The following is a 57,671-nucleotide window of genomic DNA, read 5'->3' on the forward strand; positions in this document are numbered from 1 at the left end:
AACCCCGGCTCCCCGCTCTATCTGCTTTATCGCGCTGTCGTAATCTTCCGCGGCAAAATAGATGTTCGCCAGGTACTCGTAGAAAACGCGGGGAACAAACGCGAAGAGAGAAAAAGCTCTTTCGGCCGTAACGCGCGCTTCGTTGATGTCGCCGGAAAAAGCCAGGCCCTCCGCAACGGACATCAGGTTGGCCGGATCAGCCGAGCTCAGACGGCCGGCATTCTGGAATGCTCTTCGCGCCTCGTCAGGCATATTGGACAGAATAAGTGCCCAACCATAAACGCGCTGATTAACCGCCTGCCAGGGATCGAGCCTGATCGATTTTTCGGCAAGGTTCAGAAGATTGTTTTCTTCACCGGAAAACGTCTTGTCCATGAGCGGGAAATGCAATTCCTGCTTCATGATGATTGACGCCTTGCCAGCATACGTCATCGAGAACGAACGATTTGTGCGCTCCAGATCATCCAACAACCGCATCGCTTTTTCGTCGGATTGCGGCGTGAAATCCCACAGCAGGGCTTCCGCCTGACACCAACGGGCGAAAACGGATGTTTTCGCGGGGTTTCTTAGTCTGCTGGTCGCGTGGTTATGGATGCGGCTCACAATCTGGCTCGCAGCCGGCACCAGACCGTCCCAGTATTGCAGGTCAATTATCTCGTTAAAGACAATCTGACCGTTGCCCCTGTCCTCGAATTGGACAACCACTTTGCCCGATCGCTCATCATGCCGAAACCTGAGCAGATAACAGCCAAGTTCGTGACCTTCCATCAAGGTTGGACGTGGCACGTTTTCTTCGCCGAAATACTCAGATTCAAACAGCTCGAACGACCGAAACGAAGAAAGGCCGGAAACGATTTCCTCTCGCAGATGGATCGCGTCGTTCAGCCCTTTTTTCAACAAGGAAGACGAGACAATGGAAATTTCTGGCAAGGGAACGAAGTCATCGTAATTTGGCAGGAACCCTCGGTTTCCGCCGCTGTTGCCATCACTTCTACCAACCGGCACCGGAGAAGCATCGACCTCCGATGCGATCAGCAGCTTCCGAGTCTCCTCATCGGGCTCAGCATCCAGATGGAGCCGCATTTCCCTTTCGCAGGATCTGAGCTGCTGTTCGGCGCGCTCGGGCTGGCCCAGATTCATGTAGAGACGAATAAGAACGCGATGGGCCGCTTCAAACGCGGGATCGAGTTTCAGGACAAAACGCGCCCCGGCCTCTGCCTGCACACCCCCGTCTTCCGTGGATATCCGGTTCAGATGCTTGAAGGCGGCGCTGATGAGTTCTGAGCGCACCCGTTCACGCTCGACCGTCAGCCACTCGGAAAATTCAGAATCGATATCGTCGTAGCCGGTCAGGAACTCGCCGCGCCACAGTTCCCCCGCCTTGCGGAAATCAGCTGCCTGCCCACGTTCCAGAAGCATATTCATGGCCATGAGATCAGACGCAAACGCCGATGGGTCGAGTTGAATGTGACCTGGCGCTGAGCGCACTACATCGATGCCGGCCGTTTCCTCGGCGCTTTTCAACTGGCGCAATGCCTGACGCAAGGATTGCATTGCCTTGTGGCGGTCTGTCCCGCTCCAAAGCAAATCCGCCAGTGCTTCCCGGGGCGACGCCATGCCGCTCATGCGGCTCAGATAGCCCATGATCGCCAGAGCCTTGCGGGTTTTGACCGCCACAGGTTCCTGGTCGCTATCAAGGAGCAAAGGCCGCCCAAGGCATGCAAAGCAGGACGCGATTGCCATCAATTCCCCGTAATTGAAATGCACGCTTCAGCTGTCGCCTTCGCGCAACCGCGAATATCACGCAACCTGAAACACAACAGCACCTTATCACGCTCATTTCACGCTGCAACAGCATGCTTTAATCGGATGGTCACAGCAGCGACGCTGCAATCGGCAAATCAAATACTGGTGGGTAGTAAAATGTCTAAGACCGTTAGCAAATCGGACCGCACTGAACTCGAGCAGGAGCCTGCAATCGAGGCGATCAAGCGCATGATCCGCTACACGAAAAAAGAATCGGACAAGGACGGCCGTACGTTCTGTTCCTATTTCCTGGATATGGCTCTTCAGTCCCTGGAAGATGGTTCCGAGGATGTGGACATGATCCTCAAAACAAAAATCACGCCGCTCATGGTTGGCCAGAAGGTGGAATCGGGAAAGTCCGAGACGCTCTGACCTTCAGGCGAATCGCGGTCTAGAAACACCGCCGTGCTCCTATATTGCAGGGGCCGGCGGTTTTTGTTTTTTGCAGGCTTTTTCCAAGTACCCGACTTGAACGTCCAGTTTAGGACATCTGCACGGCAGGAAGCCTTTCCACGCAAGGTAGAGGCATCGAAGATCAGTTTTTTTCAAAAAAATCAAGGAGATGGCGACTCCGGCAGGATTCGAACCTGCGACCATTCGCTTAGAAGGCGAGTGCTCTATCCAGCTGAGCTACGGAGCCAATTTCTCAGGAACGCAAGCTGTTCCCAGATGAGACTATCAGGCAGTATCTCTGAGGCCTGCCAGACGTTCATGCAAATTTGGATCGAGACCAAACGTCCGGAGGCAACCCGATCCGGCGATCGCCTCCACTGCCCTAATGCGTCAAAAACCCGGCTCGTGTCGATTCGAAATCTGCGCTTTCAACAGACAATCCGAACTCTTACCGAACAGGTCAGAAGAGCCGAACGTTCTTGTTCAGTGGGTCCAGGGCGCAGACCGGTTGAATTTGAAATTGTCCGCATAGGCAGACCCGCGCACTTTGCGTTCCTGGGCTTTCTCAACCCTGTGCGGAATGCCATGGCGCTTCGCATATGCGACAGCTTCTTCTGAAGTCTCGAAATAGAGCCGGATTTGCTGCTTCATGTCGGAAGACGACGTGTAGCCCATCAAAGGTTCGACGGACTTGGCGACCTCCGGCTCGTAATCCAGCACCCATCTCTGGGTTTTCGCCTTGCCTGACTGCATGGCGGTTTTCGCCGGACGGTAGATACGCGCAACCATGTGACAGTGCCCTCAAGTCTGAATATGTGAGATGCAATTCTTTACAGCAGCTTTTTCCCGCCTTTGCCGCCGGTGTCAACACCGATATTGGCCACATCCCGCAATCTTCGGTTCATCGACGACTCATTTAACAGCACAAGTATGTATTAACGGTGTTGGTGGAGAGGCGATTTATGACATTCACGTAACATGACACGGAGGCGCAACTCATGCTATTAACTACCCTAACGTGAACTTGTCTGGAAGACGCCGATTTTCGGAACGCAGTGCAGGTTCAAAAAGTACAGAATCGCAGGGCCGGACAGCCTGAAAGGGCCGATCCAAAGATCAAAACGATAAGGCTTTGACATGCATTACGAATTTCTGAAAAGACTGGAAGGCTATGTTCCGGAACATGTTCGGCCGGTTACCAGAGCACCGGAAAAAATTGCACCGGTCGAACTAAAAGCGGCGATTGACGACGCCAATCTCACTGAAATGTGGGACATGATCCTGACACTGGACTATTCGGTATCCGACCCCACCGATCTGTCACCGGAAAGACGCGACGAATTTCTGAATGTCATGTCGCTGTTGTTGAAAGCCTTCGACCGGTAGAAATGCTTATTGGCAAACGGCGAAAGATTTGCGGTGTCGCTGGTCGATTTTTGCCGGATGGAACAATTCAAAACATGAGAGAGGACCGTGCTAACACGCCCTGATACTCATTTTTCGGAACTCGGCACACAGGCCATTGAAAAAGGGCTTGCCGACCCGGCTGTGTCTGCGTTCTACGACAGCATCATGTCGACCGATGCGGTTCAGATCCAGCAATGCCTGAAACCGTTCCTGCCTCATTTGAGCCTTTGCTCGGACAAGATGCCCGGCAACGCTCCCCCTCCGATCTTCTATGTCGGCAAGGAAAGTGGGCAGCGACACCTGTTCGGCGAAGACTGGGCAAGCCCGGCGACACCCGCCTGCGGTCTGCGCACACCTGATCCGGACCTTGAGAAGGCTTCGGCGGAAGGTTATCGCAAGGCTTTGGAAGGCACGCCTTATTACGGCTACGCCCACACGAAAATTCAGGTCAATGGCGAACTCTATGAAGTTGCGTTCGAGCGGTTGATCGTCGCCGTGCGACCTTCGTTGCAATCCGATCTTCGCTTCTGCGCCTACCTGGGCGTCATTCAGGATCTTCAGCGGACGTCCTGAGGATAAGTTTTACAAGGCCGTGTAGATCGCCTCTGGTGGCATAGACCAGCCAGTCGTCCGGCCTGATATGTCCAGGCGCAATCTCCCAATGCGTTCCGCGTGGCACGAACCTGCGGTAACCGACCCGGATGCCGAAGCCTTTTTCTGCGCTTTTTGCGGCCATCAGGCCATAGAGATAGTCCGGCGACCACTTCAATAGTGAGAGCAGAAACCCCAACTGGGTCAAAGGCTCGGCAAGGCCCTGCCCCCGGATGTCCCGTCTCAGCCAGAGATTGCCGTGATAAACGATACGCCCGCGCATGAAATAGGCGTCATGCGCGTGCTCTGCCCCGAAGCGAACCTGAGGGTTTGGATCGACAAACATCCTGCGTTGCTGCTGATGCCAGTGCTCGGCAAGGCTCCTGTCTTTCAGGTCTTCCACCTTTGCAGCTTGCACAGACACGACGTTACCATGGCTGTTGACGGCCCCTACCCAGAACGCGGTCGTCCCGTGCAGGTCGAAAAACCGCGGTGAAAAATCTTCCATCAGGTATTTGTCTTCGGTGCTCCGGACGGTCTTTTCGAAAAGCGCAAAATCCGCGCTTTCCTTCAGAGAAAGCCCGGCCTTTTCAATTCTGGACTGCAGTACGGCTATCGCCGCCGATACATCCAGCGTCGCCTGGTCGTCAGGATCCGGTATCATCAGCCCCATCCGGCGCGGCCTGCATGCCGTCGCAAGCGGCGTCACTCCCACAGGCATTGGAAACGCCCGTCTGACCAGTCTGTTATGCGGCGATAAGTTGCACAAGACGCCTGCGTAGCTTGGCCTTAGTTATCCCGGCCTTTAGGCACGGAACCACAGCAAGCGCATGGATTTGCATTGCAAAGTCCCAGGTCACGCGCACCGCATCACATCGATTTTCAGGAGAATGAATGGTCGGGGCAGCAAGATTCGAACTTGCGACCCTCTGGTCCCAAACCAGATGCGCTACCAGGCTGCGCTATACCCCGATCAGTTGATGCGCTCGGATGTATAGGCCACAGACTCCATCGTCAAGCTAGAACAAACCAAGAATATCCGAGTTTGTGGGCAAAACCTGACAAACATGTCCCGTACTTTGTTCTCAGTTTGCACACAAAAGCAAAACGGCACGCCCGATGACCGCGAACGAGCCTCGTAAACGCGACGGCCAAGGCATCGTGCCGTCACGGTCTTTGAAATTGCAAACTGAACTTCAGTATATTTGCTTGATCAACCAGATTACTGGCGGCATTCTCCCGAATGAAAAGTATCCAATCAATTGATTCAAATACCAAAACGGTTACATCAGCTCAATTACAATTTTTGATATAGATTTCAGGAAAAGAACTAGATGATCACCAAAGATGACTTCACAAAGGCACTAAAAGACTTCGGTGGATCCGAGTCCCAGAAAATACTTCAGGATCCGCAAGCATACCAAGCTACCTTTGACCTGCTGATCACCGTCGCAGAAGATTCGTCAATCTTCCAAAAAAAGCTGTCGATAGCGAATACAGCAGCGGGTGTAGCCAATATGGCCGTTGGACACTCCTCTGCCAACCGTCGGACAAAGAATGCTGTTCGCGCGGGATCTTTTGCTTTGAGCCAATTCCAGCAGACAGCGAATCTAGCAAGTGTCACCAGGTTATCGCCAGGAGCCGCGATGGTTGCTGTCAGTGCCACAGTCGTCAACAAGACAGGTATTATCGTGTCCTTTGCAGGCGGAGACAAAAAGAAGGCTCAGTGCATCGGTGCGGTGATGGAGCTTTCTGCTTCCGCGGTAATCACCGCCGTGTCTGCACCAACGGGTGTCCTGCTGGTCCTGTCGGTCGCCAGTCTGGCCGCCTCATCGGTCAACGCATATAATTCATGTTTTTAGAATTTTGGAGCAGGCTGGAATAGGTACAGCTCGGGTTCATTCCAGCCCCATGGACGGGCTGCTGACCTTGTCTCCGGCCGAGATATCGAGTTTTTCCGCCAGACCGGCGTTTATTTCGAACACGTACTTCGCCGGACCAAGCGAGGGAATGACGTCTTCGGAAAAAGGCGTGGTGTTGTCGGCGATGCTGACGATGGAACCCTTCGCGTCGATGAAAATGATGTCGAGCGGAAGGGGTGTGTTTTTCATCCAGAAGTAACGGTCGCCCTTCCCTTCGAAGAGGAACAGCATGCCGCGTTCCGCCGGCATCTCTTTGCGGAACATCAATCCCATCGACCGTTGCCGGTCCGTCGCCGCAACCTCCGCCTTGAACTGGTGTTCCTTGTCTCCAGACCTAATGACGAGTTCTTCCACCGGCAGGTTCAGCTGCGGGTCCTGCGCCAGCGCCTGCCCTGGTGAACCCGCGAGCGAAATCCAGAGTGTTGCGGCAAAAAGCGAGAGGCACAGAAAGAAAGGACGCATTCTGAAAACTTCCTGAAAGACCCGGCAGAACCGGTTTGGGAAACTGGCAGTCAAAGGCAAGACTGGAATATCACTTCCCGTTTGCCAAAGAAGATTGCCTGAAGGTCGGCAAACAAAAAGGCCGGAACATGTCCGGCCGAGTCAATGTGCAGAATGACGGAAAGCGGGGTCAGTGAGAGGCAGGTATGTGGGTGCCTGTCCCGACCGGCCGGATTTCAGCGGCCATGCGGCCTTTCGGGCCTTCGCCGAAGCGCACCAGCACATCCTGGCCGGGACGCAATTCAGTGATGCCGAAGCGTCGCAGCGTCTCCATGTGAATGAAGATGTCTTCTGAACCTTCACCCTGGGTCAGAAACCCGAAGCCCTTGACGCGGTTGAACCATTTCACGGTCGCTTTTTCGAAACCGCTTTCGGGAACAACCTGAACATGGGTGCGCGACGGTGGCAGCTGTGACGGGTGGGTCGCCGTGCTTTCGTCCATCGACAGGATGCGGAAGGCCTGAAGACCGCGCGGCCGGTCGAGTACTTCGCAAACAACCCGCGCGCCTTCGTAAGCAGTCTGGTACCCGTCTCGCCTGAGGCAGGTGACGTGCAAAAGGATATCACCGTCGCCGTCGTCCGGGACGATGAAGCCATATCCTTTCCCGACGTCGAACCACTTAATTGTTCCGGCAATCTCGAGAACATCAACGGCGACTTCGTCCGTCAATGTTTCGAGTGCGCGGGGCTCCCGTGCGGTTTTAACCCCCATAGCCTTTTGTCCCGTCTCTGGTCCGCATCATTAAGCTGAAGGCAAAATTCGACTCACCAGCCAGCTGATTCCTAACAAAAGGATAACATTGTGCTTTCTGGCGAGAAGGGAAATTGTCGGACTAACCACAGACCATTTACGGAAATCAGGCCGGTTATTCGCCAAATCTCGCAAATGTTTGAGCTAAAGGTGTTCGAATGACTATTGACGCGTAAGAATCGAGCGGCGTTTCCTGGCCGTTTAGAATCACCAGTTCAGCACCGCCACGAACGGCGATGGCCGGCAGTTGTGCGGCTGGATGCACGACAAGTGACGAGCCCAACACCAGAAACAGATCGCAAGCAGCAGCAGCCTCCGCTGCCCGCTCCAGTTCCATTTCCGGCATCTGCTGCCCGAAACTTATGACCGCCGCCTTCAACAGTCCGTTGCAATCTGAACATCTCGGACTTTGCCCAGCGTCAACAATCGGCTTTTGAGCTTCCAGTTCAGCCCGCGCCCCGCAGGAAAGACAGGTTGCGAATGTGGAATTGCCATGGATCTCGACAAGCTTGTCATCGGGAAACCCTGCTCGCTGGTGCAGGCCATCGACATTTTGTGTGATGAGGCAATGAAGCTTGCCGGCCTGCGCCAGGCTCGTCATGGCCTGGTGTGCTGCATTCGGCTCCGCTCTTGCGAAATAGTCCATCATTTCGAACCGGCGGTCCCAGTCTTCCAGGCGGCTATCCTCATCGGCGACAAAGTCCTGGTATTGAACAGGCTGACGTTTGGACCATATCCCGCCAGGTGAACGGAAATCCGGAATTCCGGAGTCCGTCGATATCCCCGCCCCGGTCAGGGCAACGATCTGCCGGTAGGAACCTTCCTTGAACTGTGCCACAAAGCGCTGAGCTTCGGGCAAGGTATCAATGCACTTCATCGGCCGGTCCGGTGCCCGTTTGGAAAATCCCTCGATTGAGGAAAAGGATAGGACATGCGTTATTTGCACACGATGGTCCGCGTGACCAACATTGAAGACTCACTTGATTTTTATTGCAACAAGATGGGCATGACGGAAGTCCGTCGCTACGAAAACGAAAAAGGCCGGTTCACCCTGATCTTCCTCGCCGGATCCGACGATGTCGAAGCCGGCAAGGCAAACGCTGCGCCACTTCTCGAGCTGACCTACAACTGGGATCCGGAAACCTACACCGGCGGCCGCAACTTCGGTCATCTCGCCTATGAGGTCGATAACATCTACGAGTTCTGCGAGAACCTGCAGAACAAGGGTGTCACCATCAATCGTCCTCCACGTGACGGCCGCATGGCCTTCGTCCGTTCGCCGGACAACATCTCCTTCGAGCTGCTTCAAAAGGGTGAAGCGCTTGAAATCAAAGAACCCTGGGCCTCCATGCCCAATACCGGCGAATGGTAAAACCTGACAGTTTTCAACAGGTGCAGGCCCGGGATTCCGGGCTTGCAAAAAATTGTCGCAAAGGCTCTTGCGGGCTGCTCCAATCCCGCCTATAAGCCTCCCCACGACGCAGCCGCGTCGACCGCGCGCCCATCGTCTAGCGGTCTAGGACGCCGCCCTTTCACGGCGGAAACACGGGTTCGAGTCCCGTTGGGCGTGCCAACTTCTTCCCTTCCGGTTCAGAAGCAGGCACCTGACATTGGCGTAAGCTACTGGTCAAAGTGCACCTGGCGATACGTAACTGCCTTTTATATCCAGGGCAGGTTCATCCTTGCGGAACAACGTCCGCCCCGGAAATTCCTTCTTGTAGAATGCTTCGATATCTGCGGCTGCAGGGCCGGCATATTCTATCCGTCCACTCGGGAAGAATATGTCCAGGTCGTCATCCTTGTGCTCCGTCGCATAGGTTTCCTGCGATCCGTGCAAGACCATGGCAATGCCGAGCCGGTTGTTGACGAAATGCTGCACGTCAAAAAACTTTGGCGAGCGCGTGTGCTTCTGACCCAGGCGATCCTCTCTGACGCGGATCATCTGGTCAGGAGCGTCCATATCGACAATGCCGTAAAGATCGAAGTCTCCGTGCACACACTTGGCCGCGGTGATAAGCGAACTGGACGAGAACTTCACACAGCCGAAATAGGGGTCTTCTGGATTGCGTTCGACGAAATAAACGCCTCCACGCGGAATGTAGGTCAGTTTCCGTTGCTGTTCGAAGGTTGCCATTTCCGGTCGCAACTGTTTTTGAAATTCCCTCCATTCCTCGATCACCTTTGCCATCTTGCTCGCTTTGAAGGCCTTTTCGCCAACGATTTTTGGATCGACTACCAGGCCCGCAAAGCTCTTGCGCTGCGCGTCCGGACACTTGCTTCCGACGGGCTTAACATCGAAATCCGCAGTCTTTGCCTTGCAATCCAGACGCTTGGGCGTGGCGTAGGGTTCGCCAACGTGCTCAAGGGATGCTGTGTTTGTCCTTCGTACCAGAATCGCAACGTTGTAGAGCCGGGCTGCGGACTGAAATACGCCGACATGCTTGGCTCTCATATGTTTGAGAATATCTGCTCTTCCGGCCATAATGTGTTCTCCGCTGAGTGCAGGCTTCAACCGGGCCTGCGAAAACGCGCATTTGCAATGAAACCAGATTACCAGACAGTCTCCCAAACTCGGTGATTCAAGTCACAAAGCGTTTTTTCAGGTCGAAAAACCCGGTCCGTTTTCAAGTTGTGGCCGGCAAAAAAACCGCTACCACCTTCCCTAACGTCCTTTCGCGTTAACGTAACTCAAAAAATGGCAGCAACTGTCTGTTGAAAAGTGGTTTTTAGAAAAAGGATTGGCTATAGTCTGCAACTGATTTTAGTGGGGTCATCAACGGACCGTTGCGGTCCGGATTCAGTTGGTTGCAGGGACAGCTTCTTCTATTTGACGTTCCTGTGACGCGTATTACAGAAACATAGTGCCATCCGGGGTACCTGTTCCTCTCAAGAGGACAAAGACCTCGTGTAAAGATCGGTTCAACCGACAGGCAACCATGATCTACGAGAGGACAGGATATGTTCAAACGAATGATCGCCGTGCTGGCAATAATTCTCGCAGGGACGGCTCCGGCACTGGCTAAGCGCGTTGCCCTCGTACTCGGCAACGGCGCTTACGAGCACACAGTACAACTTCCTAATCCGGCGAATGACGCCGAGCAGATGGCCGCCAAACTCAAGGCCCTCGGCTTCGAAGTCGTCGCCGGCCAGGACCAGACTTATGGTGAAATGCGCAGATCCGTCATGGATTTTGCGAAAAAGGCATATGGCGCGGATATCGCCATTCTCTTCTACGCCGGCCACGGCCTTCAGGTCGCCGGTCAGAATCACCTGGTCCCTATCGACGCCACGATCGAGGATGAAACCTCGCTCGACTTCGAAACCATTACCGTTGATTTCATCATGCGCCAGATGTCCAAGGACGTGAAGGTACAGATGGTGTTCCTGGATGCCTGCCGCGACAATCCGCTGGCCCGCACCCTCGCACGCCGCATGGGACCGAGCCGCTCCGGCAGCATTGGTGCAGGTCTTGCTGAAATCAAGATTCAGGAAACCGGCGGCGAAGGCTCCGTGATCGCATTCGCGACCAGCCCGGGAGATGTTGCCCTGGACGGCGACGGTGCGAACTCGCCCTTCACCTCTGCGTTGATCAGACATATCGACACGCCGAACGCTTCCATCCAGACCGTCATGACTCGCGTTACCGGAGAAGTCTATGAAGAGACGGAAAAGAAGCAGCGCCCGTGGGTGAATGCATCTCTGATCGGCGAAGTGTTCCTGAACAAGCAGGCCGCACCGGCCGCGACGACCACTGTTGCCTCCCTTGGCGACACCGCGACGTCCGCTCCGCAGCAGCCGGTTGTCAACAATGCAGCAACGACCTCCCCCAGCCAGTCGGCAATTGCATGGGAACGTGAGAAGCTCATCTGGGAAACTGCCAAGTCCAGCAACACCGTTGCTGACTACAAGGCTTACCTGGATGCCTACCCTTCAGGCCTCTTCGCGGACTTTGCGCGCAATTCCATCAAGCGGCTCGAAGCCGGCAGCCAGGTTGCTTCGGTCAATCCGACCGTCGTCCCGGGTGCAGCAACGGCTCCTGCCGCCAGCACCACGGGCGTTGTGGCGACCCTGCCGGACCCGCAAAAGGCCGTTCCGGGTAATGAGGCAACCGAAGCTTCACTCGGCTGGAACCGTACTGCCCGCCGCGAAGTTCAGACCCGTCTGAACCTGGCTGGTCAGGATGTCGGCCGTCCGGATGGTGCCTTCGGTCCGAAGACCCGCGCCGGTGTGAGCGCATGGCAGGCTGCCAACGGCATCGTCGCCACGGGTTACTTCACCGCCGCCCAATACGCCTTGCTGACTGCACAGACGGCGACGCAGTATTCGGTCTACCAGGCTGAAGTGAACCGCAAGCAGCAGGCTGCCGCGAGCGCCTCTCGCAGTGCGACGTCCACGCGCCGCACCAACAACACCACCACTCGCCGTGCGAACAACAACAACAACAACGGTGGTAACTTCAACCCGGCTGGAGCCGCTTTCATCGGTGGCGTTGTGGGTGGCATCATCGGCGGTGCAATCGGTCGCTGATCAACCGACTTGTAATCACATGTCAAACCAGAACGGCCCGGTCTTGAAAACCGGGCCGTTTTTGTAGCCACAGATGAGGTTTTGCGCACGAACGGTTCGTTTGCATTCCAGGAACGCCTTGTGTTCCTGTCAATCGAGATGCAGCCGAACGCTTGTCAGCTTTGAGGTTCGGGCTTCGTCCAGAATCCGCACGACCTGCTGAAAATCGGTTCCCTTGTCAGGCAAAAGAACAGCATCCCTGGCACCAGCTTCTGCCAACCGGTTCAGTTCCTGTGCCAACCCTGCAAGTGGCAGTTCATTTCCATTAACAGTCACGGCGGACAGATCTTCACCGGGAACAGACTTCACGACGATCAGGACTGCGGGAACGCTGACGTTCGATTGTGCCTCTGCCCCCCCTGCCGGCGCACCACCACCAAGCGCAACTTCCAGCGGCCGCCAGACACCAAATGTGGAAGACAAAAGAAAGAACATGATCAGAATGAAGATCACATCGATCAGAGGTGTCAGCGGAATGCGCTTTCGCCTTGCAAGCGGTGTTTCGATGGAGATCATGGCTCAGGCCATCCCGGGTCTTCAGGTCATTCCGAAAATCGAGTTTCGCCGAAATAGGACTTCAGCTCAATCGACTTTCCTAAATTGACCGCGGGTTCGCAATTCCTTAGCGTATTTAGCAGGTTGGCAAACTGGAAACACGACCATGAAAACGGACCGCGACAGCGGCAAGGTTAGGCAAAGACGCCGGATCGAGTTACGCGGGATCGCGTTATTCGGGGCGGTGGCGCTGTCTGGAATTTTGTCGACCTCTGCTGCTCACGCGGGCCTGCGTGTTTGCAACGGGTCCGTTGATCTCGTGAACGTCGCGATTGGCTATGAAACGGACGAAGGCATGCGGACTGAAGGCTGGTGGACAATCACTGCCAACGCCTGCAGCCAGGTGCTGCAGGAACCTCTCGAGAAAGCACGCTACTATTTGCACGTGGCAGACGGTTTTGGCGAAAGCCGTCTTGGAGGCGATATCACGCTTTGTATTCGCGAGGAAAAATTCGTTCTTTTCGATGGCGATCAGTGCTGGCAACGCGGGCTGATCGAAGCAGATTTCTTTCAGGTCGAAACCGAGGGAAAACAGGATTGGACGGTCCTACTGTCTTACGATTAGGAACGGCAAAGACCGGCATTCACAATCCTTTCCAACATTCATTGACGCATTAACCGGGGGAACAAGATGCGGATATTGGTTCAAAGAGTTTTTATAGCGATTGCAGTTGCCATTTTGGCGGCACCCGCACAGGCACAGCAAGTGACGGGTAAAATCAGCCTCGAACTCAACCAGTTGCAACCGACAGCGGACGGCGGCTGCCGCCTTTCGATCATCGCGACCAATGGCCTTGAACGCCCCATGGACAAGCTCGGCCTGGAAATGGTTGCCTTCAACAAGGACGGCCTGGTGGATCAGTTTCTGCGTCTTCAGTTCTCCCGCATATCCGCCGGCAAAACCAAGATCCTGCAATTCGACCTTGCCGGGAAGGCATGCGACAGCCTTTCGCGGCTTCACATCAACGACGTCATGAATTGTGTGCCTTCCAGTATTACCGATGTCTATTGCCCGGATCTGCTGGACCTGAGCAATCGTACACCCATCGAATTCGGCGATTGACCCTACCCTTGAACGTCTGATGGAGCGTCTTTCGCATGGTCGAGACATCTTCCTCCCTTCTGGAGCTTGGCGGGCCGGTCGTGCTCATCCTGCTCGCAATTTCCGTTGCAGCGCTTGCAGTCATCCTCGCCAAGACCGTTCAATTCTCCACGGCCCGTGTTGGCCGTCACGGACTTGTTCGTCAGGCTGTTACGCAATGGCGAAGTGGTGAACGCACCAAAGCCGCGCAAAACCTTTTGAAGGACAGGTCCTTATCGGGTGCACTGGTGCGCAGCGCCATGGACGCCATCCAGATGCTGGATCAGCAGCCCCTGTCCTCTCAGGTGCGCGACATCAGGGAAGAAAGACTACGTGAGGAAATTTCTGCCAGGGCTGCCGACCGTCTCTTCGGCCTCGCCAGTTGGCTGAAGGCGCTTGATCTGGTGACGCAGATTTCGCCCTTGCTCGGCCTGTTCGGCACGGTTCTCGGGATGATCGAAACGTTCCAGACCCTTCAGGAATCGGGTGCGTCCGCCAATCCTGCCACGCTTGCCGGTGGCATCTGGGTAGCGCTCCTGACAACTGCCTGCGGCCTTGCCGTTGCAATGCCGGTATCCATTGCCGTCACCTGGTTCGAAACGAGGCTGGAAAAGGAACGGGCCGCGCTGGAAGTTCTCCTCACCGGCGTCTTCACTGCCGGTGCTTCATCATCGCAACCCTCAGCGTGACACCTTGAACGCCGTCAGCGAATAGACCCCAGGCTCTGCCAGTATCTCGGCCACCCGTTCGGAAGGAAGCCGTCCGAATCGAGAAGGCTGCCGCTCTGAAGGGCGGTTCCAGATTGCGAGCACGAGCGCTGTCTCGTCACTCTTGTCGCTGGCAATCATCGTCACCGGTACCTTGAAGCGCCAGCCGCCTGCCGTCTGACTGTTCGATGCAGGCAGAAGAAACTCCCGGCCGTCATGGATCTGCCCGGCATCATCGATCAGGTACAGTTCAGGTGGCCCCTTGCCGCTGAGATCCAGTCCCGACTGTTCCGCGCTTGCAATCCGCTCGATCGGCAAGTCACGCTGAATCACACCGGATACAGGAGTTCCGCTGCGCACGATCGTCCGGTCCAATTCGACCAGACCGGCAGCTTCAATGCCTTCAGAAACGCCAAGGGCATCCAGCAAGGCGCATTGCCTGCGCGTCACCAGTCGGACTTCGATCTTTGCCTCGAAACCCTGATCCGCCTTGAAGCGCTGATCGAAGATAGCGAAAGGCGCTATGCCTGCGCCAAAGGCCGTAACTTCCGCGGTATCCGCACCAGCTGCAAGAACAGACATATGTGTGCATTCACCGAACTTGTAACTGGCAACATAGTCCGACACCTTTGCCAGTGGATCTATGGAAGCGACCGCGACGGGCGGCACGTTTTCTGTCAACTCCCCTTGAGGCTGCGTTGCGGGGACCGTTGAAGAGACCGAGGCATTGGGCGCTAGCTCGGGCGTTTCCGTTTCCGTGGGCTGCAGGGCAGCAACCTGTTGTTCCGCTGGCAATACCGCATCCACCTCCGCAGTAACCACCGGATCGACAGTTACGCTGGTATCGGGTGCAACAATGCCCGGGCTTTCAACGGAAGGCTGCGTTTGTGGAACAAAGACCTCAGACACGATTTCGTTGCCAGTGGGTTCGGCAGGTGTCTGATCGACTGCGAGCGGAGCCAGAACAGGACTTTCCTGCACAGCCGAAACGATCGTCTGCGTCTCACCTGCGGCGGCAACCTCACCGATATCCGTTGCAACCGCTACCGAAGGCACCACTTCCACCGTGACAGGGACTTCGGCACCGGAAAGAGTGACTTCAGATCCGGCAACAACGCTTGGCGCGACGGGCGTCACAGCGACAACCGCATCCGGTACAGGCGTGGCTGCGACAACGGTGGAGGCAGTTTGCGGAACAACAGAAGGCTGAGTCGCCTGAAGCTGCTCCGGTGGCATTGCGGTGACCGGGCTTGTTTCGACAGGGCTGACTTCTTGCGCTTCAATGATAGGCGTGTCGTCCGAAAGCGATTGATCCAGAACGGTTACCGGCACGGCTTCAACCAGTGTATTGACTGGGCTTTCGGTGACCACCGGCTCAGACAATACCGGCTCCAGGATCTCCGCAGTCTCGGAATTGACAACCGTTTCCACTGGCACAGAAGTCTCGACGGGCAAGGGAGTGTCCGGTTCGAGCGGTTGTGTGATTTCAGTTTCGACACTTGCCAGATCTTCAAATGGCAGACCACCACTTTCCAGGATCACTTCGGTCTCGACCAGTGGCAAGGGAGCTTCTTCCGTCCAAGGCAACGCTGGCAGGCCGTAGATCAGCGCGGAAACATGCAAGGCAACCGAAACGCCCAGAACAGCCGGCCAGACGTACCCCGGGATATCCCATTGCCGGTCCTGGTTATAGGCGACAACGGTCAAGGTGCACCTGCCTCAACAGTCATCAGTGTCAGGCGTTTCACACCGCCAGCTTTCAATCTGTCGGCAAGCGCAGAAACGGCCTCCATTCTGGTTCGCTTGTCGACCTGAACCACCATGTGGGGCCTGTCGGATTGCCGAGCTTCAAGAAATGGACCCAGGTCGTCGTAAGCCAGAACTTCACCGTCGAACCAGACAGTCCCTGCCCTGTCCAGCACAAGACTGCCTTCCAGTTTGCCGCTGCCATCGTTCTGTTGCGTTTCCGCCCAGTCGAACCCTTCAGGCAAGGGTGGCCGCAGCGTTCCGGATACCAGTAGAAACAGCAGCAGCAGGAACACCACGTTGATCAATGCAAGGGAGCTGTCCGCACGCCGGTGCGGTTTCAGCTCCTGCAAATGGATCGGTTTGGTGTAGCGTTTCATGGTTGGCCAGAATATCCGCTGCGCCAGGTCTCTTCCCGGTCAGGGCACCACTTTGACCGTGGTTGCCGTTGCCCGCAAGACCGGACCATCCTGCATCAGCTTTTCGAAATAGTCTTCCGGATCGTTTTCGCGGCGCTCAGAAAGCGTCTTGGTTATATCAGGGCCCACCATGGCAATGATCAGGCCGGTTTCTTCAGTAGACGTTTTCAAGGTCAGCGGCACAACGAAACCGGCACCCCGGTCGTCCGTCTGCAGATATGGGGACAGATTGACCGTCTCCCCCTTGCTGTTGACGAATATAAGCCCGAGCCCACCCGTTGATGGTTCATAACCGGAAATGCGGCCAGCCATGTTGCTACCGTTCGGCACGACCGTCCGCTGCATGTCGAGACGCAATTCGGTCTTGGCGTTTCCCTGTGGTGTTCCTCTCAGAAAAGCTATCGCCGGACATTGCGCATCGCTCACAAGGTTGACCTGGATCTTCGCTTCAAACCCCTGAGACTGGGTGAAGTCGCTGTCGAAACTGATGAATGGCGGCGTCCTGGAAGCAAATCCCTCAATCTCTGCGGAACGGCTCGCGATCTCTATCGGCTGCAAGTACATGCAATCGCCCGCCTGGTAACTGCTCACGAAGTTCCGGATCCGGTCTTCGGGGGTCACGTTTTCAGGCGTCTCTTGCGGATCGGTTGCCACCGGTGGCCGGGTAACGGTTTCGGTCGGTTCCGGTTTCGTGTCGACGGTCTCCTCTGGAGGCGTGGTCGGAATTGTCGGAACGGTGTTGTCCGGCGTCGTCGGCGCCTGCGTTTCCGGCGTTTGTGTTGAAGGCGACTGAAGTGCAGTTGTTTGCGTTTCAGTTGGCTGCTGGGACACTGGTTGCTGCGTTGCCGGTTGCTGGGTCGTTGGCGTCTGCGTTTGTTGTGTCACATTCGTCTGCTGCGACGGTGCGTCCGGCGCATTCGGTCGTGGCGGTGCCACAAGCACAGGTTTCTGGTCCTGCTCGGGCACGGATTGACCGACCAGGAAATAGACACCCCCGGCACCGACACCGGCGAAACCGAGCAGCGACAAGGCGACCAGAATGCGCTTGCCCCAGTTTGCCTGAGGCGGCGGTTGATCCAGTGCGGATTGTTCCGGCGGTGGCGCAGAAGATGGCCGAATGATCGTGCGGTCCTGGTCCTGCCGCCCCATCGGAGCACCTAGCGTCCAGTCCGCAATTTCCTTCATACTGGCCGGACGGTTTGCCGGGTCGGGCTGTAACATGGCCTCCAGCAACGGACGGAAACGATTGTCGATACCTTCCAAGGGAGGCGTCTGCCGTCGTTTGTCGACGATCTGCACCTGCGTGCCGCCCATGTCGATCTGTTTGCCGGTCAGGGCTTCCGCAATGACCAGGCCAAGCGAATAGATGTCGCTGCGCGCAGTCACCTTGGCATCGAAAATGCCGACCTGTTCTGGCGAAACATAATTGACCTTGCCTGCAAAGCCGTCACCGATAATGGTCGGCCCGCCCGTGTTTGCCCGCGAAATACCGAAATCGATGATTTTGGCCTGCGCGACATCGCCGTTCTGGAGAATGACGTTGTCCGGCGAAAGATCCCGGTGGATCACTTCCCGGTCGTGGACCGCCTGCAGGGCTTCAGCCAGACGCTTGATCAACCGTGCCACCGCCTCCGGCTCAAGCGGACCGGATTCAAGGCGCGTGCTCAATGACGGGCCACTGACGAACTCCATCGCCAGGTAATAAATCCCAAGCGTAGGCTCCTTCGCGAACACGTAGTACTGGGTCAGTGCGTCGTGTTTGAGTTTGCGAAGGATCTTTGCTTCCCGCTTGAACAGATCCAGGATCATCGGGTCGCGCGAGAAGGTCGCGAGAAGGACCTTGACGGCAACCGGATCCCCGCTTTCCACGTCCCTTGCCTTGTAAACCGTCCCGATACCGCCATCGGCAATATGTTCTTCAATCTCATAGAGATTGTTGAGCCGGGTTCCGGCTGGTAGCAGGTGGGCACCAACGTTCATCAGTTGCGAACTCCTTCGCGCGCAGACATTGCATCGATATCGACAATCACGACAGTCACGTTATCCGAGCCGCCCTCTTCGAGCGCTCCATTGATAAGACATTGTGCCGTCGGCTTCGGCGCGCCGTTCATCAGGAAAGTACCAATCACACTATCGTCCAGATGTCCGGTCAAGCCATCCGAACACAGAAGAAACCGATCGCCCTGACGCAGATTTCCGGAAACCAGTTCAAGTTCAAGCTCGATCCCGGATCCGATCGCCCTGGTGATAACATGCCTGCGGGCGAACGTCCTTGCTTCTTCAGGCGTCAGCACGTTCTGGTCCACCAGTTCCTGCGCCTCGGTATGATCTGTCGTCAATTGTTCAAGACGGCCATTGCGCAGACGGTAGACGCGGCTGTCGCCTGCCCAAAGGCACGCAAAGTTCGATCCGGAAATCAGAAGCGCGGCGATCGTCGTGCCCATGGCGGCACCGTTCGCCTTGGCTGCGGCCTGTTCGATCCGGTCCTTTGCGGTAATCAACCTGCTTTCGAACTGCTCCAGAAGGTCTTCCGCGCTGCGCGGTTGAGCGATACTGGCAAGGGCCTCACGCACGAGACTGGACGCCATCGCACCGTCATGCATGCCTCCCGCTCCGTCCATCACTGCGAAAACGCCCTTGCCCTCGTCAACGTAGAACGTGTCCTCATTGTGCTGCCGAACCCGGCCAACATGGGTCAGTCCAATCGCAAAGCCACGCATAGAGGCTTCCATTTGTTCGATCATGTTCGATGATCCTCCGGATGAAATCGCCCATGACTATTCCCTGCCACGTCCTGTCGAGCTTCCGTATCGGCGTAGGATTCCGGGAGAAGCAGCCATCGAAAGGCGCTTGCGTCCGGCAGGCCTGCACACGAAAACTCAAAACCCACTTCTCCTGCACGGCACCAGAATTCGGATGACAGAACATCCGTTCCTGGCATCGTCGGTAATTCGGCATCCCTGCCCGTCTTGCCGCTTGCCTCCACCGCAAGTGGCGTTTCCAGACCTGCAACAGCCTTTTGGAAGTCTTCCAGGCTGGCATCTTCCTGCAAGGTGTCGCGCAAGATTATCTCGGCACGGTCGTACCAGGTCTCTTCCGGCCGACCATTCTGCGTTTCCAGTCGGATGTCGCAGACAAGTGTCAATGGAAAGGTCCGGCCGACCTTGTCGACATTTGGCATGAAAGCACCGGCGACGGCCTGAACAGGTTCGTCGCCCTCTGAAGTGTGCAATAGCCAGAATCGCCACACCGGCATTGTCATGAAGGCTTCCTCCCACCCCGCGCCCAGATCCAGACGGGATTGAGCCAGTCCGGTCATCAGGAAGGCCTCCCAGCTTTTCAGAAAGCCGGCAGGGCATTGCCCGATGACAAAATCCGCTCGTGCCGGCAGTTTGCCGAAATAACCGGTTCCCATTCTAGAAGCTCGTAGGGCAACTGAAATCGCCGACTGCAGACAGGAAGAACGGGTTCGGATTCGTTCTAAGCGTCACCGTGAAGGCAACCTGTCTGCCGCCAAGCGTTTCGCGCACGACGAACTTGTTCTGACCGGAACTGACCCTGTTATCGCGAACGAAGCGATAGAAGGCCCAATCTCCATGGATTTCACGACGAGATCTGTAGCCAGGCACTTCCGGCTGAATCACCAGTACAACGCGCGGGGTAGCCGTGTTGCTGGGCCAATCAAAATTGGCCGGCAACGGTTCGATTTCTGCGTTGAAGCCGGGACCACGCGTCACCAGTACGAGATTGCCGTTCACTTCCAGGCTGGCCGCGTCAGCCTGCTGAGACAGGGCACGCGGAACCACCTGAAGTCCGACGGACGGAAACGCGTTTCCTGTCGGGAAGAAGGCCTGCTTAATCAGGTCTGCACGTTCGAACTGCCGAAGCGTTGCGTTCGACAGACGGTCCGCCTGAGACACTTCAGGCTTCCAGTTCCAGGGGCGCGTCGAGGTATCGACAAGCGGCTTCAGGTTTTCATCGAAAAACCGCTGCATGATTCCCGTCGGTGCGAACAGTTTGGCAAATTCCGTCATCGGCACTTCGGAGCGACCGTTTTCAAACGGGTAGTTCCGGGCGACGATCCTGCGGCATTCACCAACAACCTGGGTGCTCAGCTTTTCATTCAGCTGAGTGATCGAGGTTTCCTTGAACTCCTCGTCAAATTCCTTCGCAGCCTGGATAATCAGTTTATCGAAAGGCGGCGGGAAACGCGTCGCGTTGCTTCTCAGCAGAGACGCCTGAATTTGCACGTTGGAATTTGCCGTTTCGCTCTGCAGCGGGTTGTTGGCCACGATCAGAAGATTGTCGAGTATGTTCTTGAAGTTCAGCAGCAAGGCATCGATCTTGCGACTGTTCTCGCCTTCCACAAGTACATGGTAAGGACGGAAGTGATCTTCGATCGCCTTGCCCGGAATAATGGTTGGACCTCCGCCACCAGCGGCAGTTCCAAGCGCATTCGACAAACCTCCCGGCGCGATTGCCTGAAGTCCGGCTTCAAGGCCGATACGTTTCAATCCACCGGACGAATCCAGCACGTAGCGCTGGAAGATCTTCTGTGCAGCGTCAGTGCCGGCATCTTGCGCATTGCCGCCTGTCAGGTTTCCGGCAAGGCCTTCACTCGACAGATCCTGGGTGAGCAGGGTTTCGCGCCGAATGCTCTCAAGAAGCTGCACGACGGGTGATGTTGGTGCAGAGACGGCCTGAAGCGTCGTGTAAAGCGGCTTGTCGTTGCGCATCGACTTGAATTTCAAGTTGCCGAGCGCCTCTTCCCAGGCCTCGATGAAATCCTTGGTGTAAAGCGCCAGGATCTCGCCGGGAAGTGACTGATATTGATCGGAAAAGGCATCGGCTTCGCCGACATCCCCAAACACCCACTTGTCCCGTTCCAGTTCTTCACGAATGCCGGCAAGGTTCGGCAGAACGGAAAGGTGGAAGCCCGGATAGGTGAAGAACTTGTCGACCGCGACCGTGTCCAACGTGTCGCCATTCTCCGTTTCGAAAACGGTCTCCATGTCGGAGCCGCCACGTTGTTCTGCAATCCAGTCTTCGCTGGCAAGACCCTTGGCACGAGACTTGAGAAGTGCATACCCACGCTCAGCGAGGCTGACACGTCCGAGCTCTCGCTGGACCTCGGCAACCAGAATGCCGTCCAGCTGATCGGTCAGGACGTTGCCACCGAAATCGAGATCGAGCATCGCGGCAACGTGGTTGTTGAGCTCGTTGCGCAAGATCTCGCCCTGAGGTCCGGGGAAGCTTTGCAGGAAGTCGGCACGGAACGAATTCTTGATCTGCTCCTTGTCGATCTCTGGCGCATCCCCCGCCACCATGCGGTACAGCTTTGCCAGATTGTAGAGCGTATCGACGTCCTGTCCGCCCGGACCGGTGCGATTGTCGAGCACCTCGGTCATCTGCTCTTCGATCCTCAAGAGCAAACGCGGCCGCAACAACCTTTCAAGACCACTTCTGTAGGACGTCACGCCAGCTGCTTCCAGACGGTCGCGCTGGCTGAGGCCGAACTGTTCCATGACAGGTGTTGGCGTATCGCGGCTGTCGTAACCAGCCGGCAAGCCCCGCAACATCGACAGGATGTAGGCGGTATCCGCCAGATTGTCGTCACGTACAACCCGCTCCGCCAGAACGGTTTCGCCGTTTACGCGCACCGTGTCCACAGCCTTGGCGGTTTCGTCAATCAAGGCCTTGTTGTTGAGATAACTGATCCCCCACAAGCTGCCGAGGCCCAGGGTCACGAGAGCAATGGCTGCGTAAGCCGCAATGCGGGTTGCGGTCGCAACTCTGACGGCCTGCCGGTTATGGGTTACCCAGCCGGCTTCTCCGATAATCACCTTGGAAAGAAGATCACGCAGGAAGTAGCTCTTGCCCTGACCGGATAGAGCGGCCGCCTGATAGGCTGTCCCGAAGGCCTGGCTCATTGAGCCGATGACCCTGTCGATTGCCGTGCCTTTTTGGGTGCCGGAGGTAAAATAGAAACCGCGAAGAACAGCATTCGGATAATACCGGCTCGGTTCGAAAATCGCATTGAGGAAACCGGTCAGACGGTCCTTCAGAGCAGCGACCTGTGTCGGGAAGCCATAGAGCATCAGCCGGGCGCGCGGATCCGGTTCTTCCTGAAGACGGTCCGCCATTTCCTCGTTGAGACGCTCCACCAGAAGATCAAACTCGGCGGGCGCTTCCGACACCATGTTCTTGGTTTTTTCGCGGGTCTGGAAGGTCGCACCCCAGACCAGGTTGCGACGGGTTTCGGGATAGGAGCCGAAAAACTCCATGAAGCCCGCAACCGTATCGGCCTTGGTGAAGATCACATAGACCGGGAAATCGATTTTCAAGGTCTTGTAAAGTTCGATCAAACGCGTGCGGATCGCATCGGAATGCTGTTTCAACTCATCGTCAGACAGCGTCATCAGGTCTTCAAGACTGATCGACACCATGACGCCGTTGATCGGCTGACGCGGACGGGCCTTGCGCAGAATATTGAGGAACCCGTGCCAGGCTTCGCGGTCATGCTCTTCGTCGGAATCCTGTGTGGTGTAACGCCCTGCCGTATCGATCAGCACAGCCGTTTCAGCAAACCACCAGTCGCAATACCGGGTTCCGCCGAGGCCCTCCAGCTTCTGGGCCTCTCCCTTTGCGCGCGAACCGGCAAACTTCAAACCGGAGTGCATCAAAGCCGTGGTCTTGCCGGCGCCCGGAGGGCCGATCATCAGGTACCAGGGCAAGTCGTAAAGATAGGTGCGCGCGTTTCCGCTGGACGTCTTGAGCGTCTTCAGAGCGTCCTTCATGCGCTCCGACATGATCTGCAAGTCGGCATCACTTGCCTTGGGTTGCAGGATCTCACTCTCGAGTTCCCGGTTGGCCTTGACGCGCTTGTAGATCCGGTAGCCGGTCCAGCCGCCAACGGTCAGAAGGACAAGCGCAACCAGCGACAACCTTACCCAGAGAGGTTCGAAGGGCCTCACACCGGCGATCGACAGGAACGGCCCGCCAAACCAGATCAGACCGATCAGGGCGAGTATGCCGATGACGATTGCCGTTATTCCGAGCCAGAATTTCATAGATACAGCCTTGTTCTGCGGTTGCCCCGGATATCAGTTGTTTATCACCAGCCCTTTGGCCGGTGGTTTCAGGAAGACTTCCACACGTCTGTTGAGCGCCTTGCCTTCCCTGCTTGTATTGGGAGCGATCGGCTCGTCGGCGCCACGTCCTTCCACCTGCACCCGCCCTGGTGTCTGGAGGACTGATTCCATGACAGCGGCAACTGCCTTTGCCCTTTCAACGGACAGGTGCCAGTTGGTCGGGAACCGCGGATTATTGCGGATCGGGTCGCTGTCCGTATGGCCGACGACCAGAATTTCACCTTCCACCTGGTCGAGGGTCTGGCTGACCTGCTCGACAAGAAGCTGGAATTCAGGGCGCAGCGTGGCAGCTGCGACGTCGAACTGCGCGCGCATGCGCAACATGATTGCCGGTCCCGCCTGCGAAATTTCCAGGCCATCGATACCTGCCAGCTGTGCGGAGACAGTATCGATCGCCGCATCTTCCGGTGGTGGTGGCGCGGGTGGCGGTTTGGGTTGGTAGCCTTCGCGCGCCAGTTCAATCGGGCCCGACGGGTAGAGCGCACTTGCGCGTCCAGCGACGACTTCGCTTCCGCTCGACAGAAGAAGCATCAAGGTGACGTAGCCCCCAAGAAGCAATGCGCCTGCAACGGCCGCGACCGACCAGATCGGTACCGAGAACCCTGCCCGCTTTTGCAGAAGTTCCAGGCCACGCCAATGGGGAGAGAGATCGTCTCCGGGCCGCGGGCGAACACGACGCAGAATTTCATGCAGGTCGCGTCGTTCGCGTTCCAGGCCCTGCTGGCCACCCTGGATCGCACGGTACTTGCCGTAAAAGCCGAGTGACAGACAGGAATGCATGACCTCCAGAACACCGTAGTTACGACCGGGATCCTGCTTTGCCTTCTCCAGTAGCTGATAGAACTCGACACCGCCGGTTGCCTGACCGAAGAACTGGGTCAGCATGGAGTATTGCGTCCATTGATGACGTCCGGCAGACGGCAAGTTCTGGACGATATCGTCTGATGTCGCACAGAGCGCATAGGCGGCGGAACGGATCTGGTCGTCCGTGATTCCGGCGCTCCGCAATTCTTTCTCGAACGTCTTGATGGCGCTGTAGACATCGCGCATCAACTGGTCGAACTGGGCGTCCGTCATTGTCAGGTGAAGCCGGCCCAGAAGCAGAAGCAACGGGGCAGCCGCACGGGAAATCGGATTTCGATTGGCAACGCGGATCTGGTTGATGTCCGGCATATGCGCCAGTTTACCGGCACCTTGTGCAGGTGCGGCCGCCGGCTGTGGCGCAGCGCCTTGCGGTGCCTGGTAACCGCCTGGCGGGGTTCTGAGATCCGGCGCCTGCTGTTGGCCATACTCATACCCGGCTGGCGTTGGAGCGTAAGGATCACGCCCTCCGCCGCCTCCCCCGCTTTGCCACGGATCAGAGCCACCGGAAGGCGGATTGTGTGGCGGTGGCGGAGCTGCCTGTCCAGGAGGCGCCTGACCGGGAACCTGTTGTGGCGACGGCGCAGGTTGCTGAGGCGGCTGCCCGGGCTGTCCTGGCTGGCCTTCGCTCCATCGCCCGCCCGGATTGGGCATTACAATTGTCTTTCCCTTGCGTTTGGAAACGCCAAAGGGATCGTCATTGTCCGACATCAGCGGCCCTCCCGGACGGCATAGAACTCAAGCTGCAGATCCGGCCAGTTGCCGGAGAATTGCAGCCCGATCGCCGAGTCCTGGCTAAATTCGCGCCAAAGCGGGGTCGTCTTGTCCAGCCGGAAGTAGACACGGTCCGTGAGAGCCCGGATCTGTGCCGGAGGTACCGGCATGTGGATCAACGGAATACCCGGCAGGTTGGAGTAGACGATCTGGCGCATCTGGCCGAAGGGGCCAACCTTGAAGAGCCTTGGAAACTCGTTCTGAATTTCCGTCAAAGGCCTGCGGGCAGCCACTTCGATGACAAAGCCCGCCTGCGAGAACAGGTTGCGATCGACAATGGTCGACTTGAACGCATTCGGCGCCAGCTGTTCCAGAGGCAAGCGGATTGCACGCCGGTCGTAGCCGGCCGACAGGAACGCCTGTATGTCGGCCAGGACAGGCTTGAAGATATCATGCAGCTTGTCGTGGTCATAAACGGGATAATTGCGCGCTCGGCGCTCTTCCGTTGCAAACGTTGCAAGCTCCCCCGCCAGCTGCAGGAACAGTATGTACAGCCGCTCCGGATGCACATAAGCCGATTTGCGCAGGTGCATCAGCAAAGGATAAGTGCGGTTGAGCAGCTGCAACGTCAGATAATCGAAATTCTGCAATCCGCCCCCGGCGGACGTATCGGCGGCGTAACGCGCCAGTTCGCTCAGTTTGCGCTCCACCCAGCCAATGACGGAGTCAATCCAGCCGGTGATGACCGGATGCACATGACAGGCAAGTACCGGTGGCGCAAAGGAACCATCGGTTATGACAATGCGATCCTTGATTTCCGTGATACGGGCGACCGGCAGGCAGACCTGACCGGGATGGGGTGTCGAGCGAATCGAATACTGCAGGCGCGGATGCGCAACATCGATCTCCTCCTCCTGGCGGATGGTGGAGGTGGAATCGATGATCGTCTCCCTGCCCTGAATATATCTCGTAGCGGCATCGTCGCGGCCATTGGCGACTTCCACTGCATTGACGGTCGTCTCGGGAATTCCCAGCCAGACGATTTGTCCTGCCGCGTCCTCCGGAACGTCGATTGCAGGCGGCGGTGTGCCGTCTGCCGGGAAGTTGAACACCGTTCCGTCGGAGAATATGCCTCGGCCATAGCGAAGCGCGAACCGGCATTGCTGTCCTACGTCCTGATCTATTTCCAGCTCGGAAAAGCCCCAGGGATAGGGAGAGGCAAAACGGACCCGTTCGTCCAGCATATGCTCCGCGTACCGGTCGCTCTGCTGGAGATGATGAGGCCGCAGAAACAAGCCTTCGGTCCATGCAACCTTGCTATACCACGACATAAAGGTACTGCTCCCTTAACACTTTCGCGCCTTCGCGCTCTTAAAACTGGCAAAGGTCTTAATTCATCAGTCCGGAGCTCTGCTCCGGATCGTCACTGCTCAATTCTTCATAACCTTCGGTAAAGTATTGCGTGAAAAGCCCGACCACGCCATCGTCGTACGAACCGGACAAGGAACTCCAGCGTTCCTGAATCCGCTCCCATAGCTTGGCCTTCTGGTTACCGAATGTACTCTTGGCGACCTGGCCTTCTGATTCGATCGCCTTGGGGGAAAGCTTTTCTTCAAATCTTCCTGCAGCCTTCTGCATGGCTGCATAGGTCCAGACATGATGTTTCTGGATGTCCTTGAAAGCAGCCTGCATGGCCTTTGAAATCGGCAAATACCCGTTTTCTTCCGCTCCTGGGGCCAGCATCGTCTGCAATGCCATTTGCGGTGTCGGCGAAAACTTCAAGGCATTGTTCCCGCTACGCATGATCAGCGTGCGGTTGGCGTTCCGGGTCATGGCTTTCACCTGACTGCGTGCCTGCAAAAGACCCATCAAGTCGCCGGTGATTCCTTGCAATATGGCCCCGACTTCCCTGGCAAATTCTTCCGGATCGCGGCCGGCTAGCGTTGCAGCCGGAATACCGGCTCCTTCGGCGAAGGCCTTGATGAAATCAACATTGGCCGCCGGATTATTTGCCGGCTCAATATCGACCTTTGCAACCGCCGCTGTGTCTGCCTTCGCTGGTTCTTGCGGGGCAACAACAGGCATGGCCGCAGGTGCAGCTTGCTCCACTGGAGCCGGTTGTTCAGGCTGTGGTTCCTGGACCGTTGCCGGCTGTGTTTCCTCTGCCTCTGGCGCGCTCCAGACAGGCGCTTCGGGAAACGGCGACGCTGTGGGCTCTCCAGCAGGTGGCGGAGCAGATTCGGTCGCCGGTTGCTGGGTTGGTGCCTCTGGTTGAAGATCCGGCATCTGGAAAAGCGGCTCAGCACTTTCCTGCGCCGGGTTTTCAGACAGCGCCGGAAACGGAGATTGAGCTACAGGTTCCGGAAATCCAAAAAGCGGCTCTGCGGGTGCGGCTCCGGCAGATTGAAGATGCGGTTGCTGGGCAAGATGATCCAGCGGGTCCGCCTGGGCCGGTCGAGGCGCTTCCCGTTCGCCGATGTGCGCATTCGGATCGTACAGCGAAGGATCCGCCGTACCCCAGCCGTGTCCTTGCTGGCTCCAGACATCATCTGCCGGCGTGCCTATGCCTGGATTGGAGGAAGGCGGAGCGTGTCGCCCTTCCATGCCCGCTCCCGGTGTAGCCCAGGGCCCACCCTGATTTTCCATTGGGTAGTGACCAGGAGCCGCGCCCGCCGGTCCTGGTCCCGTAGGCCAGGAGGAGCCACCACCGGACATAGACGAGGTTTGAGGTGCGTCCCAAGGCTGTGGAGCAGCGGGAGCGACTGGTGCTGCGGACATGGCCGGCTGCCCGGATCCGGCTTCCAGCGATACGACAATGATGTAATCGCCAATCATCAGCCGATCACCGGAGCGCAGCACATGTGCCTTGTCCATGCGGGTCTGGCTGCCATTAAGGAAAGTGCCGTTTGTCGAATAGTCGTAAAGAACGAAATTCCCGCTTTCAAAGCGCACTTCGCAATGTTTGCCGGAAATCACCCGCTGGGGATCGGGCAGACTCCAGTCCAGATGTTCGTGCCGACCAATGTCGAAGCCTCGGTCGGCACAGCTGTAGGACAGCTGACCGCCGGTCTCCAACCGGTCAACATTTTCAATCTGGAGCGTTATGCGCATTCCCACATTTCCTCTTTGCGCTTAGGAAAAGGCTGACGAAGAACCGCCGACAGTCACCGCGGGCATCATCCCACCTCCGGCGAAGGACAGCCCGGCAGACAGGCAAGATTTCAGAGCCTCATCCCGTTTGGCAGGCTCAAGTGTTCCAAGCGCAATCAACACAGCTGTATTCACGGCCTTGGCCGTCAGGTCGTCAGGCATGTCCACCCGGTGCTCGGGGCTGGGCGAAAGGGATCCGCCAGACCAGCCTGCAGCAAGACCGATCCAGACGGACGCGCTGTCCTTCTTGGCGGCCTCAGCCGCAGCGTGAACCGCAACACGGGCATCTTCATCCCCCTCGCGGACCCAGGTCTCGCTGAGTTTAAGAACCTGCCGGTCATCCTCGTTCTTGGCCTGATCCAGACCGGCAACGCAATTCATGCCCCACCAGACCGATTCCCGTTTCGGCAGGATATGAGCGAAATAGGCAATCGCCGACAGCGGTGCCTCGCTTTTCTGCAATTCCAGAGCATAGGCGTCCGGAGCGATATCCGTGGCCGGTTCGCTTACCGTTTCCGACAACTCCGGAAAAGTCTCAAATACCTGTCTAGCCTTTGTAAAGCGGATACGTGATCCCATCTGCTCTACTCCGTTTTTTCTCTTGGCCGCATTCGTTCAAGAACCGCAGCATCAATTGATCAGTACAAGGCCGCCCTTGAGTTTCAGCAACGCACTGCCTGTCACGTTGGTCATTGTACCCTTGGCGTTGAGCATGCCCGAAGCCACGATATCGATTTTCACCGACTCGATCTTGATCGAGGCAGGCGTCATGGTGATTTTGCTGGCGCCGCAGATAAACTCGATCTTCGTTCCGGCGGTTACCTTCCAGTTCATGCCGATATCTTCGGTCGTGTTTCGGCCAACCGATTCCGTTCGGTCAACGTCTATCTGGGTCTCGCGGCAGTTTTTGACATGCAGCATTTCGTTATTCTCGACAACGGTCTCCATGTCCTTTTGGGCATGAACCCCAACAAGCTCATTCCCTTTGGTGTCATCGAGCACGAACTCGTTGTAACCGCCGCCGCCTACCGTTGAATCCGACTTGATGCCGGCTTTGTTTTTCTCGCCTGGCAGAGAATAAGGCGGCATGTTTTCCGCATTGTAGACTGTGCCGACGATGATCGGTTGATCCGGATCGCCTTCCAGGAACTGAACAATCACTTCCTGGCCGACACGCGGGATATAGATGCCGCCCCAGTTCTTGCCTGACCACACTTGCGCCACACGAACCCGCCGAGACGCAGTCTTGTCGCGGTCCCAGTGAAAGGCGACCAGGATCTGACCGTATTCGTCCACATCGATTTCGCCTTGCCCCACGACTTTTGCCGTTTGCGGGCCTGGTATTCGCGGTTTGCGGGTGATGGCCGGTGTGCGGTACGTTATACTGGCAGGCAGAACGTCATATGTCCCGGTATAGGCTTCTCCCTGGGCCCCACCACCACCGGATCGATATGCCTCGGTGATGATCCGATGGCTTGCACGCACGATCAGGTGCTCCGCGTTCTGCGGACTGTGTGGATGTTTGACTAACGCGAACAGCCCTCCTGCAAAGAACCGCGGCACTTCGCCGGCTGCTTCAATTCGCTTGTCCGCAGCCTGTTCGGCTTCCATACGAATCTTGCTGAAAGTGCTGCCCTTGTCTTTTTCGGTGTACCTTCCCGGATAGTCATAATTTTCCAGAGACCCGGCCCGATATTGAGTACCTGCATCACGCTCTGCTTCCAGCAGCGCACTCGGTTTCTCGAAATCATAATCATTGACAGCAAACTTGCCGGTCCGAAACTTGCGCGTCGGAATCCAATGGTAAAGATGCTCCGTATTCCTTTGACTGTCGCCGCCAAGAGCAATGTAGGGAATGGAGCTGTCACCCACGATCGGGCTGTAGGACGATTTGGCGTCCGCCAGAATCATGACGTGCTTGCCGTCCTTGTGCTCGAAGAAATAGGAAATTCCGAATTCTTCCATCAACCGGCAGCAGAAATCGTAATCCGATTCCCTGTACTGGACGCAGTAATGAATCGGATCATAGGCCTCAGTCAGCTTATCCTGGAAATCGGCGAAGTCATGCTCCCCCAGAACTTGCTTAATGATGTCAGGCGCGGACATGTCCTTGAAAATTCGACAATTTGAATTCTTGGTGAGCAGCCAGAACCACGGGCGTAGCGTCAATTTGTAGATGTAATAGGAATCGCGATAGCCCATCCATTTCGCATCGGTCAGAAGACCGTCGAAATGCCGCGTATCACCATTGTTGGTGACAACCTTCACCGTCATGGAAGTCGCTATGGCCTGGTCGAAATTCAGATCCTCTTTCTGACTCAGAACCTCAAGCCTGATCTCAAAATCTTCGCTGAGCCCCTCGTCGCACTCGATGGTGACAACGGAAAGCTCATCCTTGCCAAAGACCGATGTCAGCTCGGCCATTCGGTTAGCTTGTTTAAGTTGTCCTTCTGCCACGAAAGATCTCCTCGGAAATAACGCGGTTTTCTGCAAAAAGGCAGCCTGGCAGCTACCACGTTTCAGACACTAAGGCGTTTCCGGCAAAAATAGTGTGCTCAAGAACACACTTGATGCAAATACTTTGAACTTCAAACTCTTTTGTGAAGGAGGAGGCACTTGCCCCTTCCCCAAGTGCGGCTAAAAAACACCGCCTGCTGCTTTTAAATACCAACCCTGCTCACCGACGTCACCCCAACAGCTCTCCTCTTGCTTATTGCCGATAAAACGACATACTGACATCAAATCGCACTTTAGTGACTTTCGCCACACTATTATTCTTATCCATATGGCACGATCCATTTCGAAGCCCAAAGCGACATCGCTTTTGAACACTCCACAAGGGAGGATTGAAATCGTGACCCCTACTGTATTTTCGCTCGACCGGAACAATGCCGCTCGGACCGGCCTTCGCCGCGCTCTCCTGGCTGCTTCCGTTTCTCTTGCCATTGCCTTGCCGGCACTTGGAACCGCTCCGGCTTTTGCCCAGGACGCCACTTATTCGGCCGATGAAGTCAGCAAGCACTTCAAGCAACTGAAAACGCGTTCACTGAAGCCGGCTGGCGGAACGCGAGCCCTTTGTATCGGTACTCGCGACGAATGTAATCCGAACGCCAAACCGGAAGAAGGCGGCCAGGTCGCAGTCTCCCAGGACGGCGCAAAGACCGAAGGTGGTGAAACGGAACAGACCCTTGTGGTCGATCCGGAAACCAACGCCATCGACGCTGCCTTCAACCTGCTGGTTTCGTTCGAATATGCCTCGGCCAAGCTCAGCACGTCCGCACAGGCCAACCTTCGTGAGTTTGCCAAGGGCATCAATGATCCCGACCTGGCCAAAGCCACATTCGTGATCGAAGGCCATACCGACGGAATTGGCTCGACCAACTACAACCAGCGTCTTTCCGAAGACCGTGCGCAGGCGGTTACGCAGTATCTGGTCAACCTCGGCGTCAGCCGGGACCGGCTGAAAACTGTTGCCTACGGCGAATCCCGGCCGAAGGTTGCGGATGTCAACGATCCGGCAAACCGCCGCGTTGAAAGCAAGCTGGTACTCGAGCAGTAATAATTCACACATCAGACATGCCGGACCGGAGCTTTTCCCGGTCCGGGTCTCCTGAACAATAACCGGGACCGATCTCGGACATACCACCGGAATGCATACCGGGCTGGGGAGCACGAATGAATTTCGATCCGGAAACCTACGGCACTGAAGTAGCGCCGGGTGCTGGCTGCGGGCCGGACCTCTACGATACCGAACCCGCCTTTGCCGCACTTCTGGATTCGTGTGAGGAATTGCTGCCGGAACGGTTCAGCGAATTCGACCGATCCGAGATCGACTTTACCGACCTCTTCAAGCAGATGGACGGCTTCCTGAAGCAGTCCAGAGACTTGAGACTGCTTGTCATTCTCGCGCAGTTCGGTCTGCTGAGCGGTCAAGTCCATACGTTTGCGAACTCGATTCGCATCATTCGCAAACTGTTGGAGAACCATTGGGACGACGTCCATCCAAGCGATGCCGACTTCGGCCACATGGAACGAATCGGAGCGCTCGAATCCCTCAACAACAGGCCCACGGTCGTTCTTCCGCTGGAAGCAGCGCCCCTGCTCAAAACCAGACGGACAGGGCCCATCAGCTATCGCGCCATCCAGATTGCGGCCGGCGATGCCACGGCACGTCCGGATGAGCATACAATCTCACTTGGTGCGATTGAGGCTGCACTGACATCGGGCGAACTCGAGCAGGACGCTATCGACGAGATCCTCAAGGACCTTGGAGACCTGCCGGACGAACTCCAGACAATTGCCGAGCTGTGCACCGAAAAGCTCAAGGAGAGCGGCGCGAAAGCAGCTCCTCCCAATTATGAGGCCTTGTCCACTCTCCTGAAGGAGATGAATGCCGAACTGAACAAGCGGCTCGGACGCCTCTCCCCTGAAGAGACGGAGGTCTCTTCGTCTGAAGATACTGCAGCAGAGGCAGCAGCAGCTGACACATCGCAGGCGTCTCAATCAGAAATCAAGAATGCCGCCCAGGCAAAACTGATTCTGGACGCTGTCGAAGACTATTTCGCCAGCCGGGAACCGTCGCATCCGGCGCTGTTTCTGGTGCGCGAGGCTCGCGGCCTCGTCGGCAAGTCCTACCTGGATGCCTTGAAAATACTGATGCCGCGCAGGTTCGACGACGTAGCGCTGATTCTGGGTGCGAGCGGGTTACAGCTTTCCAACGACCGACTGATCGACCTGAACGACGGTGGTGACCGGGAACTGGGCGAAATTGATGATTTCGCAGTGATGGTGATCGAAAGCCGAAGTGACGCCATGAAGGGTATTGCGGCGGTCAAGGGTTACTATTCTTCCAATGAACCCACCAGCCCGATCCCCCTTTTGCTGGACGAGGCGCAGAATATGAGTTCCGGTTCATTCACCGGTCTTCTCAACCTCTTCCTGAGGCCGGAGGAGGACTGATTCAACTGCCATTACAACCCCTATGTTACCTAGGGTTTTCAGCTTCTTACTTGACACCAATGGCCAACGGGTCCTCAATATTTCGAGAAAAAAATAAACCATCGATCATGTGACCGTGATCACTTCCCGTTCCCCAGAAACGCAGTACATAGATATCAACGAAACGCAGCGCCGACCTAAGTACAGCAATTAGCAAACAAGAGTTACGCGCTAGTATTTGACTAAAATTGACCTTTTTTCTTCTGGGTCATGAAAATGAAAGGCAAGTACAATGGCATCGAACAGCGGGCAAGGCTTTATCAAGCGCAACAGACCTCCGCGGGTCCACATTTTCTATGAAGATCCGTTTGACGCGGAACAGAAGGTGGAACTGCCATTCGTCATGGGCATCATGGCCGATCTTTCCGGCGACAACCCTGGCGTGGAAAAAGCCGATATCGATGACCGCAAGTTCCTCGACATCGACATGGACAACTTTTCCAAACGCATGGAAGCAATTGAACCTGGCACCTCCTTCACCGTGAAGGACAAGCTGTCCGGCGAAGAAAACTCCAAAATGAGCGTCCAGCTGCGTTTCAAGAGCATGGACGACTTCACCCCGGGACGCGTTGCCGAACAGGTTCCGGCACTCAAGAAGCTGCTCGATGCACGCCGCAGCCTGGCTGCATTGCGCACCATGATGGACGGACGTGTCCAGGCGATCTCCCAGCTCGAGGAGCTGACCCGGGACCCGGCCCTGATGCAGGCACTTGCTCAGAAAATCGAAGCCGACAAGGCATCGTCCGCCGACAAGCAGGCAGACGGCGACGGCACGGAGGAGGCATAAATGAGCAGCACCGATACCAGCGCCCAGGCAAGTGGCGCAGCAGCCGGCGAAGTTGCGGTTGAGAAGAGCCCCGAGGAGTTCGCCTCGATCCTGAAACAGAATTTCCGGATCAAGAACGAAAACGATACGGCCAATCAGCTGGTTGACAACGCCATGTCGACCTTCCTCGCCGAAGCCCTGTCCGATCAGGCGCTTATCAAGGAAGACGTCTACGACACGATCGATGAGATGATCGCGAAGCTGGACGAAAAACTGACGGCTCAGGTGAACGAGATCATTCACGCCGAGGAGTTCCAGACACTTGAGAGTGCCTGGCGCGGGATCGATTACCTCGTGCACCAGTCTGAAACCGACGCTTCGCTCAAGCTTCAGTTCCTGAACATCTCCAAGAAAGAACTTGCAGGCGTGTTCAAGAGCTACCGTGGTGCCAAGTGGGATCAGAGCCCGCTGTTCAAACAGATCTATGAAGCCGAATTCGGCCAACTGGGTGGTCAGCCCTACGGCTGTCTCGTGGGTGACTATGAGTTCTCCTACGACCCGCAGGACATCACCGTGCTGCGCGGCATGGCAAAGATCGCTTCGGCAGCCCATGCACCGTTCCTGGCAGCGGCCAATCCGCAACTGATGCAGATGGACAGCTGGACGGAACTGCCGGCCAAGCGTGATCTGTCCAAGATCTTCGATACGGAGATCCATGCCCAGTGGCGGACGCTGCGGGAATCCGAGGACTCCCGTTACCTTGGTCTGACAATGCCCCGCGTGCTGGCTCGCCAGCCCTACGGTGCGAAGTCCGACCCGGTGGAAGAATTCGCCTTCGAAGAAGAGTTCGGCGAAGACAGCCACGAGAATTACGCCTGGATGAGCTCGGCTTATGCCATGGCAACCAACGTCAACCGTGCCTACAAGGAATTCGGTTGGACTGTGCGCATCCGCGGCGTCGAAAGCGGTGGTCTGGTGGAAAACCTGCCGACCCACGTCTTTGAAACCGACGATGGCGGTGTGGACCAGAAGTGCCCTGCGGAAATCGCGATTTCCGACCGGCGCGAACACGAGATCTCCCGTCTGGGCCTGATCCCGCTGATCCACCGCAAGAATACGGACCAGGCAGCCTTCCTTGGAGCTCAGTCCGTCTTCAAACCGCGCCAGTTCTCCGGACCGGACGGCAAGGATGCAACGGCATCGGACAACCTGTCTGCCCGCCTGCCCTACATGTTCGCGACCACTCGTTTCGCCCACTACCTGAAAGTGATGGTGCGCAACAAGATCGGTTCGACCAAGGAATCGGCGCAGCTGCAGCGTTGGCTGAATGACTGGATCATGGACTACGTCGATGGTGATCCGGACAACTCGACCGAGGAAACCAAGGCGCGCAAGCCGCTGCGGGAAGCCAAGGTCACTATCGTGCCCGACGAGGAAAACCCCGGATATTACCGGGCCCAGTTCTTCCTTCGTCCGCACTATCAGCTGGAAGGCATGGACATCGGCATGAGCCTGGCGTCCCGCATTCCGCAAGACGGTAATTGATTTCACAAATTGCCGGCGGGGCGGCAGCCCGCCCCCCGGCATGCATCCCACGGGATGCAGCCCGGTTTTCCCGGGCGGAGGTACAAACAAGGTGCGCAAGCGCCTAGGGGTTTGGACCGCGAGGTCCGAGGTAGTTGTCAGGAATAGCAGAGTTTGAGCCAGGAACATTTACCTGGCCCTCAACAACCAAGAGGATCTATTAAAATGGCCGTCGATTTTTATCTGGAACTTGAAGGTATCAAAGGCGAAGCACAGGACAAGACCCATAAGGACAAGATTGACGTCCTTTCCTGGTCCTGGGGCGCTTCCCAGTCCGGCACCACCCACATGGGTTCGGGCTCCGGCTCCGGCAAGGCACACTTCCAGGATCTGAGCATCACCAAGTTCGTCGACAAATCCACCCCTGTGCTTCTGCAGCACGTGTCGACTGGCAAGCATATCACCAAAGGCACTCTCTTTGTTCGCAAGGCTGCCGGTGATAACCCGCTGGAATACATCAAGCTCGAAATGAAGGACATTATCGTGACCAACGTTTCGACCGGCGGCAGTGGCTCCGACGATCGCATCACGGAGAGCGTCACGCTGAACTTCGGTGAGTACAAGTACATCTACACCGAACAGAAGCCGGACGGCTCCAAGGGCGCAGCCCCCGAGTTTGCCTGGGACATTGCAGCAAACGAAAAGAAATAAGGCTTCGGCCTGCAGGGCTGCCGCGCTTCGGCGCGGCAGCCTTCTTTGGTTTGGACCGGCGATGCGGACTTTCAACTTTCGAAGCGGCACCACCACGGTCATACTTAGGAATTTCCGGGGCAGCAGTCAGCGTGGGCTTGGCCGATGGCTAAATCAAATGTGAAAATGCACTCCCCGCTGATGTGGGCCTTCCGTGCAATGGACGACCCAGACTACAAGGCCGCACAGGACAGGCAAAAAGAAGCACAGAACGGCGCCAACCTCAGGTCCGGTCGGCGGCTTTCCAGATCCTACGGTGTCTCTGAACACACGCTGCTTTCCGAAGTCCGGCAAGATCTGCAGGCGCTCCTCAATACGGTCAACCTCAATTCCACTCAGGACCTTTCCGATTTTCCGGAAGTTGAGAGCTCGATCATCAATTACGGGTTGCCGGACCTTTCTGTCCATATTGTTGACAGCGTTCGCATTGATCGACTTGCCGAAGACATCCGACAGGCCCTCATCCATTTCGAACCGCGCATGGACCCGCGCACGCTCAAGGTCGAGCGCGACGACAAGGTCGAAAGCGATACCTTCAAGGTAAGATTTCTCATCAAGGCAGAAATACGCTGCGATCCGATCCGGGTCGCGAGTGAATTCGTTGCCGACGTCGACCCTGCTTTCGGTCGTATCAAGATCATCGGGGCAACTGCATGAACCGGGAATTTCTCGACCTCTACAATCAGGAACTCACCTACCTGCGGGAACAAGGGGCGTCATTCGCGGAGGCCTATCCTGCTGTAGCAGAACGCCTGGGTGGGCTTCTGGAAGATCGTTCCGACCCCATGCTGTCCGGATTGCTTGAAGGTACTGCCTTCCTGTCAGCTCGCGTGCAGCTGAAAATGAAGCATGAGTTCGCCGAATTCACTTCCAACCTGTTCGAACAACTATATCCAACTGCGCTGGCACCCATTCCCTCTCTGGTACTTGCCCGCGTGACGCCGAAATATGGCGACGCGAATTTGCGCAACGGCATAAAGGTCGATCGCCATGCTCCCATGGAGGCCGTCTTCCGTGAACGCCAGGGAGAGGTTCGCTGCAGGTTCACTCTCACCTCTCCTATTACGCTGACACCCCTGGAGCTGACATCTGCAAAGTACCTGAGCTCAGCTGCGCAGGTCTCCGGTCTCGGTGCGGAGATGGCTGAAGACAGACGCACGCGCGCAGGTCTGTCCATCACGTTCACACACCGCATGTCCGAGGATCCGGAAAACGAGGTTTCAGCCGAAGAAGCCTTGAAGAAACCTGAATACCAGGTGGCCGGCTGTCGGATCGATTCACTTCCCGTCCGGTTGATCGGACCTCTGGATCTGGCTGCGAAGGTCTATGAACAGATCTTCGGACATACAATCGCGCTCTACATCCGTACCGAGGACGCCTTCGGTCAGGCCAGCCTGCAGCGCCTGCCCGTCGATGCCATCGAGCAGCTGGGTTTCGATGAAGAAGATTCCCTCTTGCACAACGACTTGCGCCTGTTCACCGGCTTTGATCACTTGCGCGACTATTTCAACTTTCCGCGCAGCTTCCTCGGGTTCCGTCTGACGGGTCTGCGCCGTTACCTGGATAGGGTCAAGGCAAAAGCATTCGATCTGGTCTTCGTGTTCGATGAAGCAGAAAACCGGTTGCCTGCTCACGTTGAACGCAAGATTTTCGCGCTTCACTCAGCGCCGGCCGTCAACTTGTTCGAAAGGCAGACTGACCGGGTGCCGATCAAGAAAGGGCAGCACGAGTTTGCTGTCATAACGGACCGGACACGGCCACTGGATTATGAAGTGCATGCCGTCACTGAAGTTTCCGCCCACTTCTCAGGAGGCGAGAAACGACCGGTAGAGCCGCTCTACAGCGTTGCACCAGACACTGAAAAAGCCGGTCACGAGTGGTTTTATACCATTCGTCGTTTGCCGCGACGCCAGTCGTCTTCCGAAATCCGGCGCATGCAGCCGAGCCACTACATAGGTACAGAAACCTTCATCTCTATCTCAAGCGGAGCGCAGGCTGCCGCCCTGCTGCAAACCGGCAAGAAACGTCTTTCGGAACTATCACTAAAGGTATTGGCATCCAACCGGTCGCTAGCCGCAGATCTCCCCGTGGGAACCAACCCGGACAAGTCCGAGATTGGGGATTTCCGCATACTGGAGGATATCGGCCTCAAGGTAGATTGTGTCGCCGGACCGACGTCCCCGAGGCCGCCGCTTCTTTCCTACAATGAAAGACTAGGCGAACAGGGCCACGCTGGCGCTATTGCCTGGCGGCTCATTAACATTCTGGCCTTGAACCATACCGGCCTTGTGCACGATGCGGCAGGTCAGGACGGTCGGTCTTTCCGCGATGTGCTGAGCGTCTTCGCGCCACTTTCCGACAGTTCAGCAGACCGGCAGGCCCAGTCGGTTCGGTCGGTTTCGACAAGGCCAGTTGTGCGCCGCCTGCAACAGAAGTCCGGGACAGGTGTCGCCAGGGGGCTCGAAATCACGATCACGCTCGATGACAAGGCTTTTGAAGGGGCGAGTGCCTTTCTGATGGGGGCTGTCCTAGATCGGTTTGTCGCCGAATACGCCTCCATCAATCACTTCACGCAGTGTGTGATCGCAACGACAGAGCGCGGCGTTATCATGAAGTGGCCTCCGCGGATCGGTGCGAAAGGAATTCTATGAGCGGTCCGGCAGACAAGGATCTGACGAAGACCCGTGTTGCACGGGACAAGACCGTTGTGCCTTCATCCTCCCGGAAGGCCCCGGCATGGCCGATCAAAGAGGAGACGGCGACGGCAGTCGAGACTGATGAGAAGGCCGACGCTGACGATATCTGGACCGTAAAACCGCAGGACAACAACACACCTGCGGACGAGACAGAAGCGCCCGCGCTCAAATCGCCCGCGATTGAATCTGCCGCGATCACATCGCCAGAACACGCCGCTCCCTCACCTGCCGACACCCAACCAGAAACGCCTGCCCCACAAATCGATCCTCCGGCGGAGACCCCTGCCGAGGTTACGGAAGAGGTGATTGAAACGCAGGCCGAAGAGACTGCGTCTGATCCAACAGCTGAGGACGCAGTACCGGAAAGCCCGCGTATCGAGGTGCCGGTCCAGCAGCAATACGCGTCGTTGCTTGCAGCCCTTGGGGACCGCATCGAGAAGCATCCAGGTGGACATGATCTGCTGGCAGTGCTGAGAATGCTCGAAGGCCAGACCGCTCCGGGAATATCAGAAAGCGGAATTAAGCCGAAGAACGCCGATGAGCCCGCTCCACCCAGGATCGGCAAGAGCCGGCGCATGATGGAAGACATCGTTCGCTTCGGTCAGGACCCGTCCAGCGAATTCGCCACGTCGACCATTGAGCGTGCGACAAAGGACGGTGACGGCGGCCTGGTCTTGCTGGAACGCTTCCTTGGTTTGCTTGGACCGCAAGGCGCTCTGCCATCCGCCTATACCGACGAAGCGATCATGCGCGGACTCAGAGGCGATGACAGTTTTCCAAGATTCCTTGACCTGTTCAACAACCGCTTCGTGCAGTTGTTCTACCGCGCGTGGGCCGATGCCAGACCGATCGTTCAACATGACCGTCCAGACGACGACCGGTTTCTCGCCTATCTCGGGTCGGCGATCGGCATCGGCACCCCGTTTTACCGGGACCTCGACAGGATCGACGATCGGCTCAAGCTGCTCTACGCGGGCCTTATGGCCCCCAAGACAAAGAGCGCCGCTCGTCTGAAGGCCCTCATCACGGGCGTTTTCGATGTCCGGGTAGAGATTGATCAATGTGTCGGGACGTGGCTGCATCTGGACAAGGACGATCAGCTCAAGCTTGGAGGTTTCGGGCCAGGCGGAGCCGGGCAACTTGGCGCCGACACGATCGTTGGATCCAAGGTCTATAGTGTGAGTGACAAGATCCGGATCAGGATTTTCACGAGCAGTCTGGAGGAATATCGGCAGTTTCTCCCGCCAACCCGGGCAAGACCCAATCCCTGGACAGAGAAGCTTTTCGACCTCATCGATTTTTATCTGGGTCTGGAAATTGAATATGAAATTGAACTTGCGCTGCCGAAGAGATGCGCATCCGCTGTCCGGATGGATGCCAACAACTCCGCAACGCTTGGACATATCGGCTGGCTGAAGCCCGCCGCTTCCGGCCCCGACGACGATACTGACCTGGAGGCCGAAGAAGAAGAAATGCTTACCGACACCCGTTTCCGGCCTGTGCGTCGCCACACCACAGTCTACCAATAGGTCTCAAGTCTGAAGGACCGATATTATGAATGACATTACGGTTGAAAAAGTTGTCAACAAGACCAACTCAACTGCCTACGACAGCCTGGACAAGGCCATGAGGCTTACGAAGGATGCCGGCCACCGGCATCTCGAGCTGGTCCACTGGTTTTACTATCTGATCCGCAACGAAAATTCTGATGTATTTCATATTCTGCGGCATTTCGACGTCGATCTCGGCACCCTTGACAAGGACCTGCAGGCCGCGCTTGCAGAGTTCAAGATCAACCAGACCGAACTTCCGTCCATGTCCAAGCCTTTCCGCGAAGCGCTGGAAGGAGCCTGGTTCGTTGGCACGCTGGCATACGGCGACTACAAGATCCGCACGGCCTATGTCCTTCTTTTCATGCTTGGCGAAGAGAGCACCCGAACGCAGCTTTTCCAGCTGTCCAAGGCTCTCAACAAGCTCAAGCACGATGAAATCGCGAACAACCTTGACGCCATCGCCGGATCATCCGGTGAAGTGCGGGCGAGGCCCATCGACGGTTCAAGTCCAGCCTCCGGTAGCGCAGCAGGCGAACCGGGCGCAGAGCCGCTCGCGGCAGGCGGCCCCGGGGAAGATGCACTCAGCCAGTTCACGGTAGATTTCACAGCTCGTGCGCGGGCAAAGGAATTCGATCCGATCGTCGGCCGCGACGAAGAAATCCGGCAAGTCATCGACGTTCTGATGCGCCGCCGCCAGAACAACCCGATCCTGACCGGCGAAGCCGGGGTCGGCAAAACGGCTATCGTCGAAGGCTTTGCACAGAAAATCGTTGCCGGGGATGTTCCGCCCGCGCTCTTGGGCACCCGCCTTTGTGCGCTGGATCTCGGCTTGCTTCAGGCCGGCGCGTCGATGAAAGGCGAATTCGAGAAACGTCTGCGCGCGGTCATTGATGCCGTCCATGGTTCCATCGTGCCGACGATCCTGTTCATTGATGAAGCCCACACATTGATCGGAGCCGGCGGCGCTGCCGGAACGGGCGATGCAGCCAACCTTCTGAAGCCTGCACTTGCCCGCGGCACACTCAGGACCGTCGCAGCCACGACGTGGTCGGAATACCGCCAGCATTTTGAAAAAGACCCGGCCCTGACACGGCGCTTCCAGCCCGTGCAGGTTGACGAACCGGACGAGGAAAAGTGCTTTGCCATGGTGCGCGGCCTGCTTGGCCCGATGGAAGATCATCACCAGGTTCGCATCCTCGATAGCGCTGTGCGGTCAGCGGTATCTTTGTCACATCGCTACATTCCAGCGCGCCAGCTGCCGGACAAGGCTGTCAGCGTTCTCGACACCGCCTCGGCACGCGTCAACATCTCGCAAGCAGCACAGCCGGCCCGGTTGCTGGACCTGGTTGCCCGAAAAGGTTTTCTGGAGACAGAGAAAAAGGCCCTGACCAACGATGCCGAACTGGGCCTGGAGCATCAGGAACAGCTCGAGGCACTGTCCAAAGCGATTACAGAAACCGAAAGCGACATTGAGACTGTCCGCAATCAGTGGGAAAACGAGCGGAAACTGGTAGCCGGAATCCGGCGTTTGAATGCCGCTCTTGCAAAGCTTCGCGGTGTTGAACCTGCGCCTCATCCGGAAAGCGAGGCAATCGAAGATCCGCAGCACGACAAGCCCGCTCTAGTTCCGATCGACGAGATCGAGCTTGAACTTGACGTCGACCTGACCAACGAAGACGCCATTCGCGAAGCGCTCCAGGCGATGCGCACTGAGCTTTCCGAAATCCCCGAAGATGATCGCATGGTCTATGCCTATGTCGACGATGAGGCTGTTGCCAGCATCATTTCCGACTGGACCGGCATTCCGGTCGGCCGGATGGTGCAGGACGAAATGCAGACGATCCTGACGCTGACCGACAGCCTCAACAAGCGCGTGATCGGTCAGGCCCATGGCCTGGCAATGATCTCGAAGCGCATCGAGACCAGCCGCGCCCAGTTGGGCAATCCGGACAAGCCCATCGGCGTGTTCATGCTGTGCGGCCCCTCCGGTGTCGGTAAAACCGAAACCGCTCTGGCCCTTGCCGAGACCCTTTATGGTGGCGAGGAAAGTCTGATCACCATCAATATGTCCGAATTCCAGGAAGCACATTCCGTTTCCGGTCTCAAAGGCGCTCCTCCGGGATATGTAGGCTATGGCGAAGGCGGCCGGTTGACCGAAGCCGTGCGGCGTAAGCCTTACTCGGTCGTCCTTCTGGACGAAGTCGAAAAGGCTCATCCGGATGTTCACGAGATCTTCTTCCAGGTCTTCGACAAGGGTTGGATGGAAGACGGCATGGGCCGCAAGATCGACTTCCGCAACACGTTGATACTGCTGACCTCGAATGTCGGCACTGACATCATCATGAATGCAGCAAGTCACATGCTGGATGCGCCGGTTTCCAGTGATCCAGACCTTGCGGCAACCGACCCGAACGCGCCGGATCCGGAGAAGCTCGCGGAAACCTTGAGACCAGCGTTGCTCGACGTGTTCCCGCCGGCCCTGCTCGGCCGTATCGTGACCATCCCCTACTATCCGCTGTCACCATCCATGCTCGGGTTCATCGTCCGGCTTCAGCTCAACCGTATTGTCAAACGGGTCAAACAGAACCGGGATGCCGTGCTGAGTTATGGCGACGACGTGGTGAGCCATATCGTTTCACTCTGCCGCGACCCGGACAGCGGTGGCCGCATGATCGACAACATCCTGACCAACGACCTTCTGCCGAAGCTGTCGCGTGCTTTCCTCACGGCGCAAATGAACGGCGAAGAACTGAAGGGCGTGACCTTGAAAGCGACGGAAACCGGTATCGAAATCGAGCCGGCCAGCTGACATCAACCAACAAAAACGCCGGACAGGTTCTCCCACCTGTCCGGCGTTTCGATTCTGCCCGGAAATCTGCGTGATTGTCGCTGGTCCTGGTTCAGCCCCCGATAAGAACGGTAAATTCCCCGGTCGTGATCGCGCCACCCTTGGCTGTCGGATCGCCAATGCGGGCCGCGGGCAAACTTCCGATAAGAACAGTCAGCGACCCCATGATAATGGGGTCGACATTTGCGGGCGGAGGGCCGACACACACGCAAAGGTCCGTCATTCTCGCAGCAGGACGCTTGCCGATCAGGACGTTGATCTTGCATGGTGGCGCAATTGGCAACCCCGGCGGAACGGGTGTCATCGGGCACATATGAAAATCGCCCAGGCGGGCAGCTGGTCTGGTCATGGCAGCCTCGTGCGTTGTTCCACTCTTGCCAGAATGAACGTTCCTGCGACAAATACTGGGACCTGGATCACAGTCTGGCGTATTTCAGCGCTTCCGCAAGTCCTGTTTCACTGCACGCTCAAAATGTCTGCAATCACCGTCCGGTATTCCTGCAGATCCTTGCCTCCGACAGACTGCGGTGCTTCCGCTCCCGTCTCCATTTCAAAGGCCAGCGGGTCTGTCGGCTCTCCCCTGTGCCTGATTTCGAAATGAAGGTGCGGTCCGGTGGAAAGCCCGGTAGTTCCGACGTAACCAATCAGATCACCCGCCTGAACCACAGACCCCAGCTGGATGCCATCGGCGTATTCATGCATATGCGCGTAGCGGCTGGTAATTCCGTCCTTGTGGGTGAGTTCAATGAAATTGCCATACCCGCCTCGAACATCGCGATAGGTGACCTTTCCGGAAAAGGCCGCGTGGATCGCAGTTCCCGTGGGGGCCGCCCAATCGACACCGGCATGCAGGCGTTCCGTTTTCTTGATCGGATGAAATCTCATGCCGAACTTCGATGTCAGAACACCTTTGACCGGGACAAGCATGGCGCCGGACAAGCTAACCTTGCCACCTTCGTTCACACAGGCAAAACCGCGATTACCGGGCGCTTTCAGCACGTAGCAGCGAACGGACCAGTCGTCCCCACGCCGAACACCGGCAAAGAGCACCCTGCCACCGCCACGCTTCTCGTCTCGAGCACTGTCCGTGAATACCAGAGTGACTCTCTCATCTGGTTTGATCGACCGCTTGAGGTCGGTCATGGGTGCCAAATATGCGATTGCCTCGCCCACGATAGAAGCGGGCACGGCATTGCGGACTGCAGTGGCATAAACACCGTCGATCAAGCGATGCGAGTTGGCAGGTTGAGTTGCCTCCTCACCCGCGATCTTCTGTTCCACGATCGTCTTGCCAAACCAGGGATCGGCGCCGGCTACATACCCGTCCCCATCTCTTCCGACCGAATAGGCGGCTGTACCGATATACCCTTCCCGGCCGTAGATCGAAATCTGGACAGGCCGATAATAATCGCCAATCCGGCCTACCTTGTTCGGCATGCGAATACCACGCGCCGCGATCTTGTCGCCTGCGATCAAATCGCTTTTGTCAAAGTTGTCCTTGACGAATTCCACCAGCGAATCCAGGACTTCCTCGTCGAAGCCTTTGCCTTTCAGGAAATCCTTGAGCGTAGCCGCTTTTGCTACCTCCTCGCGTACTTCGACCCGGCTGGGCCCCTGACCGATGGGACGCTCGGTGAGATAGAGGTTCAACGTGTCAGTTGACGGTTTCAGAAACACCGGCAAATCGGGAGAACCATCGTCCGCGGGCTGCGCATCTTCTTCAACGACTATGCCCTCGGCCTCATCCCCGCCCCCGAAATTGCCGAACTGAAAGTCCGCCTCACTACCCGGTGCGCGTATAACAAGGTTGCCGTCATCGTCCAGCATCTGGCTGTCCAGCACATATGCGGCAACAGACGGTACCGATGCAGCACCGTCCCCGATCGCAGCGGCTGGCACTGGACGCTCCGACAAGTCTATCCGCCGATTGGCGGCACCATCCTTCAAAAGGACCGGGTCGCCCGCCAACGGAATGACAGCAGAGAGGGCCATGTCGAAAAACGGATCGGCCGGAACATCGAGATCCTCCTCGTTGGTCAACGCAGTGTCATCAACATCCTGTTCCAGGGCTTGATCATTGGCGACGGTTTCGTCCGGATCTTGCTGCGGAGCATTTTCCGGAGAGGCGCTGTCCGTCACCGCTTCGGCGATCTCCTGTAACCCTATTTCCTCGGGGGGTGACAGGGATATCGCGCCGGAGGAGATCAGATGGGCAATGCCGCCAGCAGCACCGCCCAGCACCAGGAACCCGATGGCCATTGCAGCATAAAGCACAATGGGTGACCGTTTCGGAGCCGCCCCCTTGGCCGGCGCAGCTCCTGGCTTTGGTGGTGGTGTAGCGGTAGGGCCAGCTTGTGGCGCCTTTTGCGACGGACGGATCACGGTCCTGTCAAACTCTGGGCGATGAGCACCCGGATTTTGGTTGTCAGGCCATTGGACCATTGTGAGACCTTAAGCGCAGCGTCGCAGCTGCTCAGGCTGCCGAAAATCAATATCCCGATCATGCAGGATGATTGGGAAAGATGCAAAAAATGCTGTGTTTGAAAGCGCTTCGTCAGGAGCGCGGAAACGTGACCAGCTTGCTCCTGTCCTGTTCCTGCCGCGCGATCGTCCGTTTTTCTTCCGGCTCCATGTACATTTCAGGTAGATCCAGAGTGTAAACGGTGATGTCAGAACTGAGACCACGCAATTGTCCTTTCCAGATCTCAGCAACCGGATAGGACGAAGGCAGTTTCTCGGCGACCGATTGACTGACTGCGAGACGAACCTTGTGGTCCTTGGCAACGGATTCGACCCGGCTTGCCGTGTTGACGGTGGTACCCATGACGGTGAAGGAACGGCGATGTTCACCACCGATGTCGCCCACCAGAACCGGTCCGGCGTTTAGGGCTATGCGCAGGTCCAGCGGTGGTTGTCCGGTGATTTCGCGCAATTTGTCTAGCAGATTTATGATTTCTGTTGCGGCATCGACAGCCGATTTTTCGGGATGCTCGACCGTATTGGGTGCGTTCCAGACCGCCATGATCGCGTCGCCGATATACTTGTCGATATACCCTTGGTGAGCGGTGATCACCTGTCCGATCCTGTCGAAACAGGAATTGACCACGCGCACCACATCCTTATCGGCGAGTTTTTCCGACATCTTGGTGAAGCCGACGATATCGATGAAGGCCACGACGACATGCCGGGTTTCCCCACCAAGCGCCGGCAATTGTTCGGAACTCGCCATCAGCTTGATGACATCCGGGGCAAGGTAGTGACCGAAGAGCCTCACCAGAGACCTCTGCCGGCGCTGTAGGATGCCTACCTTCCCGACAGCCGCGATGATTGTCGCGGTGACGAAGGCAACCGGAGCAACGCCTGGCGAAGGAAACATACCGAGCTCCATACTGCCAAGGCTCACGCCCAGTCCGCAAAGCACTCCGCCGACAGCCACAACAGGTAAGACGACCAGCGGAAGCGACAGACCTGCGAGCGCGCCAACCACGGCAAAGATGACCGCAAATGCGGGGACGAGACCAGCGGGAGGCTCGGTCACGATCCTTCCGGCGATAGGCGAGCCGATGAAATCGGCCAGTACAAATACACCGGCGGTTTGCGGCTGTACGCGCGGTCGCCCGCTTGGCCCCGTTTCTGCCAGCTGTTCTGGCAGATGAGGCAGGAAACGGTCAGAAAAAAGATGCTCGTCTTCATAGGGCAACAGCCCGCCGAACAGTACGATGCGGCCTTCTGCAAAACGGGCAAGCTCCTGCCTGCCCTCTTTACTATCCAGAAGCTGCAGAACATCGATAAGCGAAAGATACGGAACGGACGTTGCGAGGCGGGCGGATGGCACCGGAATGTAGGTTTCAGCGACCTCGACACCTGCGATACCCAAAAGCGCATCGATCAGATGTGGCGAAGCGGTGAGAGGTGAATGCGGCTCGTGTCGTCGCACCACACCGTCGCTGTCAGTTGAAACGATAACCGACCTGACACCGCCCTCACCGGCTGCAGCGGAAAACATGCGTTGAGGTACGCCTATTTCGGTGTGAGCAATGAACACCTTGCCGCGGTTCTGATAGAGGAACCGCTGAAATGCCAGGTCAAAACCTTTCAATCTGGCTTCGCCGGTGCTGGGATCCACAAAGCCGTCCGCACTATAGGCAAATACAAAGTCATAGCCCAGCGCCACCGCGCCGGCATTCAGCATGGCTTGTCCGGCCTCTGCCAGAACCGGGGTCATCAGAACCCGCGGTATTGGTGCCAACCGGTCGGAGTTAAGCGCTTTTTGATCAAGGCCGACCACGACAACAGGTGCAGGACCTGCCTGCTCCTTGTTGTCCATGAGGGCCTTGATCTGGAACAGGCGGTCTGTCACCCACCCTTCCCAGATGGCCTTTTGAGCGGATAAACCGATGGCGATCCCAGCCCCTACCGCAACGAGTGCGATGAGCAAGATGAGCTGTTTTCGTCCAATGGCTGCGTCCGCGAACCGGCCGCCAAATATCATTTCACGATGACGACAGCGGTTTTCCGTCCAACCTGGACCGGGTCGATAGTGATCGTGCGCATGACGACACCATAGTCTGGCGCCTTGCCTTGCAGGAACAGCTCAACCTCAACGGCCTCGTCTTCCGGCTCACGGTTCGGCATATCGGTCAGAATATTGTCGAGCATATCGAAGCGCTTGGGTTCACCGCCCCCAAAGGAAACAAACACCGTGTCGTATTGATCGCGCAGCTTGTTGTCGAACCGCAGCATCAATGACGCAGCTTTCTTGTTTTCCAGTGTAAGGCCACGCAGCGTGACGGTCAGACCTTTGTCAGCCTTTTCGCTGTCGGTTCCGCTGTCTGCCTGCAAGCAGTTACCCGCTCTCAGAACTTTCTGTTCAGAACCTTCTGCGGTGTATCCCTCGGAAGATACCTTGAGCACACCGGCCTGAATCCTGACTTCCTGACACGCGGAATAGTCCAGCAGGTCAACATGTCCGGTAGCGCCGAGATCGACTACGTCACCAGGCATTAGCTCGGTAAACGCGGACACATCAACACCTTCCGACTTGTCCAGCACCAGCGCAATCGGATCCGCTAGTGCAGATCCGGCGGACAGCGCAAACATCAGACCCGCGAGAGCACTCGTGGCCTGCAAACTTCGCCTTGAACAGGCATGCTTCAAAATCCGTTTCATGAAGGGCTCCTGATTCCCTGGTCATTCCAAATACGCCCGGCCTTTTCGACGCAGCCCAGCGCTGACTATGGTTCGATATTACCAGAGGATGGCGAAATGAGTGTGGCCATGGTCACAAAAATTCTTTTCAAGCGCAACAAGATAGAAGGAGACCTCGCGTGTCAGCCGGCGGGCTCCGTGTAGACACCGGCAATACCCACAGCATCTGCATACTGGCCAATCAACTCAAGCAATTTTGGTGTCAACTCGGCGCTCAGAGGTTTGCCATCGAGTGCAGCCAACACGCCGACCAATTGAGGCATCGGTTTGGCCGCCCGTACCATAACGATATGGTCCGCACCGAACGGCAGGGCAGCCCTCAAGTTCAACACATAAGGCTTGGCTGCCTGAACCGTGGTGTCCTTGCCAAGCGGGTCTGCCTTCTTGTTGGGGGCAAGCAGACGAAGCGTGCCGTCTGCTTCCAGTGCAAACACGGCCATATTGCCTGCCTGGTCCGATTTAAGACCAACCTTGAACGCATCTCCTTCAGGGATATGACCGACTGACGGCTGGAGTGTTCCTTCAATAGGCTGGCGCTCCCGCGACAAGGCATAAAGATCGGTCAGAAAACCCCATTTGGTCACAACATCGGAAAACCGGTCGATGTTGGTCGCCTTGCCGCGCAGCACCACGTCGCCAAATTTGGTCAGGACGTCGCCTTCTTCCACATCCCAGAACAGATCCGCGGTCCCATCTTCAACGACCTTCAGGCGGCCCTCCTGTTTGCCGGCCAGCTGCTGCAATACCGGTGTGGCAGCATTGGTGCTCGCAGACAGGGTCAAGACGCCGTTTTCATGTGCGAATATCTGCTCGTTGACACGCGGCAGGACAGCGGCGCGGCTGTCACCGCTCATGGTCAGGCTGGGCGACTGGCGTCCCTCCGTTGCGACCCGCACGGTTTCCTTGAGAAACAGGCTGAGCTCTTCCATGGAGATACCGCCATCACGATCCAGGTCCGCCCTTCCCTCGACACCGCGCGCGAAGGCCCAGCTCAAGGCACCGCGCGGTTCACCTGCAATCAAAAGTTCCGGGATGACCTGTCCATCGACAGTAGCGCCTACGTAGATAACGTTGGGAAGGTCCTGGACATCGCCTGACTGCTGCGCGTTTCCGGCCAGCATGGGCGGAAGAGGTTGAGAGCGAAGGGCGTCGTTCTCGAACGGTGGTAAACCAACCAGCCGCGTCCCCAGCCGTGTGATACGCGGGTCCACGGATCGGGTCATTGTGCCTGAGTGGCAGCTATCTGCCAGAACCAGAACACTGCGTCCACCGGCAGCCCGGAGCATTGCGGCGATGTCATCGTCTCGCAGTCTCTCGCCATTACCCGGAGCTGCAATATCGAAACCGGCCAGAAGGAAGACTTCGTCCATGCCGTCTTCTTCCGAACCCTTTACCCACTCGGGCTCCTGTGCCCCATGCCCAGCATAGGACAAAACAAGAACATCATCAGCGTCCGCGCGGGAAATGAGATCCTGCCACGACGAAAGGATTGCCTGCCTCGACGCATCGGCATCGTATAGCGTGGTCAGGTCGGTAACACCGGCAGCTGTCAGTGTTTCGGCGATGTCTCGCGCATCATTGACCGCCCCCTTCAAGGGAGAAACGTGCTGATAGGCGTCGACGCCCACAACGAGTGCTCGCCACTGTCCGGCTTCCGCTGTCGAGCCAAAGCTCACTGCGATAAGAAACAGGCTGCACACTCTGGCCCAGAAATATCGTCCGGACGCCAGGCCAAATGGAACATTCATCGGTGTTACCTTTTCTGTGCGAGGTTAGCCCCAGCTACCGCCGCCGCCGCCACTTGGGCCACCGCCACCGCCGCCGCCGCCACCGCCGCCACTTCCGCCGCCGCTGTTGCCTCCTCCTCCACTATTTCCGCCGCCGCTATTGCCGCCACCGCTATTGCCGTTGTTGCGGTCTTGAGCGCTAGGATCGTTGATCGGATCATAGGTAGGTCTCGAAGCCCTATTGGTCGTCGGGCTCGTGGTCGCAGGCTGCCTGACACCTTGCGGGGCCGGGTTTTGCTGTGTCTGGCATCCTGCCACCATCAGCGTCAGCAGTCCTGTGACTGGCAATAAGTACAAGAACGATTTCATCTGAATATCTCCCTCAACGATTAAAACAGATCATATCTGGGACGGTTCTGTTCCCACTGATGCTTTACCAGTGCAATCAGGGCCTCATCGCCTTCGGAAGGCGCCCGTCCAGAGGCTTCAAAGAAGTCGGCCAGGGCTTCACGGGTTTTCCGTCCCGGCTGCCCGTCAACCGGTCCTGGATCGAAACCGAGATCGGTCAGGGTCTGTTGCAACACCTTTGCCTTGAGGTTTTTCCGCGCATCGCCGAGAGCGGTCTTTGCCTGCTCGGCAGCCTGCGAAGACGGTTCAACAGCCACAGCCATGGCAAGCATGCGAACACGGTCCTGGCCTGCGGCATCGCCATCTTGCTGGCCAAGCATCCACGCGGTGTTGAATGCACCCCAGGGATCTCCGCGCTGGGCGCTTTCACGGAACCAGCGAGTTGCCTCTTCCGCATTTTTCTCAACACCCTGGCCATTGTAGTAAAGCAGTCCGATAGCCGTGCCTGCTGCGGGATGCCCGCCTTCATGTGCTTTCATGAACCAGCCAAGTGCTGCTTCATAGTCCTGCGGCACACCTTTACCATCGCGGTACAGCGTCCCCATGTTCAGGTAGCCATAAATGTCGTTCCGCGATGCCGAGCGATTGTAGTAATAAACGGCGCGGTCGATGTTTTCTTCCACATGCTGGCCATTCAGGTAGAAACCGCCAATGGCATTGAACGAGAACGTGTGGCCTGCCTCCACCGACTGTAGCAGTTTGTCCAGGCCGTCCTTTTCGTTCTGGGCCGTGCCTTCGCCCTTGATCTCGGCCATACCAAGCGAATGCAGAGCATAGGCGTCTCCCCGCTCCGCAGCCTTGCGGTATAGGTCGACAGCTTTCTCGCGGTCACGATCGATCCCCGCACCCAGGAAATACATGCGCCCCAGCACCTGGCCGGCACGAACATGTCCCATCTGGTAGGCCTGTTCAAAGTAACCGACAGCCTGTTGCAGGTTACCGGCAGCAAATGCTCCACGGCCGCGCTGGAAGACGAACCGGCCGATCTCCGGGTAAGCAGCCATCGCTTCGGCGCAGGCCGTATCCACAGCCGCCGCATCCAGATCGTTGGCGAGCCGTCCTTCCGTAACCGCCTGCAAATCGAAAGGCTGGGTTGCCAGGCGATCGCACTGCGTTACACGGGGTTGAACGATCTGCGTGATGGTTCTTGCAGGCGTTCCTTGGACAGCCGGCAATTCCAGAGCAAATTTCCGCGCTTCACTTTCGCTGCCGATCTGCGGACGGACGGTCAACGTCGCGAGCGCAGAAACAGGAAAACGGTCGCCGGCCTGCAGCAAGCGGTTGTCGGAAGCAAGCTGCAGGTCCGTATCGACAGAGACAACCTTCAGCCAGTCGCTTGTTGCCGGCAGATCCTCGACAGGCGCATCCGGATAGACGTTTACGGGGCCGGTGCCGATATCAGCTTCTACCGCTCCCTTTGAGGCCGTGTTGCCCAGCCATGACAGGAGAGCTTCAAGCCGCTTTGTGCGGTTTTCCTCCACCTGCTCGTTTTGCACCGGCGCTTCGGCCTGTGCGACCGTAATTGAGGCGATCGCGGATGCAGAACCACCCCATTGGTCCTCTACTTCGTAGGAGATCAGTTCCACGTCGCCGGGTTTCGAGCCTTCCGGAAAGAACTCGAGACTGGCAAGCTCTGCCGCATCTATCACGTCCCCCTCAGCAACGGCCCGGCCTCCCGGCAGCTTCAAGGTACCTTTTTCAGGTAGCAAGGTGAGCTTCGCCTTCAGCGTTCCACCTTCCGGCTGAACCGGTTCGGGGATGCTGATCGGAACGGATTCAGCCGATGCAGATACACTGACCCTGTGATGGGCAGTCACGATCGGAGCCGGTTTGGGCGGTACGAAATAGAAGCTGGTGACGAGCGTTGAATCCTCATATGGGATCTGCTGGCCGCCGGTCTTGCGAACCACGTCATCGCGAACCTTGGTCATCAGGTCCTTGATCTCGAGCGCCGGATCAAGAGCATTTTCGACCACAGAAGAGGTGAACGGGCTCATCGGCCCCTTGCCGTCGTAGGCAACCTGACCAGGACGCGTGGCATAGGAGATGAATGTGCCGAGCTTGTTCGGAATCCGGCGCAGCCCTCTGGTCTTTCCGAGCGAATATTCTTCCTCGCCCCAAAACAGGCTTGCGATTTCGAACGGGTTGTCCCGGCAGGCGTCAAGCATGACGATCTGCAGGCTGGAAGCGGCCTTCATGTAGTCCAGCAGATGGGACACCTTGAGGCTTTCGAATTCCAGGTCGTATTGAGAGGACAGTTTGGCGTCGACAGGAAGAATGAAATTGGATTCGCCAACCTGAAGCGCATGACCGGAATAGTAGAACAGCGCCGTGTCGCCGTCATTCAGTTCTCGCAGGAACCGGCGTACGACCTGCTCCAGATCCTTCTTGTTGAGGTCCGTGCCGATCGTCACATCAAAATCGGCCTCCCGAAGGATCCTGGCGATTTCCGTCGTGTCCGTAACGGGATTTTCCAGCGGGGTCACATACTGGTATTCCTGGTTGCCGATGACCAGCGCAACCCTGCGCCCGTCCTCGGTCTGTGCCATCGCCTGGGCGGAAGGCAATGCAAGAGCAGCACCCACCGGCAGGCTCAGAAGGCCCATCCTGACAGCTTTCCTCAACCGGCCCACAGGCTTGGTGGAGGTCATAGATTTGCCAACTCGTGTGGCAAGAGGTCGATAATCCCGTTTCTGCATAACGTCCTCAGCGCTTAAATCCGCGTGTAACTATCGCGCTAGAGCTGCTGCCTGTCTGTGATGGAACTCACACGGAGGCACTTCCGGCTCCAAAGCGTCCGGCGCCCCCGTCGATCTAATACCCTTAGGGAAAGTGATGCACACTTGTGGTCCCGACGCAAGGGAGACAACATCAGCAACCGTCAGCTGTTCAGGCAAAGCCGAGGGAATGCCACATCAGGCAAGTGTTTCTTTTCATTTCGAGTCATCCTACGCTGCTTAAAAGCCTGCAAATGCTCGGGAGGTCAGATGACAGACGCGTTCAGGATTCGCCAGCTGAAGGAAAGTGAGATTCACATTCCACTCGAATTGGCGATGGAGGAAGGTTGGAACCCCGGGATTGAAGACGGCCCAGCATTCTTCACAGCCGATCCGAACGGGTATTTTGCCGGCGAAATAGACGGAAAATTGATCAACGTTATTTCGGCAGTCCGCTACGGCGATACATTCGGCTTCATCGGGCTCTATATCTGCAAGCCCGAATTCCGGACCATGGGATACGGCCACCGGATCTGGGACCATGCAATGGCATATCTGGGGTCTCGGGTCATCGGTCTGGATGCGGTAAATGAGCAGACTGCGAGTTATGCCCAGCACGGGTTCAAATCTGTCTACCGGAACATCCGGCGTGCCGGCATCTCAATGTGCGATACGCCCATGGACCCGCGCCTTGCACCACTGGGTCATGGCCTTTTTCCCGGCATACGTGATTATGACCAACGCTTCTTTCCGGCTGAACGCACGCAATTCCTGAAGACCTGGGCCGCCCCCATGCTGGAAACACGCCGTGGCTTTGCCTTTGTCGAAGATGGTCATGTCAGGGGCTACGGCATTATCCGCCAGTGCCACGAAGGCTACAAGATCGGGCCCCTTTTCGCGGATGAGCCGGAAATTGCCGATACCTTGTTCCGCACACTTGCCGGACAGGTCAAAGGGCAGACCATTATCCTCGACACGCCCGAACCCAATGCGGCAGCATTGCTAATGGCGGAAAAATACGAGCTGTCACCGGAATTCGAAACCTTCCGCATGTATCGCGGCCTGGCACCCGATCTGCCTTTGGACCAGCTTTACGGCATCACAACGTTCGAATTGGGCTGAGGCGGAAAACCGCCCCGCCCCTGTTTCCGGTCAATGCTCGACTGACTGGTAGGCAAGAATGGCGCCGGCAAGGTCTTCCAGCGCAGCCCCCACCGACTTGAACATGGTGATGGCTTCCTCACTCTGCCGGCCGGGATGTTCGCCCCGACAAAGCTCATAAAGGTCTGCCTTGATTTCGCCTGGCGACAATACCCCGGCCTTGATCGGCTGAACGATATCTCCACCTTCGGAAAGGCACCCATCGCGGGTGTCCACGAAGATCTCTGCCCGCTTGACAAGATCGTCGTCACTCTCGCGCATGCTGGGCTTGAAGGCCCCCACAAGATCCACATGCGTTCCCGGCTTCAACAAGGCCCCCTTGATCAAGGGTTCGGAAGAGAGTGTTGCGGCACTGACGATATCCGCTTCCCCAAGCGCTTCCTTCAAACTTGTTGCTGATTTCAGTTTCACCGGAAACTGGTCGGCAAGCGAGCGCACGACTTCTTCCGTCTTTTCCCTGGACCGCCCCCAGATGGTGACTTCGTCAATGGAACGAACGGCCATATGCGCGGCGATCAGATTGGGAGCAAGGCGCCCGGTGCCGAGTACCAGCAGATGCCGCGCGTCGGAGCGAGCCAGGTAGCTGGCCGCAAGTGCGGAGGCCGCTGCGGTGCGCCTGGCTGTCAATTCCCCGCCGTCGATTAGCGCGAGCATCTCTCCGGTTCGTGCATCCGACAAAAGGTATTGCGCAGAAATTGCGGGAAGATTGCGCTCCGAATTGCCCGGAACCACATTGACCACCTTCACGCCCGCATATCCACCCGGCACCCAGGCCGGCATCAGCAACACAGTCGCATCGGGCTCACCGGGTATTTCCATGTCATGATGGTGGCGGGTTGGCATCACGCAGCCAGACCGGAACATCTTTGCCAAAGCGTCTATCAGATCAGGATATGGCAACGCATCGCGGGTCTGGTCTTCGGTCAAAAGCAGCATGTTGGGCCAATCTGTTAAGTGTTAACTTTATTGATACAAATCATATTCCCCGGAGCAGTCCAAGCATTTGCTCGGACGAAAAACTCCAGGAGAGCGTAATTTTCAGGACAAGTCGAAGATCATCATTACATAGGCGGCGAACAGTGCCAGATGAACCGCGCCCTGGAGATAGTTCGTTGCCCTGCTGCCGAACGTCAACAGGCTTATGAACAGGGTCAGCACGAGCATGATGATGTCGGCAGGTTCCAGGCCGAGTTCAATCTTGAGTCCTGTCACCCAACTTACGAGAAGGACGGCCGGCACCGTCAGACCTATGGTCGCCACCGCGGATCCAAGGCAGATATTTACAGCGCGCTGAAGCTTGTTATCACGTGCGGCCTGCAAAGCGCTGAGCCCCTCGGGCATCAGCACAAGTGCCGCAACAATGAACCCGCTCAAGGCCAGCGGTGCTCCCAGCCCCTCGATACCGAATTCAACATAGAGTGCGAGCTTCTTCGACAGGAGGATGATCGGAAGAAGTGCCCCGAACAGGCCAATGATGTGAAACGGCATCGACCGGACGACCACCCCATGATGCCCTTCATCATGGCCGTCGTCGTCGGGCTGCCGAAATATATCGCTGTGCGTTACCGTCTGGATCGCCAGAAACACGCCATACAGCAGCAGGCACATGACGACATCGAACGCTGACTGTAGCGGAGACAGCTCTCCGCCAGGAGCCGAGTGGGTGATGCGCGGCAACACGAGTGCAAAGATTGCCAGAGGCACAAGCACCGACAGGAACGCATTCGCGCCTTGCAGATTATAGGTCTGGTTCTTGTGGCGCAGGCCGCCTGCCAAAAGACACAGGCCAACCAGCCCGTTCAGGACAATCATCACGACCGAGAACATCGTGTTGCGTGCCATCGTCGGAATGGCGTCGCCCGACAGCATGATCGCAACAATCAGCGCAACTTCGATCCCGATGACCGCCAGGGTCAGGATCAAGGTACCGAAGGGTTCGCCAAGCAGGGTTGCCAGGCATTCCGCGTGCCGGACGACCGAAAAGGCGCACCACATAACCGTGACGAATATGACCGCCAGTAGCAGCAGCGACGGGACAATCCCGATCGTTTCCGGTTTCAAGGCATCGCCCGCGAAGGTGAAGGCGGCAAAGACCGCAAATCCAGTGAAGCTCGGCAATTCCGATTTGAGGCTGGTCACAAAGAAACCCGAAAAAAATGAAAACAGTCTGGACAGACTATAGGCCGCCGCCGCCGCCTTCAACCAATGCCGGCAGACAAAAAAGGCCGGCGCTTGGCACCGGCCTTCAGCTTCTGAAATGTCCGCAGGGTCAGATCGCCAAGTATTCCTGACGCAGCTGCGGATTGTCGAGGACTTCCTGTGCCGATCCGTCGAACACGACCTCTCCCATGTCCAGAATGACCGCCCTGTCGGCAAGGTGAAGCGCCGCGATTGCGTTCTGTTCAACAATGATGGTCGTGATGCCGAGATCCTTCACGCCTTCGAGGATGCGCTCGATCTCCTGAACGATCACCGGCGCGAGGCCTTCATAGGGCTCGTCCAGCAACAGCAGTTTGATGTCGCGTGCGAGGATACGTGCAACAGCCAGCATCTGCTGTTCGCCGCCGGACATGGTGATGGCGTCCTGCGACCGTCGTTCGGCCAACCTCGGGAAATGCTCGTAGATACGCTCGATCGACCATCCGACCGGCTCGGCAATCTGCGAAAGCTCCAGGTTCTCCTGAACCGTCAGTCCCGGAATGATGCGTCTGTCTTCCGGAACGAGGCCGACGCCCTGGCGGGCTGCCTGAAAGCTCTTCATGGTGTGAAGCGGCTTGTGATCCAGCCACACCTCGCCATGTTTCAGCTGCGGATCCTCCATCCGGGCGATTGCCCGCAACGTCGATGTCTTGCCTGCGCCATTGCGGCCCAGAAGTGCCAGGATCTCGCCCTCACGAATGTCAAAACTGACACCCTGAACGATATAGCTTTCGCCGTAATAGGCATGCAGGTCCCACGCAGAGAAAAATGCGGGGGCGCCGCCTTGAGATTTGC

At 57.1% G+C, this 57,671-nt stretch carries 48 protein-coding genes and 3 tRNA genes (2 of these 51 cut by a window edge); 20 read left to right on the plus strand and 31 right to left on the minus strand.

Annotated elements, in window-relative coordinates; genetic code table 11:
- A protein-coding gene (locus FIU93_RS21480; RefSeq protein ID WP_152506704.1) for a BTAD domain-containing putative transcriptional regulator crosses the window boundary here: on the minus strand, positions 1–1,743 show its 5' portion. Its footprint begins 252 nt before the window's first position; 1,743 of the gene's 1,995 nt are visible here — the first part of the coding sequence; its start codon is at positions 1,741–1,743; the stop codon falls past the left edge of the window.
- 180 nt (positions 1,744–1,923) lie between these two features.
- Here FIU93_RS21480 and FIU93_RS21485 point away from each other — a divergent pair, with 180 nt between their 5' ends.
- Positions 1,924–2,178 carry a hypothetical protein gene (locus tag FIU93_RS21485; protein ID WP_022998829.1) on the plus strand — a complete coding sequence of 85 codons (255 nt, stop codon included), beginning with the start codon at positions 1,924–1,926 and terminating at the stop codon, positions 2,176–2,178.
- A gap of 191 nt (positions 2,179–2,369) precedes the next feature.
- Here FIU93_RS21485 and FIU93_RS21490 read toward each other — a convergent pair.
- Together FIU93_RS21490 and FIU93_RS21495 are read right to left on the minus strand one after the other, a co-directional pair.
- Positions 2,370–2,446, minus strand: a tRNA-Arg gene (locus FIU93_RS21490).
- 236 nt (positions 2,447–2,682) lie between these two features.
- Positions 2,683–2,988, minus strand: coding sequence for an ETC complex I subunit (locus tag FIU93_RS21495; protein WP_022998830.1), 306 nt, complete (start codon positions 2,986–2,988; stop codon positions 2,683–2,685).
- Between the two features lie 348 nt (positions 2,989–3,336).
- On the opposite strand from FIU93_RS21495, the gene FIU93_RS21500 reads away from it, so the two are divergent.
- Both FIU93_RS21500 and FIU93_RS21505 read left to right on the plus strand, forming a co-directional pair.
- On the plus strand, positions 3,337–3,585 hold the full coding sequence (locus FIU93_RS21500) for a hypothetical protein (protein WP_152506705.1): 249 nt from the start codon (positions 3,337–3,339) through the stop codon (positions 3,583–3,585).
- A gap of 87 nt (positions 3,586–3,672) precedes the next feature.
- Positions 3,673–4,179, plus strand: coding sequence for a hypothetical protein (locus FIU93_RS21505; RefSeq protein WP_075283039.1), 507 nt, complete (start codon positions 3,673–3,675; stop codon positions 4,177–4,179).
- On the opposite strand, the gene FIU93_RS21510 is transcribed toward FIU93_RS21505, so the two are convergent.
- Entirely contained in the window at positions 4,151–4,861 is a 711-nt protein-coding gene (locus tag FIU93_RS21510) for a hypothetical protein (RefSeq protein WP_152506706.1), read from the minus strand. The genes FIU93_RS21505 and FIU93_RS21510 overlap by 29 nt on opposite strands.
- Before the next feature lie 231 nt (positions 4,862–5,092).
- Positions 5,093–5,169, minus strand: a tRNA-Pro gene (locus FIU93_RS21515).
- Positions 5,170–5,531: 362 nt separating this feature from the next.
- Between FIU93_RS21515 and FIU93_RS21520 the strand changes: the two genes are divergently transcribed.
- Entirely contained in the window at positions 5,532–6,059 is a 528-nt protein-coding gene (locus FIU93_RS21520) for a hypothetical protein (protein WP_152506707.1), read from the plus strand.
- A gap of 36 nt (positions 6,060–6,095) precedes the next feature.
- Here FIU93_RS21520 and FIU93_RS21525 read toward each other — a convergent pair whose 3' ends face one another.
- The 3 genes from FIU93_RS21525 to FIU93_RS21535 form a co-directional block, all read right to left on the minus strand.
- A complete protein-coding gene (locus FIU93_RS21525) occupies positions 6,096–6,581 on the minus strand; it encodes a DUF192 domain-containing protein (protein ID WP_152506708.1) in 486 nt (161 codons plus the stop codon).
- 169 nt (positions 6,582–6,750) lie between these two features.
- A complete protein-coding gene (locus FIU93_RS21530; RefSeq protein WP_022999344.1) occupies positions 6,751–7,332 on the minus strand; it encodes a cold-shock protein in 582 nt (193 codons plus the stop codon).
- A 154-nt stretch (positions 7,333–7,486) separates the two neighbouring features.
- A complete protein-coding gene (locus FIU93_RS21535; protein WP_152506709.1) occupies positions 7,487–8,248 on the minus strand; it encodes a Sir2 family NAD-dependent protein deacetylase in 762 nt (253 codons plus the stop codon).
- A gap of 54 nt (positions 8,249–8,302) precedes the next feature.
- Here FIU93_RS21535 and FIU93_RS21540 point away from each other — a divergent pair, with 54 nt between their 5' ends.
- Both FIU93_RS21540 and FIU93_RS21545 read left to right on the plus strand, forming a co-directional pair.
- Positions 8,303–8,743, plus strand: a complete 441-nt coding sequence (locus FIU93_RS21540) for a VOC family protein (RefSeq protein ID WP_022999346.1) — start codon at positions 8,303–8,305, stop codon at positions 8,741–8,743.
- A 125-nt stretch (positions 8,744–8,868) separates the two neighbouring features.
- Positions 8,869–8,944, plus strand: a tRNA-Glu gene (locus FIU93_RS21545).
- 54 nt (positions 8,945–8,998) lie between these two features.
- On the opposite strand, the gene FIU93_RS21550 is transcribed toward FIU93_RS21545, so the two are convergent.
- Positions 8,999–9,853 (minus strand): hypothetical protein, encoded by an 855-nt coding sequence (locus FIU93_RS21550; protein WP_152506710.1) that lies wholly within the window; start codon positions 9,851–9,853, stop codon positions 8,999–9,001.
- A gap of 476 nt (positions 9,854–10,329) precedes the next feature.
- On the opposite strand from FIU93_RS21550, the gene FIU93_RS21555 reads away from it, so the two are divergent.
- The gene (locus tag FIU93_RS21555) at positions 10,330–11,898 is read left to right on the plus strand and encodes a caspase family protein (protein ID WP_152506711.1); all 1,569 of its coding nucleotides are present in this window, start codon (positions 10,330–10,332) and stop codon (positions 11,896–11,898) included.
- A gap of 129 nt (positions 11,899–12,027) precedes the next feature.
- Here FIU93_RS21555 and FIU93_RS21560 read toward each other — a convergent pair whose 3' ends face one another.
- On the minus strand, positions 12,028–12,453 hold the full coding sequence (locus FIU93_RS21560; RefSeq protein ID WP_152506712.1) for a biopolymer transporter ExbD: 426 nt from the start codon (positions 12,451–12,453) through the stop codon (positions 12,028–12,030).
- Between the two features lie 145 nt (positions 12,454–12,598).
- Here FIU93_RS21560 and FIU93_RS21565 point away from each other — a divergent pair, with 145 nt between their 5' ends.
- The 3 genes from FIU93_RS21565 (at position 12,599) to FIU93_RS21575 (ending at position 14,262) form a co-directional block, all read left to right on the plus strand.
- Positions 12,599–13,057 (plus strand): DUF1036 domain-containing protein, encoded by a 459-nt coding sequence (locus FIU93_RS21565; RefSeq protein ID WP_022999350.1) that lies wholly within the window; start codon positions 12,599–12,601, stop codon positions 13,055–13,057.
- A 141-nt stretch (positions 13,058–13,198) separates the two neighbouring features.
- Positions 13,199–13,555 (plus strand): hypothetical protein, encoded by a 357-nt coding sequence (locus tag FIU93_RS21570; protein ID WP_022999351.1) that lies wholly within the window; start codon positions 13,199–13,201, stop codon positions 13,553–13,555.
- A 35-nt stretch (positions 13,556–13,590) separates the two neighbouring features.
- The gene (locus tag FIU93_RS21575) at positions 13,591–14,262 is read left to right on the plus strand and encodes a MotA/TolQ/ExbB proton channel family protein (RefSeq protein WP_022999352.1); all 672 of its coding nucleotides are present in this window, start codon (positions 13,591–13,593) and stop codon (positions 14,260–14,262) included.
- On the opposite strand, the gene FIU93_RS21580 is transcribed toward FIU93_RS21575, so the two are convergent.
- Genes FIU93_RS21580 through tssI form a run of 11 tightly spaced genes read right to left on the minus strand, consistent with a single transcriptional unit; the run spans position 14,254 to position 30,778 of the window.
- Positions 14,254–15,987 (minus strand): hypothetical protein, encoded by a 1,734-nt coding sequence (locus tag FIU93_RS21580; RefSeq protein WP_152506713.1) that lies wholly within the window; start codon positions 15,985–15,987, stop codon positions 14,254–14,256. The two genes, FIU93_RS21575 and FIU93_RS21580, sit on opposite strands and share 9 nt — an antisense overlap.
- Positions 15,984–16,406: a biopolymer transporter ExbD gene (locus tag FIU93_RS21585; protein WP_055654016.1), complete on the minus strand. Its 423-nt coding sequence runs from the start codon at positions 16,404–16,406 to the stop codon at positions 15,984–15,986. The genes FIU93_RS21580 and FIU93_RS21585 overlap by 4 nt, the downstream gene beginning before the upstream one ends.
- A gap of 39 nt (positions 16,407–16,445) precedes the next feature.
- Positions 16,446–18,425 (minus strand): serine/threonine-protein kinase, encoded by a 1,980-nt coding sequence (locus FIU93_RS21590; RefSeq protein WP_077292978.1) that lies wholly within the window; start codon positions 18,423–18,425, stop codon positions 16,446–16,448.
- On the minus strand, positions 18,425–19,189 hold the full coding sequence (locus tag FIU93_RS21595; RefSeq protein WP_022999356.1) for a PP2C family serine/threonine-protein phosphatase: 765 nt from the start codon (positions 19,187–19,189) through the stop codon (positions 18,425–18,427). Before FIU93_RS21595 ends, FIU93_RS21590 begins: the two co-directional genes overlap by 1 nt.
- Positions 19,186–19,860: a type VI secretion system-associated protein TagF gene (gene tagF / locus FIU93_RS21600; RefSeq protein WP_152506714.1), complete on the minus strand. Its 675-nt coding sequence runs from the start codon at positions 19,858–19,860 to the stop codon at positions 19,186–19,188. The genes FIU93_RS21595 and tagF overlap by 4 nt, the downstream gene beginning before the upstream one ends.
- Position 19,861: 1 nt before the next feature.
- Entirely contained in the window at positions 19,862–23,515 is a 3,654-nt protein-coding gene (gene tssM, locus FIU93_RS21605; RefSeq protein WP_152506715.1) for a type VI secretion system membrane subunit TssM, read from the minus strand.
- A 33-nt stretch (positions 23,516–23,548) separates the two neighbouring features.
- The gene (gene icmH, locus FIU93_RS21610) at positions 23,549–25,168 is read right to left on the minus strand and encodes a type IVB secretion system protein IcmH/DotU (protein ID WP_152506716.1); all 1,620 of its coding nucleotides are present in this window, start codon (positions 25,166–25,168) and stop codon (positions 23,549–23,551) included.
- A complete protein-coding gene (tssK, locus tag FIU93_RS21615) occupies positions 25,168–26,502 on the minus strand; it encodes a type VI secretion system baseplate subunit TssK (protein WP_022999360.1) in 1,335 nt (444 codons plus the stop codon). The genes icmH and tssK overlap by 1 nt, the downstream gene beginning before the upstream one ends.
- Positions 26,503–26,560: 58 nt before the next feature.
- Positions 26,561–28,282: a type VI secretion system-associated FHA domain protein TagH gene (gene tagH, locus FIU93_RS21620; protein WP_152506717.1), complete on the minus strand. Its 1,722-nt coding sequence runs from the start codon at positions 28,280–28,282 to the stop codon at positions 26,561–26,563.
- A gap of 21 nt (positions 28,283–28,303) precedes the next feature.
- A complete protein-coding gene (locus FIU93_RS21625; RefSeq protein ID WP_152506718.1) occupies positions 28,304–28,900 on the minus strand; it encodes a hypothetical protein in 597 nt (198 codons plus the stop codon).
- A gap of 51 nt (positions 28,901–28,951) precedes the next feature.
- Complete coding sequence (gene tssI, locus FIU93_RS21630) at positions 28,952–30,778, minus strand: type VI secretion system tip protein TssI/VgrG (RefSeq protein WP_152506719.1); 1,827 nt, start codon at positions 30,776–30,778, stop codon at positions 28,952–28,954.
- A gap of 397 nt (positions 30,779–31,175) precedes the next feature.
- On the opposite strand from tssI, the gene FIU93_RS21635 reads away from it, so the two are divergent.
- The 9 genes from FIU93_RS21635 (at position 31,176) to tssH (ending at position 43,417) form a co-directional block, all read left to right on the plus strand.
- On the plus strand, positions 31,176–31,880 hold the full coding sequence (locus FIU93_RS21635) for an OmpA family protein (RefSeq protein WP_168686947.1): 705 nt from the start codon (positions 31,176–31,178) through the stop codon (positions 31,878–31,880).
- Between the two features lie 116 nt (positions 31,881–31,996).
- Entirely contained in the window at positions 31,997–33,280 is a 1,284-nt protein-coding gene (locus tag FIU93_RS21640) for a type VI secretion system ImpA family N-terminal domain-containing protein (protein ID WP_152506720.1), read from the plus strand.
- 271 nt (positions 33,281–33,551) lie between these two features.
- Positions 33,552–34,106, plus strand: a complete 555-nt coding sequence (gene tssB, locus FIU93_RS21645; RefSeq protein WP_022999366.1) for a type VI secretion system contractile sheath small subunit — start codon at positions 33,552–33,554, stop codon at positions 34,104–34,106.
- Positions 34,107–35,630, plus strand: coding sequence for a type VI secretion system contractile sheath large subunit (tssC, locus tag FIU93_RS21650; RefSeq protein WP_022999367.1), 1,524 nt, complete (start codon positions 34,107–34,109; stop codon positions 35,628–35,630).
- Between the two features lie 204 nt (positions 35,631–35,834).
- On the plus strand, positions 35,835–36,320 hold the full coding sequence (locus tag FIU93_RS21655) for a type VI secretion system tube protein Hcp (RefSeq protein WP_022999368.1): 486 nt from the start codon (positions 35,835–35,837) through the stop codon (positions 36,318–36,320).
- A 144-nt stretch (positions 36,321–36,464) separates the two neighbouring features.
- On the plus strand, positions 36,465–37,016 hold the full coding sequence (gene tssE / locus FIU93_RS21660) for a type VI secretion system baseplate subunit TssE (RefSeq protein ID WP_022999369.1): 552 nt from the start codon (positions 36,465–36,467) through the stop codon (positions 37,014–37,016).
- On the plus strand, positions 37,013–39,010 hold the full coding sequence (tssF, locus tag FIU93_RS21665) for a type VI secretion system baseplate subunit TssF (RefSeq protein ID WP_075282573.1): 1,998 nt from the start codon (positions 37,013–37,015) through the stop codon (positions 39,008–39,010). The genes tssE and tssF overlap by 4 nt, the downstream gene beginning before the upstream one ends.
- Entirely contained in the window at positions 39,007–40,584 is a 1,578-nt protein-coding gene (gene tssG, locus FIU93_RS21670; protein WP_152506721.1) for a type VI secretion system baseplate subunit TssG, read from the plus strand. The genes tssF and tssG overlap by 4 nt, the downstream gene beginning before the upstream one ends.
- Positions 40,585–40,609: 25 nt before the next feature.
- The gene (gene tssH / locus FIU93_RS21675) at positions 40,610–43,417 is read left to right on the plus strand and encodes a type VI secretion system ATPase TssH (protein ID WP_152506722.1); all 2,808 of its coding nucleotides are present in this window, start codon (positions 40,610–40,612) and stop codon (positions 43,415–43,417) included.
- 91 nt (positions 43,418–43,508) lie between these two features.
- Here tssH and FIU93_RS21680 read toward each other — a convergent pair whose 3' ends face one another.
- The 7 genes from FIU93_RS21680 to FIU93_RS21710 all read right to left on the minus strand — a co-directional run bounded on the left by FIU93_RS21680 (position 43,509) and on the right by FIU93_RS21710 (position 53,405).
- A complete protein-coding gene (locus FIU93_RS21680) occupies positions 43,509–43,805 on the minus strand; it encodes a PAAR domain-containing protein (protein WP_031268781.1) in 297 nt (98 codons plus the stop codon).
- Positions 43,806–43,912: 107 nt separating this feature from the next.
- Entirely contained in the window at positions 43,913–45,730 is a 1,818-nt protein-coding gene (locus FIU93_RS21685; protein ID WP_173017376.1) for a M23 family metallopeptidase, read from the minus strand.
- Positions 45,731–46,010: 280 nt separating this feature from the next.
- Positions 46,011–47,816, minus strand: coding sequence for an adenylate/guanylate cyclase domain-containing protein (locus tag FIU93_RS21690; protein ID WP_286202373.1), 1,806 nt, complete (start codon positions 47,814–47,816; stop codon positions 46,011–46,013).
- Between the two features lie 128 nt (positions 47,817–47,944).
- The gene (locus tag FIU93_RS21695; protein ID WP_208984155.1) at positions 47,945–48,625 is read right to left on the minus strand and encodes a hypothetical protein; all 681 of its coding nucleotides are present in this window, start codon (positions 48,623–48,625) and stop codon (positions 47,945–47,947) included.
- 161 nt (positions 48,626–48,786) lie between these two features.
- Positions 48,787–50,412, minus strand: coding sequence for a caspase family protein (locus FIU93_RS21700; RefSeq protein ID WP_083660549.1), 1,626 nt, complete (start codon positions 50,410–50,412; stop codon positions 48,787–48,789).
- Between the two features lie 5 nt (positions 50,413–50,417).
- Positions 50,418–50,612, minus strand: a complete 195-nt coding sequence (locus FIU93_RS31615) for a hypothetical protein (RefSeq protein ID WP_209010195.1) — start codon at positions 50,610–50,612, stop codon at positions 50,418–50,420.
- 168 nt (positions 50,613–50,780) lie between these two features.
- Complete coding sequence (locus FIU93_RS21710; RefSeq protein ID WP_173017377.1) at positions 50,781–53,405, minus strand: caspase family protein; 2,625 nt, start codon at positions 53,403–53,405, stop codon at positions 50,781–50,783.
- A 381-nt stretch (positions 53,406–53,786) separates the two neighbouring features.
- Here FIU93_RS21710 and FIU93_RS21715 point away from each other — a divergent pair, with 381 nt between their 5' ends.
- Positions 53,787–54,638, plus strand: coding sequence for a GNAT family N-acetyltransferase (locus FIU93_RS21715; protein ID WP_152506726.1), 852 nt, complete (start codon positions 53,787–53,789; stop codon positions 54,636–54,638).
- Positions 54,639–54,668: 30 nt separating this feature from the next.
- On the opposite strand, the gene FIU93_RS21720 is transcribed toward FIU93_RS21715, so the two are convergent.
- From FIU93_RS21720 to FIU93_RS21730, 3 genes are all read right to left on the minus strand, one after another.
- Positions 54,669–55,613 carry an ornithine cyclodeaminase family protein gene (locus FIU93_RS21720; RefSeq protein WP_022999382.1) on the minus strand — a complete coding sequence of 315 codons (945 nt, stop codon included), beginning with the start codon at positions 55,611–55,613 and terminating at the stop codon, positions 54,669–54,671.
- 102 nt (positions 55,614–55,715) lie between these two features.
- A complete protein-coding gene (locus FIU93_RS21725) occupies positions 55,716–56,816 on the minus strand; it encodes a calcium:proton antiporter (RefSeq protein ID WP_228148041.1) in 1,101 nt (366 codons plus the stop codon).
- Between the two features lie 130 nt (positions 56,817–56,946).
- Positions 56,947–57,671 carry the 3' portion of an ABC transporter ATP-binding protein gene (locus tag FIU93_RS21730; RefSeq protein WP_022999384.1) on the minus strand. Its footprint extends 55 nt past the window's final position, so 725 of the gene's 780 nt are visible here — the last part of the coding sequence; its start codon lies beyond the right edge, outside the window — the gene reads right to left on this strand; the stop codon is at positions 56,947–56,949.

Source organism: Labrenzia sp. THAF35 (assembly GCF_009363595.1).
GTDB classification, from domain to species: domain Bacteria; phylum Pseudomonadota; class Alphaproteobacteria; order Rhizobiales; family Stappiaceae; genus Roseibium; species Roseibium algicola.

Excerpts from the sequence above, each read along its gene's own strand:
- tssK (WP_022999360.1), bottom strand. The coding sequence starts at position 26,502 with ATGTCGTGGTATAGCAAGGTTGCATGGACCGAAGGCTTGTTTCTGCGG.
- FIU93_RS21655 (WP_022999368.1), top strand. The coding sequence starts at position 35,835 with ATGGCCGTCGATTTTTATCTGGAACTTGAAGGTATCAAAGGCGAAGCA.
- FIU93_RS21720 (WP_022999382.1), bottom strand. The coding sequence starts at position 55,613 with ATGCTGCTTTTGACCGAAGACCAGACCCGCGATGCGTTGCCATATCCT.
- FIU93_RS31615 (WP_209010195.1), bottom strand. The coding sequence starts at position 50,612 with ATGATCCGATCAACGATCCTAGCGCTCAAGACCGCAACAACGGCAATA.
- tagH (WP_152506717.1), bottom strand. The coding sequence starts at position 28,282 with ATGCGCATAACGCTCCAGATTGAAAATGTTGACCGGTTGGAGACCGGC.
- FIU93_RS21520 (WP_152506707.1), top strand. The coding sequence starts at position 5,532 with ATGATCACCAAAGATGACTTCACAAAGGCACTAAAAGACTTCGGTGGA.
- FIU93_RS21485 (WP_022998829.1), top strand. The coding sequence starts at position 1,924 with ATGTCTAAGACCGTTAGCAAATCGGACCGCACTGAACTCGAGCAGGAG.
- FIU93_RS21550 (WP_152506710.1), bottom strand. The coding sequence starts at position 9,853 with ATGGCCGGAAGAGCAGATATTCTCAAACATATGAGAGCCAAGCATGTC.
- tssB (WP_022999366.1), top strand. The coding sequence starts at position 33,552 with ATGGCATCGAACAGCGGGCAAGGCTTTATCAAGCGCAACAGACCTCCG.
- FIU93_RS21715 (WP_152506726.1), top strand. The coding sequence starts at position 53,787 with ATGACAGACGCGTTCAGGATTCGCCAGCTGAAGGAAAGTGAGATTCAC.
- FIU93_RS21525 (WP_152506708.1), bottom strand. The coding sequence starts at position 6,581 with ATGCGTCCTTTCTTTCTGTGCCTCTCGCTTTTTGCCGCAACACTCTGG.
- tssF (WP_075282573.1), top strand. The coding sequence starts at position 37,013 with ATGAACCGGGAATTTCTCGACCTCTACAATCAGGAACTCACCTACCTG.
- FIU93_RS21565 (WP_022999350.1), top strand. The coding sequence starts at position 12,599 with ATGAAAACGGACCGCGACAGCGGCAAGGTTAGGCAAAGACGCCGGATC.
- tssM (WP_152506715.1), bottom strand. The coding sequence starts at position 23,515 with ATGAAATTCTGGCTCGGAATAACGGCAATCGTCATCGGCATACTCGCC.
- FIU93_RS21500 (WP_152506705.1), top strand. The coding sequence starts at position 3,337 with ATGCATTACGAATTTCTGAAAAGACTGGAAGGCTATGTTCCGGAACAT.
- FIU93_RS21575 (WP_022999352.1), top strand. The coding sequence starts at position 13,591 with ATGGTCGAGACATCTTCCTCCCTTCTGGAGCTTGGCGGGCCGGTCGTG.
- FIU93_RS21640 (WP_152506720.1), top strand. The coding sequence starts at position 31,997 with ATGAATTTCGATCCGGAAACCTACGGCACTGAAGTAGCGCCGGGTGCT.
- icmH (WP_152506716.1), bottom strand. The coding sequence starts at position 25,168 with ATGTCGGACAATGACGATCCCTTTGGCGTTTCCAAACGCAAGGGAAAG.
- FIU93_RS21710 (WP_173017377.1), bottom strand. The coding sequence starts at position 53,405 with ATGGGCCTTCTGAGCCTGCCGGTGGGTGCTGCTCTTGCATTGCCTTCC.
- FIU93_RS21560 (WP_152506712.1), bottom strand. The coding sequence starts at position 12,453 with ATGATCTCCATCGAAACACCGCTTGCAAGGCGAAAGCGCATTCCGCTG.
- FIU93_RS21695 (WP_208984155.1), bottom strand. The coding sequence starts at position 48,625 with ATGAAACGGATTTTGAAGCATGCCTGTTCAAGGCGAAGTTTGCAGGCC.
- tssG (WP_152506721.1), top strand. The coding sequence starts at position 39,007 with ATGAGCGGTCCGGCAGACAAGGATCTGACGAAGACCCGTGTTGCACGG.
- tssH (WP_152506722.1), top strand. The coding sequence starts at position 40,610 with ATGAATGACATTACGGTTGAAAAAGTTGTCAACAAGACCAACTCAACT.
- tagF (WP_152506714.1), bottom strand. The coding sequence starts at position 19,860 with ATGGGAACCGGTTATTTCGGCAAACTGCCGGCACGAGCGGATTTTGTC.
- FIU93_RS21680 (WP_031268781.1), bottom strand. The coding sequence starts at position 43,805 with ATGACCAGACCAGCTGCCCGCCTGGGCGATTTTCATATGTGCCCGATG.
- FIU93_RS21700 (WP_083660549.1), bottom strand. The coding sequence starts at position 50,412 with ATGAATGTTCCATTTGGCCTGGCGTCCGGACGATATTTCTGGGCCAGA.
- FIU93_RS21510 (WP_152506706.1), bottom strand. The coding sequence starts at position 4,861 with ATGATACCGGATCCTGACGACCAGGCGACGCTGGATGTATCGGCGGCG.
- FIU93_RS21535 (WP_152506709.1), bottom strand. The coding sequence starts at position 8,248 with ATGAAGTGCATTGATACCTTGCCCGAAGCTCAGCGCTTTGTGGCACAG.
- FIU93_RS21555 (WP_152506711.1), top strand. The coding sequence starts at position 10,330 with ATGTTCAAACGAATGATCGCCGTGCTGGCAATAATTCTCGCAGGGACG.
- FIU93_RS21625 (WP_152506718.1), bottom strand. The coding sequence starts at position 28,900 with ATGGGATCACGTATCCGCTTTACAAAGGCTAGACAGGTATTTGAGACT.
- tssC (WP_022999367.1), top strand. The coding sequence starts at position 34,107 with ATGAGCAGCACCGATACCAGCGCCCAGGCAAGTGGCGCAGCAGCCGGC.
- FIU93_RS21590 (WP_077292978.1), bottom strand. The coding sequence starts at position 18,425 with ATGAACGTTGGTGCCCACCTGCTACCAGCCGGAACCCGGCTCAACAAT.
- FIU93_RS21595 (WP_022999356.1), bottom strand. The coding sequence starts at position 19,189 with ATGATCGAACAAATGGAAGCCTCTATGCGTGGCTTTGCGATTGGACTG.
- FIU93_RS21530 (WP_022999344.1), bottom strand. The coding sequence starts at position 7,332 with ATGGGGGTTAAAACCGCACGGGAGCCCCGCGCACTCGAAACATTGACG.
- FIU93_RS21585 (WP_055654016.1), bottom strand. The coding sequence starts at position 16,406 with ATGAAACGCTACACCAAACCGATCCATTTGCAGGAGCTGAAACCGCAC.
- tssE (WP_022999369.1), top strand. The coding sequence starts at position 36,465 with ATGGCTAAATCAAATGTGAAAATGCACTCCCCGCTGATGTGGGCCTTC.
- FIU93_RS21540 (WP_022999346.1), top strand. The coding sequence starts at position 8,303 with ATGCGTTATTTGCACACGATGGTCCGCGTGACCAACATTGAAGACTCA.
- FIU93_RS21495 (WP_022998830.1), bottom strand. The coding sequence starts at position 2,988 with ATGGTTGCGCGTATCTACCGTCCGGCGAAAACCGCCATGCAGTCAGGC.